This window comes from Brevundimonas sp., from assembly GCF_046295075.1.
Lineage (GTDB): Bacteria > Pseudomonadota > Alphaproteobacteria > Caulobacterales > Caulobacteraceae > Brevundimonas.
The window spans coordinates 26891-82878 of sequence record NZ_JBKBOC010000011.1; the positions used below are offsets into that span (position 1 = coordinate 26891).

Below are 55988 nucleotides of genomic sequence, written 5' to 3' on the forward strand. Positions count from 1 at the left end.
TCTGCGTCGCGCTGTTGACCGTGAAGCCCGTCGCCGCCGTCGCGCCGAACGTCACCGCCGTCGCCCCGCTGAACTGCGTGCCGGTGATGACGACCGTCGTCCCGCCCGTCGTCGGACCCGAACTCGGGCTGATCGCCGTCACGGTCGGAGCCGCTACATAGGTGTATTGATCCGCCCCCGAGGTCGCGCTGGTTCCGCCACCCGTCGTGACGCGGACGTCGACCGTGCCGGTCCCCGCCGGAGCCGTCGCCGTGATCTGCGTCGCGCTGTTGACCGTGAAGCCCGTCGCCGCCGTCGCGCCGAACGTCACCGCCGTCGCCCCGCTGAACTGCGTGCCGGTGATGACGACCGTCGTCCCGCCCGTCGTCGGACCCGAGCTCGGGCTGATCGCCGTCACGGTCGGAGCCGCCACATAGGTGTACTGATCCGCCGCCGAGGTCGCGCTGGTCCCGCCGCCCGTCGTGACGCGGACGTCGACCGTGCCGGTCCCCGCCGGAGCCGTCGCCGTGATCTGCGTCGCGCTGTTGACCGTGAAGCCCGTCGCCGCCGTCGCGCCGAAGGTCACCGCCGTCGCCCCGCTGAACTGCGTGCCGGTGATGACGACCGTCGTCCCGCCCGTCGTCGGACCCGAGCTTGGACTGATCGCCGTCACGGCCGGGGGCGTAGACGCAGCCGTCACATTGACCGTCACATTGATGACCCGGCCAGTGTTGTTGTTGTCGATGGTGAAGGTGTCGGTTCCCGAGAAGCTGAGGGATGGCGGTCGGTACTGAACTTCACCCGCAGCCGTTCGCATCAGCGAACCGCCTTGGGCAGTCGCATTGGTCACTGGCTGGTTCAACGTGCCGGTCGCCGTACCATTCACCAGCGGCCGGATGGCGGTCGGACTGGTCAGAGCGTTGCACCCGCCTGACGTGGCGGAGATGTTGGCGGACGTCAGGACGCCTCCCAACTGGAACGAGCCATCGCCCGCATTGGTGAACGACAACCCGGGGATGTCCGACGGTCCGACCGAGCAAGGGTAGGTCGCGGCATGGGCCGGCGCAGCCCATCCACTCGCAAAAAGCGTGGCGAACGCGACGAACGCGCAAAGCAGCAGACCCGCCCGACGACGCAAAACTTCGCTAAACATATGTTTTTTCGCCCAACTTCCGAGCTTCTTCGCGCCATTTCAGGAGCGCTGAAACCCGACCCCACAATCTCGACGCGAGCTTGACATCGCATGCCAAGCTTGTAGCGTCCTCCCACGACAGCGATATCTCTATCACGCCGCTGAACACGCAAGCAATCCACGCCTTGATCGACATATAGCAATAGTTGTGCGGTCAAGCTTGCGCCGCCTCGATTTCGCCGGTCCCCGGACTGAACAGGAGCCTGCCCATGTCGGAACCCTTCCTCGGCCAGATCATCACCACGGGGTTCGGCTTCGCGCCCAAGACCTACGCCCTGTGCAACGGCCAGCTTTTGCCGGTTAATCAGAATTCCGCCCTCTTTTCGCTGCTGGGCGTTCAATACGGCGGCGATGGCCGCACGACCTTCGCTCTGCCCGACCTGCGGGGCCGTTACCCCCTTGGCGCAGGACCATCGGTCGATGCGGCCTGGCAGCCCCCTGTCGCCTACCAAGGCGCGCCTCAGGGCGTCGAGAACGTCACCCTGCTGCCGTCGCAAATCCCGCCTCATACCCATGTCATGGGTGTCGCCAGCGCGGCGGCGGCGAACGGCGCGCCGTCGAACGAGATTTTCGCGACGGCTTCCGCGAACGCCTATGCGCCGGCCGGCAACATTGTTCCCCTAGGTGCGGGGCCGATGACGCCGACGGGCGCCCTGCCGCACGCGAACATGCAGCCGTCCCTGGTGATCAGCTTCAGCATCGCCCTGTCCGGCATTTATCCTTCACGCCAGTAGGGCGATCGGCCGCAATCGAGGAGATCATTCATGAGTGACCAATTCATCGGCGAGATCCGCTGGTTTCCCTATCCGCGCGGCGTCCCGAACGGCTGGCAAAACTGCGACGGCTCGCTGCTGTCGATCGCTGAATACGAAGCTCTCTATACGCTGCTCGGCACCCAGTATGGCGGCGACGGGGTCAATACCTTCGGCGTGCCCGATCTGCGCGGCCGGCTCCCGGTTCATCAGGGACAGGGGCCGGGGCTGACGCAGCGCCTGCCGGCTCAGAGGTTCGGGACCGAGGGCGTCACCCTTCAGTCGAACCAGCTGGGCGGACACAGCCACGTCCTGGTCGCGTCGTCGGCCGCAGCCACGACGAACAGCCCGGGCGGAAACCTTCCCGCCACCTTGGCGTCGGACGACGCCCTCTATGTATCCAGCACCGCCGGCGCGACCCCCGGCCCGATCACCAATACGGCGGTCCAGCTGACCGGCGGCAATCAGGCGCACGAAAACCGGGCTCCGACCCTGACCCTGCGCGCCGCCATCGCCTGGAACGGCCTGTTTCCCACCCAGAACTGAATCCGACACTCTCGGTTGACCCTTTTCGCCGCGCGCGGCGTCAGACAAGGACAGGATCATGGCAGATCCCTATACGGGCGAAATCCGCATCTTCGGTTTCCCTTTCGTGCCGGTAGGCTGGGCCGCCTGCAACGGCGCGACCCTTCCCCTTCAACAGCAGATGACCTTATTCGCGCTGATCGGCGCGACCTTCGGCGGCAATGGAACGTCCACGTTTCAGCTGCCCAACCTCTCGGCGCGCGGCTTCTGCGGCTACGGGCAAGGCGCAGGGCTGCAACAGTATGATCTGGGCGAGACCTTCGGCGAAGCGTCCGTCACCCTGAGCGTCAACGAGATCGCCGCCCACAGCCATCAGATGTTCGCCTATGAGGGCGGCACGGGCACGCACACGCCCGGACCGACGCCGACCAGCGCCCTGTCCACGTCAGATCTGAACTCCATCTATGCGGCGGCGGCGGCCGATCAGAGCTTTTCGCCCGTCGCGATCAGTCAGAGCGGCGGCGGCCAACCGCATGAGAACCGCCAGCCGGGTCTGCCGCTTCTGCTCTGCATCTCGATGGACGGCGTCTTCCCCGACTTTCCATGACGGACGGTGACGCCGCCGGCGACCTGCTTGCCCATTACGCCCCGCTTCTGGCATCGAACGTGATGATCAGCGCGGGGTTGGGGTTGCGGCCGGCGACACCCGACGATCAGTCCTTTCTGCGGGCGGTCTACGCCGATACTCGCGCGGCGGAAGTGTCACGGACGGGATGGCCTGAACCGATGATGCGGGCATTTCTCGATCAGCAGTTCGATCTGCAGAGCCGGCATTACGCCGCACGCCACCCTGCCGCAGATCGGCTGATCCTGACCGTTCGAAACGGCGATTCCGCCGAACAGAGGATCGGGCGGCTTTATTTGGATCGGACAGAAACACGCTGGAGATTGCTGGAGCTGGCCCTGCTGACGCCTTGGCGCTGCCGGGGATTCGGCGGCCTGTTTCTCGACAGTCTGGCACAGGCGGCTTCAGCCCGGGGCGCGTCTGCCATTGACCTGAGCGTCGCCGTAGACAATCCGCGCGCTCAAGCCCTTTACGCGCGGCACGGCTACCGGCTCGGCGTCGCGACAACCACGACACACAAACCGATGAGCCGGCCCGTCAGTTGAACACGGCCTGATAAACGATGCCGTCGCGATCGCGAGCGACTGGCACCAGAAAGACCTGCAGTGCGCCCATCACCGCATTGCGCAAACCATAGATCTTCTGCGGCAGGACGACGGCGCTCTGGCTGCGGAACATCAGCGAAAACGGCGCCCGCAGGGTCCCGGCGGCTGGCGCAGTCGCCAAAGGCCTCACCTCGACCAGGGTCAGGGGCATTGAGCTGTCCGCCCCCGTGGCCAAGTCAAACGTCTGATTTTGCGCAGCGGCGAAGTCTTGAATCGCAAGAAGTTTCATTATGGTGCGCCCATCCACCCGCTCAGTCCGAAGCGTGAACATCGCGATCCCAAGCGGACGCTGTCAAGATAAATCGCTCTAAGATTGTTTCGTTATATACCCAAGGACGTTCTGTTGATGAGATAGCGTATCCGGATTGGTAGTGTCTTCAGGGGGGACGCTCCACCGAATTGGGCGCCACGCCAACCCCGTGCGCCCTCGGCGCGCCACGGCGGCGGGACACCCAAAGCATCGGATAACCAGAAGATCAAAATCGCGCTTAACGGGTGACAACACCCTTAAGACGCGTAATGATCCCTCCCCTGATCTGGGCGTTCGCGGCGTCTTTAGGTCGATATATCGCCAGACAGCAGTCCGTCCGTGTGGGAGCACAGCATGACCGCCCGATCGTCAAAACTTCGCTTTTCCGCCGCCATGGCCGGCCTTATCGCCAGCCTGATTCCCGGGATCGCATCGGCCTGGAAACCGACATCCCATGTCTATTTCGCCGAAATCGCCGCCCGTGATGCGCTCGACGACGGCTTTGTAGAAATACCCATCTTGGGAACCGGCGAGGTGCGTCGTTACAGGGTGGACGCCCAGACACTGGAAGCGCTGCGCGTGGGCAGAGCCCATTATCGCGCCGGCGTGCTCGGCCCCGACGCCTATCCTGACATCCTCACCGGACAACAGGTCATCCATCCTGACGGCGAAGAGACGGGTGTGTCCGGCGGATCCGACGCCTGGCTGGAGCATGTCTGGTCCAGTTTCGATGAAACGCCGACGCAGCGCGCCTTTCGATTGGGCTTTCTCACCCATGCCGCCGGCGACACCTACGGCCACACCTTCATCAACCATTTCTCGGGCGCGCCTTTCACCCTGACGCCGCCGGACAATGCGATCCGTCACATCGTGTTGGAGGGCTATATAGACAAGCGTCTTCCTGCCGGCGCCTTGGCGGGAGACTTCTTCACCGCCTCCATCGACGGCCTCGAATCCCGCATCTACACCGCGATGGTCGACGCTCGCACAGGAACCCGGTTGGACGCGCTGCTGCCAAGAGCGAACTCCAGCTCAGACATGTCCGTGCCCCGCATCTTCTCGACCCTCAGGGCCGAGCTCGATGAGGACATTCGCGAATATTACGACCACAAGGCTGACCTTCAACGTCGCGCCGACGCCTGCGGCGCCTTCGACTGGAGCTGTTCGAGGATCGCGCTGAATGCCGAACTGGCGGGCTACATGATCGCGAACGCCGGCCCGATCACCTACAAGGAATACTGGCGCGACGACATCGACGAAGGCCTGAAGCTTTGGCCGTCGGTGAGCCATCAGGTGGCGGTCGCCCTGTTCTTCAACGCCGACCGCACGGCCAATACCGACAAGGCGGACGACATCCTCACCGACTATGCCACCCGCCACCTCCTCTCGATGGCGGGCGCGCCCGATGTGGTCGGCGGCGGAATCGCCTTGGCAGGGGATATCGTCGAGGCCGTGACGCCGGACTTTCTGCTCAAACCCATCCGGGAGATGAAAGCGGCGCTCCTGGACACGCTGCTCAAGGGGGCGACCGGAATGACCAAGGCCGAGTTGAAGGCCTATCTCACCACGCCCGACCGCTATTTCGATCAGGTGATGACCACCGGTAACGGCGAACACGTGACGCTGGCGGACTTCAACCGACGTTATCTGCAGATCTCCGATCCTGGATATTCCAATCCTGCCGAGGCCTTCGACTACAAGACACTGCCGGCGACCTACAACACGGTGATTGCAAGCAAACTCGTTCTTCTCCCGCAGAGCGAAGTGAACCGCCTGATCCGCGACCTTGGCGGTTCGCAAACGCTCGACCGACCCAATGTCATGCTGGGGTTTGCACAGACCCTCGATGGATCGCTTCAATGGCGCAGCGGCATGGTGCTGGCGGCTGACCCTGCCGTTTACAACAAGGTCTTTAAACCTGTTCCAGGAGAGTGAAGCTTGCTCACGAGGTAAGGCAATGCGCCAGGTGTCGCCAGAACTGACATCGCGCCGATTATCTGCTGCACCAATCTACTGACGCCGCTTCGACGGCGGCGACCGCCTAAAAAATCTGAAACGGTTGGGCGTATTTCTCCCTGAGCGGTTAGGCTGAAAGCACTATATCGCGCATCCTTCAGCGGTGACGGTACGAGTGGGAGAAAACAGATCAGGAGGCCGTTCGTTCAGCCTCCACGCGTTCATAGCCCGCGTCGATTACGAGCCGCATAGCCTCAGCAGCGCCCAAACCATCCTTTTCCTCAATGCGATCGACAATGCGCTCGTGCGCTATGGCCGTTTCGGCCTGAAGAGCGGCGTCCCGAGTGGGAGGACTCAGAGTGAAGACCTCCAGCAAAGCCGTCTCAATAACGCTTGCCAAAGATCGCATCATCGCATTTTTTGACGCAGCGCCGATTGCAAGATGCAGTGACAGGTCCGCGCGGGCGAACTCGTGCTTTGTCAAATCCGTGGCCTTCATCCTATGAACGGCCTCTCTCATGGCCGTCAGATCGGCGGTCGTGCGACGCTCCGCAGCAAGCGCTGCAGCTGCCGGTTCGACGGCTCGGCGCACTTCCGCTAGCTGGCGCCTGAAGGCTGCGTCCATGCCACCCGAGACCTGCCAGGTCAGGACTTCGCGGTCGAAGTAGTTCCAGTGGACGGGGTCGGTCACGCGGGTGCCGACGCGCGTCTTGACGCTGAGAAACCCCTTGGCCGCCAGCGTCTTCAGGCCTTCGCGCAAGGCCGTGCGCGAGACGCCAAAGCGGTCGAGCAGATCGGCTTCCAACGGCAGCTTCTCGCCCGGCGCCAGACGGCCGGTCAGAATGTCCTGCGCCAGGGCGCGCACGATCTGTTCGTGCGTGGACAGGACCTGCGTCGATCTGGCGGGGCCGACCGGGGCATCGTTACTGGCGCTCATCCTGCGGTCGTAAGCCAGGCGGCTTCAAAAGTCTGCAAACCAATTCATATGATTATATCCGGCGCGCCTCAAGGCACCAGCACCCGACGCAAGGCGGGCACGGCCAGGATCAGATCGCGCGTCACCATGGCGGCGAAGAAGTCCGCCCCCTCGCGCCCCAGGTGGGTGTAGTCGAACGACACCCGCGCCTGTCCCAGAGGCTCGACGGCGGCATTGTTCTGGGCCGGAACCGCAGGCGTGGCGGGCGTCGGCGTCACGCCGGTCGAGCCGGGGATGGTCGTGCCGGTCAGCAGGGCGGCCGCGACCTCGGGCGAAGGGGCGACTGGGCGAAGCGGGCCGACATCATCGGCCCCATGGCCTGGACCACGGCGGCGCTGGCGGCGTTCAGATCGACCAGCGGCGTGTCGGTTTCCTGCGCGACCCGGCGCACGGCCTCGGCCCAAGGGACCAGGTCATTCTGTAGCCGGCCGTCAACGAACTGACGCCGTGTCAGGTGCGTCAGCAGCACGGGAATGGCGCCTCGCGCTCGCGTCTGCTCGACATAGCGTTTCAGATTGACGGGAAACTGATTCGCCAGATCGGTAGAGCGGCCCGGCTTGCCCGGCTGGTCGTTGTGGCCGAACTGGATCAGCACATAGGTCTGGACGAAGCCGGGCGTAGACATTTCCGCCAGCGCCAGATCCCAGGAGCCTTCGGCGAAATAGCTGCCCGAACTGCGCCCTCCTCGCGCCAGGTTCACGCAGGCGACGAAGGACGTCACGTGGTCGGCGCAGAAGCTGGGCCCCCAGCCGCCGATCACCGCCGTGGTCGAGTCGCCGACCAGGATGATCTTGGACGCCTGGATCGGCGTGATGGGCGTGCCCCCAGGCGGTGGCGCGGGTGCGGCCTGGGGGGCGGCGAGCAGCGCGACGGACGAGAGGATGGCGGCGAGCGTCATAGGATTTCCTTCGGTTCAGTTCGTGCAGGCGGCGGTGAGTTCAAGCCAGGCGGCCCAGGGCTTGGTGGTCGCGCTGTTCAACTGCGTGGCGCCTGCCGGCAAGCAGGCGACGCCCTGCCCGTTCGCCCATTGGACCGTCATCGGTCTGGCCAGAGGGCGAGCGAACGTCACGGCGCCGTCGATCGCATAGACGAGTAGTCGTCCTTCGGGATCGGCCCCACCCCAGGACGACGGTCCGGCGATGACGCGGTCGGACGGTCGCACCCCTGCCCGCGCGGCCGCCGGGAAGGCCGCCTCGACGGCTCGGCTCAGATCGGGATAGGCGTCGTCGCCGTCCAGCAGCGCCAGGTCGGCGCGGCGGTCGCGGTATTCGCGATAGGCGCGGTACCGCATGGCGGGCGTGGACTTCCACAGGTCGCGGCGCACCTGGGCAGGATCGGCGCCGTCGGCCAGATCCTGGGGTCGGGCGATGGCGTCCACCTGTTCGCGCGGCGCCTTGTCGATGCCGCCTTCGACCGCGAACAGCGTCCCGTCCGGGCGATAGCTCCAGTGGTGGAACTCGACCCCATCGATCGTGCGCGACAGGGCCGGATCGTCCAGCACCGCGTCCGTCACCGCCTTGGGCGCCTCCAGCACGACCCAGACCGAGCGGCCCGTTTCGGCCTTCCATTCGGCGATGGTCTCCAGCCAGAAGCGGACGAAGGCGAACGGGCCGGTGTATTCCGGGTCGAGGCCGAAGATGACGTTGGACCGGTCCTTCAGCGCGTCGAGCGTGTAGCGGATGTAGAGGCGATGCAGGTCGCGCCGCACCGGGTCGGACACGTCCCAGAAGACCTCGGCGGCCGGAACCTCCATCGGCATGCCCGTCTCCTGGATCGCATTCATCGGCCGCCACGGGAAATCGACGTAATGGGCGCGGCTCTCCAGCAGCCAGTGCTGCAGATACATTCGGTGATGCAGCACGACGCCACGCCGCTCGGCCCGTTCGGCGAAGCCGTCCAGCCGGTCGAAGAACCAGGGATTGAAGCGGGTCAGGTCGTATTTGCTGAGGCCGTCCCAGGCCCGCCCCTGACCACTTCGGGCCCAAGGCAGTTCGATGAAGGGCGCCCAGACCTCGCCGTCCTTTTGATCCGGCGAGCCATAGAAGTCGTGATCGACGCGGCGGCGGTCGTACCAGAGGCCGTAGTTGTGCTGGACCACGTCGCCGGTGTTCAGCCCCGCGACCAGGGCGTCCAGGTCGTCGGTCAGGCCCGGTCCGATCTTGCCTGGCGCGAACCGAGTCAGGAAGGGGCCGGAACCGGTGGCGGCGGCCGTGGGCATCTGGGCCTGGAAGAAGGCGAAGCCGATCTTGCGCACATAGGCCGGGCGGCCGTCGATCTGGAACCGGCCGTTGGCCAGGGTCAGGGGATGGCGCTCGTCGGACGGACGATGGACGTCACGCCAAGCGGCGACCTGGGCCTCGGTCAGGACGCGGGTTCCACGCGCCGGCGCAGGCAGGACGACGGGGTCGAGCGCGTCGAGCGCCTCGCGCCCCAGCCGCGCTTCCAACTGATAACGATACAGGCTGGCCGGCTCCTGCGGCTGGGCGCGGTGGAAGTCACGGCCCGGCTGGGCGCGCGGATCCTCCAGCACCCCGTCGCCGATCCGTTCGCCGCGACAGCCGACAGCGGCGTTGGGGGCCTCAAGAGGATTGCGAACCTCGACAACCGTCGCCTCGCAGTTCCACAGCAGGGAGTTGGCGGCGGCCCAGCCGGCGCCCTGGGCCTCGCGTCCCCGGTGGGTCAGGGTCAGGGCGCCGCCACGCACCTTGACCCCGTCGAACAGGGCGCCCGAGGCCCAGCTTTCCAGCGCGCCGCTGTCGCCCCTGGCGTCCGTGGCGGTGCAGTCGAGGAAGACGTTGGGGCCGGCCGCCGCATGACCCAGGCCGAAGTCGTGGATGCCGTCGCGGCTGTCGCAGCGGACGAACAGGCTCTGCTGGCCCGCCGTGTAGAAGACCCGTCGGCGCCAGCCGCCGATCTCGGACACGGGGTCGGACGCCGAGACGTCCTGAACCGTGATGCGCCGCGTCGTCTCGCCCAGATCAACCACCGAACCGACGAAGCCGCGCGCGGACAGATTGCGGATCCAACCGTCCTCGACCCCGTCGAAGGCGACCGCGTACCAGCTGTGGTCCTCGTCCATCGGCCGTTTGGGATCATGGGCGGACACCAGGGTCAGGCCCTCGATCCCCACCTCGCGGATGCGCGGCGTGGACGGTCCGCGCGTGACCAGGCCGCCGCCCATATCCGGATCTAGCGCCGTGGTCAGGGGGGCGCCGATCAGGACGGCGTCCGCCTGAACCGCTGTCACCGTACGATCCCACACGATGTCGCGCGTTCCCGGCTTCCAGTTCAGCCGCCCCTCGGGCCTCCAGCCGACGAAATCGTCCATGCCTAAGGCGGTGATCCAGGCCTGGGTGCTCGGCCGCCGGATCGTGATCCGATCCCCGACCGCCAGCCCTGCGGTCGAGGCCAGCGGCAGCCGCATGGCCCCCACCGGCACGGCGTCGACGACCGGCAGGGGATCGCCGGAGGGCGCAGCATCCCCTTGGCCGGCGACGGCGATCAGGGCGCGACGGTCCACGCCGGTCGCCACCATGGTCGTGCCGCCGTCGGCCGCGCCACGCAGCACCACACCGTCCGCCGTGATGCGCACCTGACCCTCGACCTCATAGGTTCCGGCCGTCAACTGAACCACGCCGCGATGGCCGCGCCGGTCGGCAGGCCGTGTCGCTACGAGGTCGATCGCCGCCTGAATCTGTGCGCCGTCATCGCCCGCGACAGGCTCCACGATCAGGGTCGCCGGATGAATGGCCGGAGCCACGCCGCCGCCGCGATAACCGGCATGGGAAAAATCGATGGGCGGGATTCGCCAAACCGTGCGCGGATCGGGGCCTTGTGCGCCGGCCACGCTCGACAGCGCGACCAGAGCCGCCGCGACCAAGCCGCCCATCCGCCATTTCATGGCCTTTCCTCCCTAGCCATTTGCCGAAAAGTATTATTATATTTCCAGACATGTCCAGCGGTGTCATTCCGCCAGTCGCCGTCAGAGCGTCGGACATCCAGGAAACGAAGGGGTCTTCGATGCTGAGCCGACGCACCTGTCTGGCGACTGCGGCCGGCGCCGCCCTGGCTGCGCCTCTGGCCGGCTGGCGCACGGCCGAGCCGACGCGCGCCCAGGTGCTGGCGACCATGGCCCGCGCCACCCGCTTCATGACAGACAAGGTGGCGGTGAATGGCGGCTATGTCTGGTCCTACCTGCCGGATCTGTCGCGCCGCTGGGGCGAGATGGAGGCCTATCCGACCATGGTTTGGACCCAGGCGCCGGGCACGCCGGAGATGGGCCAGATCTTCCTGGACGCCTGGCGTGCGACCGGTGACGACCTGTATTACACGGCGGCGACCCAAGCGGCGGACGCCCTGATCCAAGGACAGCATTCGGCCGGCGGCTGGAACTACGTCATCGACACAGCGGGGGAGAATTCGATCCGCCGCTGGTACGACACCGTCGGCGCCAACGGCTGGCGACTGGAGGAGTTTCAGCACGACTACGGCAACGCCACCTTCGACGACCACGCCACGGTCGAGTGCGCCCGCTTCCTGTTGCGGCTGCGCCTGGCCAAGGGCGAGGCGCGGTTCCGGCCCGCCGTGGACAAGGCGATCAACTTCATCCTGAACAGCCAGCTTGCGTCAGGCGGATGGCCCCAGCGCTGGCCCCGCGCAGGCGCGTTCGAAAACCACGGCAAGCCCGACTACACTGGCCTGATCACCCTCAACGACGAGGTGGTGGACGAGAATATCGACTTTCTGCTGCTGGTCCTGCAGCAGCTTGGCTACGAGCGGGTGCGCGAACCCGTCCAGCGCGCCATGGTCTGCTATCGCGATATGCAACAGCCCGATCCGACGCCGGGCTGGGCGCTGCAATACACCCCCGACTTCAAGCCCGCCTGGGGCCGGACCTATGAGCCCGCCGCCGTCTCGCCGCACACGACCGCCGCCGCGATCGACAAGATGCTGGACTTCTACCGCCTGACCGGCGACCGCAGCTTCCTGGCCCGCCTGCCTCAGGCGCTGGACTGGCTGGAGCGGATGGAGGCGCCGGTCGAGGCCCGCCATGACGGCCGCAACTTCTTCCGCTTCGTCGAGCCGGGGACCAACCGCTTCATCGCCGTGCATCGGCGCGGCTCCAATGCCCAGAACGGCGAATATTACGCCGACTTCGACATGACCGGCGCGAGGGCTGAGAAACATATCGACGTGCCCGTCCTGCGCCGGCGGGTGGCCCAGGTCTCGGCCCTGTCGCCGGAGGCGGTGACGCAGAACTCGCCGCTGCTGGGACGCGGTCCGTCGCTGATGCCGGACTATGTGATCACCCGTCCGCAGGCCGGTTCGGATCTGAACGCCGCCGCCCAGGGGCCGACCTCGGTCGCGACGCTGCTCTCGGCCCTGAACGCCGAGGGCTACTGGCCCGTCGAGCTGAAGACCACCAGCCATCCCTATCGCGGCTCCGGCCCGGCCGAACTGCCCCCAGGGTTCGTCGATCGCGGCCAGGTCGGCGACGACTGGGACACCTCGCCCTTCACCGAGCCCGGCGGGCCGATGGGCATCTCCACCGGAACCTACATCAACGCCATGAGCCGGCTGATCGCAGTCGTCGCCTCAACGCCGGCCTGACCGCCGTCGCCCCCAAAAAGACAAGGACAAAGGAAACGCTCATGAGATTCATCGACCGCCGCGCCGCCCTGACCGGCCTGTTAGGAGGCGTCGCCGCCGCAGCCCTGCCCGGCCGCGCCGCCTTCGCCCAGTCAAACGAAGAGGCCGCGCCCCTGGGTCGCGAATGGGCCGGCATGAAATGGCGTCGCGGCATCGAGGGTCAGCGGATGGCCGATCTAGGCAACGGGACCTTCCTCAATCCCATCATGTCGGGCGACCACCCCGATCCGTCGATCCTGAAGGACGGTGACGACTACTACATGACCTTCTCCTCGTTCGAGTCGGTGCCAGGCATCCACATCTGGCACTCGCGCGATCTGGTGAACTGGCAGCCCGTGATCGCGGCTCTGACGACCAACATCGGCTCGGTCTGGGCGCCCGAGCTGATCAAGCACGAGGGCAAATTCTACTGCTACATCCCGGCCCGCTTCCCCGAATACCGCTCCAACTACGTCATCTGGGCGGACAGGATCGAAGGGCCGTGGAGCGAGCCCATCGATCTGAAGATCCCGGCCAACATCGACCCTGGCCATATCGTCGGCGAGGACGGCAAACGCTATCTGTTCCTGAACGGCGGCGACCGGGTCAAGCTGACCGACGACGGCCTGGCGACCGACGGCCCAGTCGAGGAGGGCGTCTACAAGGCCTGGCGCTATCCCGACGACTGGATCGTCGAAGGCTTCGCCCAGGAAGGGCCCAAGCTGCTGAAGCACGGGGAGTATTTTTACATGATCACCGCCATCGGCGGCACGGCCGGCCCGCCGACCGGCCACATGGTCATCGCCGCCCGGTCCAGGTCGGTCAACGGGCCATGGGAGGACTGCCCGCACAACCCCATCGTTCGCACCGACTCGGGGGCCGAGAAATGGTGGTCGCGCGGTCACGCCACCTTGGTCGAGGGACCGACCCACGGGGACTGGTGGATGGTCTATCACGGCTATGAGAACGCCTACTGGAGCCTGGGCCGCCAGACCCTGCTGGACCCCATCGAATGGACCGACGACGGCTGGTTCCGCGCCAAGGGCGGCGACCTGTCCCAGCCTATCGCCAAACCCCGGGGCGGCGAGGCCGTGCCGCACGGCATGGCCCTGTCGGACGACTTCTCGACCGACAAGTTCGGCATCCAGTGGAGCTTCTACGATCCGCAGCCGAACGAGAAGGATCGCCTGCGTCGCGAGAACGGCGTCCTGCACATGAAGGCCAAGGGCAAGGCGCCGATCGACTGCTCGCCTCTGACCTTCGTCCAGGGCGAGCAGGCCTATCAGATCGAGTGCGAGGTCGAGATCGATCCCGGCGCGGTCGCCGGCCTGATCCTATTCTACGACCGCGCCCTGTATGCCGGCCTCGGTTTCGACGCGACCCGCTACGTCACCCACCAGTACGGAATCGAGCGGGGCAGGCCGGCCAATCCGCACGGCCGGCGCATGTTCATCCGCCTGACCAACGCCTACCAGAACGTCTATTTCGACACCTCCGGCGACGGCGTGACCTGGAACCGGTTCGACCGGGGCATGGAGGTCTCGGGCTACAACCAGAACGTCCGCGGCGGCTTCATGATGCTGCGCCCCGGCATCTACGCCGCCGGCGAAGGCGAGGTCCGATTCAAGAACTTCAAGTTCAAGGCTCTCTAGGACGGATCGGCAGGTCGAGCGTCAGCTCGGCTTGCCGTCCCGCCGCATCATCGTCGCCAGGTCCCAGTCGCCCTCGACGAAAACCCGCTGGGTCGGGGTCAGGGTCGGATAGCCGCCGACCACCTCTTCGTCGTCGATGATCCGGCCGGTCCCGTCGCGGACCTGCTGCAGGATGCGTCCGTCGATGGCGTCACGCGCCCAGGGCCGCGCCCCGACCTCCTCGAAGACCCAGGCCTCGACCTCGCCCGACGGTCGGGCGTGGAAGTCGGCGGGCCAGTGGGGCGACCGTTCCAGCCGGGTGATCTTCGGGTCGCGGTCCGAGATGATCACGATCTCCTGCATCGGCCGGCCGTCGGCATGGCGGGCGGGATTGTCGATGGCGTAGAGGTCCAGATCGCCCTGCCCCTCCACAATCAGGAACGGCAGGTCCGCGCGGGTCGAGGGGCCGCCGCGCGTCACGTTTCCGACGATGGACAACTGGCCCGCTTCCCACGGATGGCCGACCCATTCCTCGGCGTTCAGCGCATAGTGCATGCAGCGATTGCCGGGGTCGTAGATCAGGTTGTTGGCCGTCACCGCATGGGCGCCGCCCTTGAACAGCTGGTTCCGCTCGTAGTCGTGGGCGTACAGATTGCCGACGATCAGCACCTCCGTCGCATTGTCGTGGATCAGCGTACCCTTCGAATGCTCGCCCTTGGCGTGGCTGGAATGGGAAAGGCCCTCGGCGACGATATTGCGGCTGAAGGTGATGCGGCGCGACGTGTTCTGACGCCATTGTTCGACCGTATCTCCGCCGCCGAAGCGCGGGCCCGAGGCCGACAGGTTCTCGTCCGTGGCCCAAGAGAAGGAGCACTGATCCACGATCACGTTCCAGCCGCCCGAGGTGGTCAGGCCGTCCACTTCCCACCCGCTGCGGGGCGCCGCGCCATTCGCGCCGGGCCGCACGCGGATATGACGCACGATCACGTCATGGGTGCGGATGCTGACGCCGCCTTTGATCAGGGTGATCCCCGGCTCGGGCGCGGTCTGGCCCGCGATCGTCAGGAAGGGGGTCTGCACCCGGATGTCGTGGCCGTTCAGGTCGATCACGCCGCCGATCTCGAACACGACGATGCGCGGTCCTTCGGCCTCCAGCGCCTCCCGCATAGATCCCGGCCCGTCGCCGGCCAGGGTCGTGACCCGCACGATCCGCCCGCCGCGCCCGCCAGGCGTCGATGCGGCCCAGCCCATGGCGCCCGCAAATGCCGGCTGTCCATTCTTGGCGAGACTGGACGTCGGCAGGGCGACCAATGCGGCACCCGTCAGCAACAGGGTTCGGCGATCCATCATGACATCATCTCCGGCTTGGGCGTCGGCAGCGGCGGCAAGGGACGGGCGAAGGGCTGGTCCTTGGCGGTGACGATCCGCCCAGCATCGTCGAACTCCACCCGGATCAGACCCGGCTTCTCGCGGAAATGGCTCTGTTCGTCATTGCCGAAGAAGGTGGACCACCACCGCCCTTCCCTGTCCTTGAAGACATTGCCGCCGCCGGCGCAGGGCGCCGCCTCGTGCCGCATCCGATAGGGGCCGTGGATGTTTTCCGACACGGCGAAGACGAAGGAGTACCGCCCCTCCACATTGCCGACCGCACCCAGGTAGTAGAGCCCGTCCTTCTTGAAGAGGGTCGCGCCTTCATAGCCTAGGATGTTCTCGCCGCGCAGGCAGCGGTCGCGGTCGTGAGCCACCAGACAGTCGGTCTCGACGAACGCGGTCTTGCGCCACTCTCCGGAATAGCCGGACAGGTCGTCTTTCAGCCGCACCATCTCGTCGCCCGAGCCATAGGTCAGATAGACGGCGCCGTCGTCGTCCTGAAACAGGGTGGCGTCGATGCCGCGCCGCAGGTGGGCGTCCGGCGAGAAGGCGTATTCATACGGTCCCTCCGGCTTGCCCGTCGTGCTGCGGAGAACGCCCAATCCCGCCCGGCTGACGCTGAAGCAGATGAAGTAGTTTCCCGCGACATAGTGGATCTCTGGCGCCCAGATCGCGCGAAACGGCACCCCGCGCCGCGACCGCCAGGGCTTCGCCCACCCGCCCTCGCGATCCAGGCTCCAGACCAGGCCAAGATAGGTCCAGTCGGACAGGTTCTCGGAACGCCACAGCTCGACCCCGTCGTTGAAGGCCCAGATGTTTCCGCCAGTCGAGCCAGTCATGTAATAGGCGCCGTCGCCGCCGATGCAGATCTGGGTGTCGCGTAACTGCACCTGGATCAACGGATGGATCGGCGGCAGCAGTCCCTTGTCCACGGCGGCCCCCGTCGCCGCCTCGCCCCAGGGCAGGACCGGATAGGGCATGGGACGTCGGCCGCTGTAGCGCACGCCGGCCAGGCCCGACATCCACCCGCCGCGCGCATCGTCCGGCTGCACCGGCAGGCCCGGCCCGCTGACGCCGGAATAGGGATAGGGATTGCGCTCGGGCGTCGGGATGATGCGGCCTGAATCGTCCAGCCGCTGATCCGCCCATGCGCCTCGCGCCACGCCGACGCTCGCCACCCCGGCCGCGCCAGCCAGAAAGCCTCTTCTGCCCAACATCATCGCGCTCCTCCAAACGTCGTTATTTTATGTTGCAAGCGACGCCCGCTCGCGGCATGACACCGGTGACATTTCTGCTTGATGTCCAAATCGTATCATACTACTTTTTGATTGTGACCCGGCGCACCGGGAACAGGGGAAGTCGGCATCCAGCCCGCCAAGAGGCCAGGAGCGCGACTGCAACGGAGGGAAGAATGCGGAACCAACACACAGGACATCTGCGCGCGGCGGCCTCGCCGGCGGCTCTTTTGATGGGGGCCATGCTTTTCGCCGCCCCGGTCCAGGCGCAGGAAGCCTCCGAGCCGGAAGCCACCGAGGTCGGCGAAGTCGTCGTCACCGGCATTCGCGCCTCGCTGGCCAGCGCGCTGAGCGAAAAGCGCCGGTCCAACACCATCGTCGACGTCATCAACGCCGAGGACATCGCCGACTTCCCGGACGCCAACCTGGCGGAATCCCTGCAGCGGATCCCCGGCGTCTCGATCGACCGTGAAAACGGCGAGGGCAACTCCATCTCGGTGCGTGGCCTGGGCGGCGACTTCACCCGCGTTCGCCTGAACGGCCTTGAAACCCTGTCCACCTCGGGCGCCAACAACGCCGACGGCGCCCTGCGTCGCGACCGGGGCTTCCAGTTCAATACCTTCGCCTCCGAGCTGTTCAACTCGCTGAAGGTTCAGAAATCGGCCGACGCCAAGACCGACGAAGGCTCGCTGGGCGCGACCGTCGATCTGATCTCGGGCCGTCCGTTCGACTTCAGCGAACGCCGCCTCGCCCTGACTCTGCAGGACGCCTATTACGAGAACGGCGGCACGCACAATCCGCGCGTCGCCCTGCTGGCGTCGGACCGCTGGGACAGCAGGATCGGCGAGTTCGGCCTGATGGGCTCGGTCGCCTACAACGAGCGCAAGCAGAACATCGACAGCTATTCGCGCGGCATCGGTTCGAACGAATATCTTTACCGGGGCGCGACGTTCAACAACGCCGGATCGGGCGCGACGACCGATCCGCAGGGCTTCGCCCTGCCGATCGGCACGAATCCGGCGACCGCCCTTCCTCGGGTGACCAATCCCGAGGCCCGCAACCTGCTGATCGGGTCGAACCCGGCCGCCTACGCCTTGCTGAACGGCGCCTCGAACCGCGGCTCTCTGGTGCATATCCCATCGCTGGCCTCGCTGAACCACCGTGAAGTCGATCAGGACCGCCTGGGCGTCACCCTGTCGGGTCAGTGGCGGCCGTCGGATCGCACGACAATCAACTTCGACAACCTGTATTCGAAGCAGAACCAGGTCTCGACCAACTACCAGATCGGGCCCGTCGGCCTGAACCGCAACAACACCAACGGCAACCGCACTGGGACGGCGTTCAGCTACCAGACCGCGACGACGGCCAGCGCGACCAACAACTCCTACGCCAACCGCCGGGCCACCTACGCCAACTGCGCCACCCAGGCCGCGACCGAGTTCCGCGACGCTATCGACTGCGGCCAGTCGATGTACGGCGGCACGCCTGTGTTCCGCACCGCTCCGGGCGCGACGAACCAGAACCTGGCCGCCGGCACGGGCAGCTTCAACCCGAACAACCTTGAGGTCTACGACTACTACAACCAGCCGGGATCGGTCGGTTACATCGCCCACCCGCAGTTCCTGGCGCAGCGCGGGGCCTTCATCGGACGGCCCTCCGTTCGGTTGATCGATGCGGGGCTCAGCGAGACCGGCGCCAACGCCGACTATCTGGTGCTGGGCAATGTCGACATGCGTTCGGCCGTCGATCAGGGGGGCTATACGACCGAGTTCCGCCAGAACTCGATCAACATCGAGCACGACTTCAGCGACACCTTCCGCATGTCGGTTCTGGTGGGCGACTCCAGCTCCAAGAACAACAACCAGGGCCTGCTGGCGGACTTCATTCGTCTGGACTCGGGTCAGGGCGTCCCCGGCAACGACTACTTCGTCTTCGATGATCGCGAAGGCGGCGACATGCCCAGCATCGATTTCGGCTTCGACGTCGCCGACCCCAACAGCTGGGACTTCGTGAAGGGCTATTCAGCGCTGCGCCACTTCCGCACCGTCACGGAGAATGGCTACCAGACCGCCAAGATCGACTTCGAGTGGGACGCCAGCGACGACCTGAGCCTCAGCTTCGGCATCAGCAAGCGCAAGTTCGACTTCTACTACACCCGCTTCGAGCGCCTGATCGGCGACACCATGAACCCCAGCCTGCTCGAAGGCGTGCGTTCCGGCTTGGTCGACGCCACCACGGTTTCGCAGATGGGCCAGCTGACCAGCTGGGGCGAGGGTCTGAACGTGCCCGAGGGCACGCCGACCAGCTTCTTCACGCCGAACCTGGATGCGTTCAAGCAACGCTTCGGCTTCGACTGCGACTGCATCAACGAATTCGGCGACTGGCGTCTGTCGGATCTGCGCAACGGCGGCACCAGCACCTTCTGGGTCGATGAGGACAGCCTGTCCTACTATGCGCAGGCTGACTTCCGGGTGCCGCTGTTCATCGGCGAACTGCGCGGCAACGCCGGCCTTCGTCGCGCCGAGACCAAGGTGGATTCACGCGGTCGCTCGCCCAGCGGACGACCCGTTCAGAACGAGAACGAATACAACGACACCTTGCCCTCGCTGAACCTGGTCTGGGAGTTGAACGACAAGCTGATCGTCCGCTTCGCCGCCGCCAAGGTGATGGCGCGTCCGCAGATGACGGCGCTGCAACCCGGCGTCACCGACTTTGCGGTGCCCGTCGGCGATCAGGGCGCCGCGGCGGCCTTCGACGGCTCCAACGCCCGCATCACCCTGGGCAACACCAAGCTGAAGCCGTTCCGCGCCACCAATCTGGACTTCAACGTTGAATGGTATTTCGCCAGCGACGCCATCCTGTCGGTCGCGGTCTTCCACAAGGAGATCGAAAGCTTCCCGCAGATCGTCCTGCGTGAAGGCAAGCTGAGCGAAATCTTCGACGCCGATCAGGTCGCCAATCTGCGCCTCGCCTTCGACGGGCTGACCGATGTGTCGTCCGACAGCCGGCGCGCCTATATCGACGCGGACCTGCCCTTCCAGGTGCGTCAGTTCAACGATGCGCCGGGCGGCACGCTGAGCGGCTTCGAGATCGCCTATCAGCAGAACTTCACCTTCCTGCCGGGCTTCCTGAAGAACTTCGGCGTGCAGGCCAACTACACCAAGATCGATTCCGAGCTGGAATACATCCTGGACCCGGCGCGCAATCTGACGGGCACGGCGCCCTTCCTGGGGGCCTCGCCAGAATCGTTCAATGCGACCGTCTTCTACGAAGTGCCCAAGTGGAGCGCCCGTGTCTCCACCGCCTATCGCGCAGAGTATCAGACCACCTATCCGCTGGCGTCGGGCGGTTGCGATCCGGGCGCCTGCGACTCGCCGCTGATCAACGACTTCCTGGGTTCGTCCGAAACCCTGAACGTCGATGCGTCCTTCACCTACAAGCTGACGGACAATGTCACCATCACCGCCGAGGCGCTGAACCTGACCGATCAGGCGGACGAGCGTTGGGCCTATCAGGCCGATCCTGTGGTCGCCAGCTACGGCTCGACCGGCCGCCAGTACTTCGTCGGCGCACGGTTCGTGTTCTGACGACGATGTTCGACAGCTAATCTCTCCCAGGACGCTGTCCCTCGGGGACGCCGCGAAACATCGGCGTCCCTTCTTTTTTGCCGAAACCCGAAAGGCTCTCGATGAAAAGCAAAGCACTGATCCTGGGCATGGCCCTGACGGCGGCGATGCTGGCCCCGCCCCCCGCTTCGGCGGCGCCGCAAGAGGCCGTCGCCCACTCTCCCGCCGTCGTCTGGAACACGGCCGTCGTTCGTCGCCCCGCCGACTGGTACGCCACGGACCAGGCCCGGCGTCTGGCCGCGACGGTCGTCCTGCATCAGTCGGCCGAGGGCGGCTGGCCCAAGAACACCGACCTGTTCGCGGCGCCCCGCCCCGACGCGGACCCCGGTCTGGCAAATACGATCGACAATGGCGGCACGACCCTGCCGCTGACCTTTCTGGCCCGGACGATCACGGCAGGCGACACGAACAGCCGCGCCGCCTTCGACCGGGGCCTAGACTATCTGCTCGCCGCCCAACAGCCAAACGGCGGCTGGGCGCAGTTCTTTCCCTTGCGTGGCGGCTATCACGACCAGATCACCTTCAACGACGACGCCATGGTCCATGTGCTGGAGCTGTTGCGGGACGTGGGCGATGGGACGGCGCCCTATGGCTTCGTCGACGGTGCTCGACGCGAGCGAGCGCGTCAGGCCGTGGCGCGGGGCGTGGACACCATCCTGCGCACCCAGATCCGCAACAACGGCGTCCCGACTGGCTGGTGCGCCCAGCACGACGCTCAGACCCTGGCTCCGACCCCTGCCCGCCGGTTCGAGCCGGCGTCGCTGTCCGGCCAGGAAACCGTCGGCATCGTCCGCTTCCTGATGAGCCTGCCCGATCCGAGCGAGCAGGTCGTCGCCGCCGTGGACGGCGCCGTGGTCTGGCTGGAGGCGGCCGCCCTTCGCGACACCACCGAGGTCTTCATCACCGACGCGCAAGGCCGCCGCGACCGCGTCCTGGCGCCCAGGCCCGGCGCGCGCATCTGGGCGCGCTTCTACGATCTGGAAACGGGTCAGCCCATCTACATCGGCCGCGACGCCGTCATCCGTCACGACCTGATGGAGATCGAGCATGAGCGTCGCAACGGTTATCGCTACGTCGGCGTATGGGCCGAGACGCTGCTGGACAAGGACTATCCGACCTGGAAGGCCACCCGCCCATAATCGCCCTGTCCCGTCGTCGCCTGTTGCTGTCCTGGGCGGCGGCAACAGGATCGAGAAGCCTCCTCCCCTGAGCCGCCAGGTGAAATGTTCACTTCGCCACACGCTCGCGCGGCTGTTACTTCACCACTATGCGTCGCTGCCTCAGGGATGCCGCTTCCTGTGACGACAGCGGCAACCGTCCCATTGCGTCGTTCAGATAGCCGTCCAGCGGGCCGGAAAACGGCCAGTCGGAACCCGGCGTGAAACGCTCGACGCCGATGCTTCTCATGACCTCCACCAATCGCGCCCGGTTTTCCTGCGATGTATCGGCGTCGAAGACGGCCGCCAGGCGACGGACGTGGTCGGGATTGCGCAGATCGACGCCGGAGTTGGTCAGGTGCAGCTCCGCTCCTCGCCGTTTGGGGACCAAACGATCCGCATCTCCACTAGCCCCTAACCCCGGCGACAAAGCCAACCCCATGTCCGAAGCCCTCACCGACGGCGTCCACCACATAGGCGTCGCCGGCGGCAGAACGATGGAACGCCCAGCATTTCTCAGTGGGTATGGACCAGCCAGGCTTTGTGGGTGTTCGACCAGACTTCCCCGTTCCCGCATGGCTCGCGGCCTCAGGTCCATCCGAGCCTGGAGAGCATCGATCACCGCTTCTTGCTCCCACCGTGTGACCTTCGTTCGACCGCAGGAGTGCACGGAGCCTTGATGCTGCAGCCTGAGCAACTGGCTTCGTCCCAGTATCGATGCAGCGTCATTCCCTTCTCGACGACCGTCATACGGTACGGAAGCAGGGCGCGAGCCAGGCAGCGGTAAGACGTCTTGAGCAATCAGATAGATGAAGTCTTGCTCGCCGAAGCGACCACGGCTTTGAACTTTGAGCCATTGATGGCGACCAGCGCCGATCCGAGTAGACTCAGGTGACGGCACAGCACCACAAACCGTGCGCAGACCGCCTGGATCGCCGGGTCGTTGTCGCGGCGAAAGTCGGCGATGGTCTTGTGATCCGGCGCCAGCCGCCCCGTCAGCCACATCAGCTCGACGTTGCGCTGCGCCTCGCGCTCCAGTCTCCGGCTCGATTGCACCTTGTTCAGATAGCCATAGACGCAGAGTCGGCAGCATGGCCGGGTGATAGGCTGGTCGCCCCGTGGCCGCAGGCGTCATGCCCTCGAAGCCCAAACTCTTCAGATACAACTCGTCGACGAAGACATCGACCAACCCGGACCGAATTGTCCTCCGCCACATAGTCGTCGAGACACTCGGGAAGCAGCGTCGGCTGCCGGCGATCTGCACCCTGAACGAAGCGTCAGGATAAGCTAATTCGCTCCATCCGGACGCGTTTTTGCACAGCCTCAGTCAGAAGCAGACCCTAAGAACGCACGAACGGTAGAGCCTCTCTGACAGCCTCTACACCGTAGCGCTACGGGTTCGCACTAGCCCGACCCGACCACTAAAATCCCTCAGTCAGCAACGAAATCCCCTCGTCTGAGGCCTAATTCGCATGCCCGCTCACCCCTCACTCCCACTCGATCGTCCCAGGGGGCTTGGACGTCACGTCGTAGACCACGCGGTTCACGCCGCGCACTTCGTTGATGATGCGGGTCGCGGTCTTGGCCAGGACGTCCCAGGGGAATTGGTAGAAGTCGGCGGTCATGCCGTCGGTGGAGGAGACGGCGCGCAGGGCCAGGACCTTTTCGTAGGTGCGGGCGTCGCCCATGACGCCGACGGTCTTGACCGGCAGCAGGACGGCGAAGGCCTGCCAGATCTGGTCGTACAGGCCGGCCTTGCGGATTTCGTCCAGATAGATGGCGTCGGCCTGTTGCAGGGTCTCGACGGCGTCGGGCGTGATCTCGCCGGGTATGCGGATGGCCAGGCCCGGTCCGGGGAAGGGGTGACGTCCTACGAAAGCGTCGGTCAGGCCCAGTTCGCGGCCCAGGGCCCGGACCTCGTCCTTGAACAGTTCGCGTAAAGGTTCGACCAGTTTCAGCTTCATATAGTCGGGCAGGCCGCCGACGTTGTGGTGGCTTTTGATGACATGGGCCTTGCCGCTGGACGAGGACACGCTCTCGATCACGTCGGGATAGAGGGTGCCCTGGGCCAGGAATTCGGCGCCCTCGATCTTGTTAGCCTCGCGGTCAAAGATCTCGATGAAGACCCGGCCGATGATCTTGCGCTTGGTCTCTGGGTCCGACTGGCCCGCCAGCTCACCCAGGAATTCCTTCGACGCATCAACGTGAACCAGCGGGATGTTGTAGTGCTCGCGGAACAGGGTCGTGACCTGTTTCGCCTCATCCTTGCGCAGCAGGCCGGTGTCCACGAAGACGCAGGTAAGCTGGTCGCCGATGGCTTCGTGGATCAGCACGGCCGCGACCGATGAATCGACGCCGCCGGACAGGCCGCAGATCACCTTCGCCGAGCCGACCTGTTCGCGGATCTGGGCGATCTTCTCGTCGCGATAGGCGGCCATGGTCCAATCGCCCTTCAGCCCGGCGATGCCATGGGTGAAGTTCTTCAGCATCTGGTGGCCGCGCGGGGTGTGCATCACCTCGGGGTGGAATTGCACGCCGTAGAAGCGGCGGGTCTCGTCGGCGATCACCGCATAGGGCGAACCGGCCGAGGAGGCGACGACGTCGAAGCCCGCGGGGATGGCGACGATCTTGTCGCCGTGGCTCATCCAGACCGTCTCCTCCTCGCCGACCGGAGCCAGGTCCGCCAGCAAGGGCGAGGCCTTCTCGACCTTGATTTCAGCGCGGCCGAACTCGCGGGTGTGGCCGCCCTCGACCTTGCCGCCCAGCTGTTCACACATGGTCATCTCGCCGTAGCAGATGCCCAGCACCGGCACGCCGGCCTCGAACACGGCCTGGGGAGCGCGGGGGCTGCCCTCTTCGTGGACGCTCTCGGGACCGCCCGACAGGATGATGGCCGCCGGCTTCATGGCCGCCAGAGCCGCCTCGGCCTTCTGGAACGGATGGATCTCGCAATAGACGCTGGCCTCGCGCAGGCGGCGCGCGATCAGCTGCGTCACTTGGCTGCCGAAGTCGACGATGAGGACCTTCTGGTGGTCGTGCGGGGTGGTCATGGCGTGATCGAATCCGGGGAGAGTTGCGCGGGGTCTTGGCCTTCAAAGGCCGGAATTTCAAGCGCGGCGAGGCCGTCGGCCTCCAGCACGGCGATCAGACGGTCCAGGGCGGCGGCCAGGTTCTCGTTCACATGGTGCAGGGTGGAGGTCCAGTCCTCCAGCGCCTTCAACTCGGCACGGCCGTCCGACACGCCGCGCAGGGCGATCAGAGGCACACCGAAGGTCTGGGCCGACCGGACCAGGGCCCAGGTCTCCATGTCCACCATCTCGGCCTCGATGGCGTCATAGGCGGCGCCGGAGACGACATTGGCCCCGGTCGACAGGGTCGCGGTCGGCACGCCAGGGATGGGGCACGGCAGCGGCAGGATCGCAGGCTGGTCCAGCAGCGGCGTCACGCCCTTGGCGAAACCCAGGGCGCTGGCGTCCATATCGCGATAGGTGACCGACGCGGCCTGATAGACGGCGGCGTGGTCCAGCAACCGCGAGCCGCACGACCCCAGCGACACGATCAGGTCCGGCAGGTCGCCCGCCGCCTCCAGGCGCGCCAGAGCGGCGGTCAGGACGATGGCCGCTTCGACCGGACCGACGCCAGTCATCAGGGGCTGGATTCGGGCTTGGAGATGCAGGCCATATTCGGCGGGCGCGGCCATGACGCACAGGACGGACACGGGTCCGAACCGGTGCAGGCCGTGGCTCACTTGCGCGACCCCGTCAGATAGGTGTTCTCAAGCCAGAGATTGCGCTCAGCCGTCCAGGTCAGCAGGCAGTCGCTCCGGGCGGCCCTCGCCAAGGCCGGGTCGGACTGATCCGCCGCGCGGCTGTCGCAGGCCGCGTCGCGCGCCCGGATCCAGGCGCGTTGGCGATCACGCAGTTGCAGCACTTCGGCCCGGTCCAGGCCCTGACGCGCCGCACGATAGGCGGCGTTCAAGAAGCGATCCTCGTTCGCCAGGGCGTTGTCGAGACAGGCCTGCAAACCCGCGCCCTTGGACTGTGACTGACAGCTGAAATAGGCATCCGAGCGATCCTGAACCGCCATGGGGCCGGCGGTCAGCGCAAGGACCAGCGACAGGATCATGCCGTGCGCTCGTAAACGGCGGCGAAGAAGCCGTCGGTGTCCGCCGTGGCCGGCGACAGGCGCAGACGCGCGCCGGACGCCAGTTCGGCTAACCTGGCGCGGGCGGCCTGGGTCAGTTGCGGCGCGGCCAGCAGATCGGCCACGGGCACCGGACGGAAGTCGGGATTCGCGGCCTCGAAGGCGTAGGCGCTGGCCTCGTTCTCGCGCGCCAGCATCGAACAGGTGACATAGACCAGACGGCCGCCCGGCTTCACCAGCTTGCCGGCCTGACCCAGGATGCGCACCTGAAGAGCATGCACCTTTTCGACCTCTTCGGCCGTCAGACGCCAGGCGTCGTCGGGGCGACGGCGCCAGGTGCCCGAACCCGAACAGGGAGCGTCCACAAACACCAGATCGGCCTGGCCGTTGACGGCTTCCAGCCCGCCACCGTTCTGGCCGATCAGCACCAGCTCGGCCTCGACGCCTGCGCGTTTCAGGCGCGGACGGATGTTCTCCAGCCGCTTGTTGACGACGTCGGCGGCGATCAGCTTGCCCTGCCCCGTCATGGCCTGGGCCAGACCCAGGGTCTTGCCGCCGCCGCCGGCGCAGTAGTCCACGACGGTCGTGCCGGGTTGCGCCCCGGCCAGCCAGCAGACGACCTGGCTGCCCTCGTCCTGGATCTCGAACTTGCCGGCCTTGAATCCGTCCAGCGCCTGGATGTTGGGCGGCGGCTCCGACGGCACGCGCAGGCCCAGAACGGACCAGGGGGTGCGAGACACCTCAAGCCCGGCGGCCCGCAGCTCGGCCTCGACCTCTTCCACCGTAGCGGCCGCATCATTGACTCGCAGGTCGATGGGCGCGCGCGGCGTCATCAGGGCGTGGGCTTCCTCGGCCCAGCGGTCGCCGAAGGTGGCCTTGAAATCCTCGACCACGAACTCCGGCAGACCCGCCGCGACCCAGCCCGGAACTTCACCCTGCCCGGCCGTGATCCGGCTCCGCTCCTGTTTCGACAGCGGACGCGGGCCATAACCGTCGCCCGAGTGCAGAGCCTCGATCTCTTCCAGCGACAGGCCGTCGATGGCGTGCAGCGAACCGATAACCAGGGCCCGGCCGTCCTCGCGCCCGCCCATGATCCACGACAGTCGGCCGCGCGCGCGCAGCACCTTGTAGACATGATCGGCGATGGCGCGTCGGTCCTTGGACCCGGCGTATCGGTTGGCGGCCCCCCAGGCCTTGAGGACGGTTTCGGCCGGTTGGCGGCCCTGGGCCATGGAGTCCAGAATGGAGGCGGCGGCGGCGAGGCGGGCGGCTGGGGTCAATTCAGGCTTTCAGGAAAAACAGGGACGCCAGGACCATGACCAGTCCCGCAAGCGAGACCACCCAGACCAGCGACCGGACATAGGGAACGCCAAAGGCGTAAAGGGGCACATAGACGACGCGCGCCCAGAAATAGAGCGCCGTCCCCCACAGGGTCAGCGGACCGGCCGCGCCGATCACATGGGCGATCAGCACGGCGCCGATGAACAGCGGCAGGGTCTCGAACAGATTGGCCTCTGCACGTTCGAGACGGCCGGTCAGCGGCTTCTTCGCCGCCGGCGTCTCGTCGCGCGGACCCGCATTCCACTTCGAGCCGAACTCGACCGTCCGCGCCCCGGCCGGCAGGAAGATCTGCACCAGCGCCAGGATCAGCGTCAGGGCCAGATAGGTCAGTTCGGTCGTCATGGCCCTTATCCCTGTCTGTAGTTCGGCGCCTCGCGCGTGATCATCACGTCGTGGACGTGGCTCTCCCGCAGGCCCGCGCCGGTGATGCGCACAAAGCGCGCGCGCTCCTGGAAGTCCGCGATTGTCCCGGCGCCGACATAGCCCATGGAGGCGCGCAGCCCCCCGACCATCTGGTGCAGGACCGGGCTGATAGGCCCCTTATACGGCGTCTGGCCCTCGATGCCCTCGGGCACCAGCTTCTCGGACGAGACTTCCTTCTGGAAGTAGCGATCCGCCGAGCCGCGCGCCATGGCGCCGACCGAACCCATGCCGCGATACGACTTGTAGCTGCGCCCCTGGTACAGGAAGACCTCGCCGGGGCTTTCGTCGGTGCCGGCGAACATCGAACCCATCATGGCCACGTTCGCGCCGGCCGCGATGGCCTTGGCCAAGTCGCCCGAATATTTGATGCCGCCATCGGCGATGACCGAGGCGCCCGTGCCCCTGGCGGCTCGTGCGGAGTCCATCACGGCCGTCAGTTGCGGCACGCCCACGCCCGCCACGATTCGGGTGGTGCAGATGCTGCCCGGACCGATGCCGACCTTCACCGCATCCGCGCCCGCGTCGATCAGGGCGCGCGTCGCATCATAGGTGGCGACGTTGCCGGCGATGATCTGCAGCCGATTGTTCTCACGCTTGATGCGCTCGACCACCTGGGCGACCGAGGCCGAATGACCGTGGGCGGTGTCGATCACCACCACGTCGCAGCCCGCTTCGGCCAGGGCCATGGCCCGCTCATAGCCGGCGTCGCCGACCGTCGAGGCCGCCCCGACCAGAAGACGACCCTGGTCGTCCTTGGCCGCGTGGGGGAAGGCCTGGGCCTTCTCGATGTCCTTCATAGTGATCAGGCCGACGGCCCGATAATCCTCGTCCACCACGACCACGCGCTCGATCTTGCGGGTCTTCAGAAGCTGACGCGCCTCTTCCCGTCCCGCGCTCTCACCCACCGTGATCAGGTCGCCCGTCGTCATCAGCGAGGCGGCCGTGACGTTCAGGTCACTCTCGAACCGCATGTCGCGGTGGGTCAGCATGCCGACCAGCTTGCCGGTCGCCGGATCGACCACCGGGAAGCCGGTGATCTTCTTGCGCGCCACGATCTCGCGGACCTCGCCCAGGGTCGTCTGCGGACCGACGGTCACGGGATTGACCACCATGCCGCTTTCATAACGCTTCACGGCGCGGACCTGATCGGCCTGCTCCTCGATGGTCATGTTGCGGTGAAGCACGCCCAGGCCGCCGGACTGGGCCATGGCGATGGCCAGGCGGCTTTCCGTCACCGTGTCCATCGCAGACGACAGCAGCGGGATGTTCAGTCTGATGTCGCGCGTCAGCTGGGTCGAGACATCGACCATCGCCGGCATGAACTCGGACGGGCCGGGTTCGAGCAAAACATCGTCGAAGGTCAGTCCTTCGCGTATCTCCATAGGGAGTCTCCGTTTTGCGGGCCGCGTATAACGGGCGGCGGGGGGCCACGGCAAGGGTCTTGCGGCTTATGGACCCAATAGATTTTATTGCTTTGCAACCGGCGGGGCCGATTACCATTCTCCCTGCATGGTCGGCGTAATCCTCAGCACCGCGCGCAAACTGGCTCTGAAAATCGCCAGCTACGGCGTCATGCACCTTGTCGTGGCCGTCCTGGTGGCCTTCGCCATCACGCGGGATTGGCGCATCGCATTGGCCGTCGGCATGGTCGAGCCGATCTTCCAGACCATCGCCTACACCGTCCATGATCGCGTCTGGCACAAGGTCGAGCGCCGACGCATGGCCTCCAACATCGAAGAGGCGACGGAAGCCTTCACCGCCCGCCTCGACATCATGTCGCCCGAGGAACAGCAGCGTTCGCACGACGCCCACGGTCATCGCGGCCACAGCCACGCCCTGCCCCGCTCCTTCAAACAGGTCGCGCTGAAGACCGTGACCTATGGCGTCATGCACTTCGCCGTCGCGGTCACGGTCGCCTACGCCCTGACCAACGACATCCGCACGGCCCTCGCCATCGGCATGATCGAACCGCTGGTTCAGACCGTCTTCTTCACCCTGCACGACCGCATCTGGGCCAGGATCGAAGATCGTCGGGCGCGCGAGAGCACGGCGACCGCCTGAAGTCTCAGCGCTTGTTCAGCGCCACCAGGAAGACCTCGGCGCTGTTTTTCCGGCTCGACTCCGGCTTGACATATTTCACCGTCTCGAACTCCTCGCGCAGCCGCGCCAGAACGCCGCCGGCATCCCCGCCCTGGAAATTCTTGGACACGAAATTCCCGCCTGGCTTCAGGGTGCGGATGGCGAAGTCGGCGGCGATCTCGATCAGGGCGATGATTTTCAGGTGGTCCGTCTGACGGTGGCCGACCGTATTGTGCGCCATGTCCGACAGCACCAGGTCCGGCGCCCCGCCGATGGCGTCGATCAGCTGCTGGTCCACGCCCGGATGGGTGAAGTCGGCCTGCAACAGGGTCGAACCCGGAATCGGCTCGATCATCAGCAGGTCCACGCCCGCCACCGCGCCCGCCCCGCGATTGACCGCCACCTGGATCCAGCCGCCGGGCGCCGCACCCAGGTCGATGACCTTCGAGCCGCGCTTGATCAGCCGGAATTTGTCGTCGATCTCGATCAGCTTGAAAGCCGCGCGCGAGCGCCAGCCCTCGGCCCGCGCCTTCTCCGACCATTTGTCGGCCAGTTGGCGTTTGATCCATTGCTGGCTCGACATGGACTTGGTGTCGGCCGTCTTCATCTTGGTGCCCATGCCGCGCCCGGCGGCTGTCCCGCCCGTGGGCGGTTTGACCATGCGGCGGCGTTCCCCAGACTTTTGATTCGCGGGCTTTTCGTCTTCGCTCATCGTTCCCACATAGCCCCGACCGGCGTTGCGGGCTATGTCCCGCCTCAAATCAACCCCCAAGAGGACGACCGAAATGGCCGAAACCCTGACCTTCACCCTGGACACCGGCGACGGCGAAGCCCGCGACGTGGTCATCAAACTGCGCTCGGACCTGGCTCCCGGCCACGTCGAACGCATCACCGAACTGGCCTCGGAAGGCTTCTATGACGGCGTCGTCTTCCACCGCGTGATCCCCGGCTTCATGGCCCAGGGCGGCGATCCCACCGGCACCGGCACCTCGGGCTCCAAGAAGCCGAACCTGAAGGCCGAGTTCTCGGCCGAGCCGCACAAGCGCGGCGTCTGCTCGATGGCCCGGACGTCCGACCCCAACAGCGCCAACTCGCAGTTCTTCATCTGCCTGGACGACGCCACCTTCCTGGACCGCCAGTACACCGTCTGGGGTGAAGTCGAATCCGGCATGGAACACGTGGACGCCCTGCCCAAGGGCGAGCCCCCGCGCGCGCCCGGCAAGATCGTCAAGGCGACGGTCAACTAAGACTGCAATCTTGACGTTTCCCGGCGATGGCTTTCAGTTGCGAGACTGAGCCATCGTCGGGGGACGACATCCTTGCGCATACTTCTGGTCATCGAGCCGTCCGGCGGCGGCTCGGGGCGCCACGTGGTCGATCTGGCCCGCGCCCTGATCCAGAGCGGCCATCAGGTTTCGCTGATCTACTCGCCGCGACGCGCCGAGGCCTGGTTTCAGACCGAAATCGCCGCCCTTCCCCTAAACGCCCTCGAACGCCTGCCGATGCGGCGAGGCGTCGGTCCGTGGGACATCGCCTGCCTTCAGGCGCTCAACCGCCTGATCGCGCGTCTCGGCCCGTTCGAGATCGTGCACGGCCATAGCGCCAAGGCCGGCGCCCTGGTTCGTCTTGCCAATGCGCCCGGCGCCGCACGAATCTACACCCCCCACGCCCTGCCCATGATGGGTCCGCCCAGCCTGCCGAAGATCGTCGCCGGCATCGCGGAGTTCCTGCTGGCCCAAGCAGGCGGCGACGCCGTCATCGCGGTCTCCGAAGAGGAAGCCGCCGTTGCGCGTCGCTGGGGCCTGGCTTCCCGTCGCCTCCACGTCGTCCCCAATGGCCTCGCCGCCCTGCCGTCCACGGACCGTCAGGCGGCTCGACGCACGCTGGACCTGCCCGCCGACGCCCTCGCGGTCGGTTTCGTCGGTCGGCTTTGCGCGCAGAAGGATCCCGTCCGCTTCGCCCAGGCCGTGCGTCTGGCGAACGCCGCCGACCCGCGCGTCGTCGGCGTCCTGATCGGCGACGGCGACCTGGCCCCGGCGGTCGAGGCTGCGGGCGGCAAGGCCGTCCGGCTAATGGGCGGCCGCGACGCCCGATGTCTGATGGCCGGTTTCGACCTGTTCGCCATGACCAGCCGCTATGAAGCCGGCGCCTACGCCATGATCGAGGCCGCCGCCCTGGGCCTGCCGATCGTGACCACCGATGTCGGCGGCGTCGCCTGCCTGATCCAGGCCGGCGCCCGCATTGACCGCCTGCCCCAGGGCGCCGCGCCGGACGATCTGGCCCAGGCGATGCGCGCCGCGCTCCAAAGCCGGGTCATCCCCTTGCCTGTTGCGAAGACCGCCCTGTGCGTATCGCGCATGGCCGAACAGACGGTCCAGATCTACCGCGACGCCTTCGCCCTGCGGCGCCTGGGTGGCTGAGCCCCTCTTCATCAACGGCCGCTTCCTGACCCAGCCCATGAGCGGGGTGCAACGCTATGCCCGCGAGATCGTCCGCGCCCTGGACAGACGTCTCGACGCCGCCGACCGCTAGGTCCTGCTCACGCCCGTCGGCGCCGACGATCTTCAGCTCACGACCCTCCCCGTCCAGACCGTGCCGGGCGGACGCGGCCACCTGTGGGAACAGACCGCCCTGGCCTGGACCGCGCGCCACGGCCGCCTGTTGTCGCTGGGCGGCTCAGGTCCCGTTCTGCATCCCCGGCAGATCGTCGTCATCCATGACGCCGCCGTCTTCCGCCATCCCGAACATTTCCGCCGCGGCTACGCCGCCTTCCACCGCATCCTCGGCCGACTGCTGGCGCGCCAGGCTCGACTGGCGACCGTGTCCGACTTCTCCCGCCGAGAGCTCGCGGCCGTGCTGAACCTGCCGCCCGCCGACATCACAGTGGCCCCGAACAGCGCCGACCATCTCGGGGCCGTCACGCCGGACCCCGCCGTCATCGACAGCCTCGACCTGACGGACCACCCCTATTTCGTTGCCCTCGGCAATCTGACGCCGAACAAGAACCTCGCCGTCGCACTCCGCGCCCTCGCCCACCTCGCAGACCCGACCGTTCGCCTGGTCATGATCGGCGCGCGTCCACCCGCGATCTTCGATCAACCAACCATCCAGCCCGACCCGCGCCTGACCTTCGCCGGCCGGCGTTCCGACGCCGAGATTGCGGCCCTTCTCCGCAGCGCGCGCGGCCTCATCTTCCCCAGCCTCTATGAAGGTTTCGGCATCCCTCAGCTGGAAGCCTTCGTGCACGGTTGCCCCGTAATCGCCTCGGACATCGCCGCGACGCGAGAGGTCTGCGCCGACGCCGCCCTCTATTTCGCCCCCCACGACGACGCGACCCTGGCCGGTCATATGACCCGCCTTTTGACCGCAACAGACCCCGCTCGCCGCGACGCTGGCCTGCGACGCGCCGAACGCTATTCTTGGTCCCGCTCGGCCGAAATTCTGGACGACCTTCTGACCAGCACCTGGCGATAGATCGCCCTGTGGGCCTCGACGATGGAGGCTTCGGTCCACATTGGCGTCCCGCCCCCGGCGAACCGCCAACGCTCCGGCGTCGCCAGCACCTCGCCCATGGCCCGCGCCAGCGCGCCCTCGTCGCCCGGCTCCACCAGGGCCGCCGCTCCCGCCCCGCTCGCCGCCTCGGGCAGACCGCCGATGCGTGACGCAATCACGCCCCGCCCCTGCTGCACCGCCTCGACCACGACCCGCCCGAACGGTTCGGCCCAGACGGACGGCGCGATCAGAACATCCACAGTGGGCCAGAAGTCCGCCGCCTCTACCTGTCCCAGCCAGACGATGCGCGGATCGGCATAGGTCCGCCTCAGCCGCTGCACATAGGCGGCCTCGCCCCGCCCCGCGATTCTCAGCCGCCAGTCGCCCTCCAGCCCCATCACCGCGCGCAACAGGACTTCGATCCCCTTCTCCGGCTCGACCCGCCCCATGAAACCGAACGTCATAACCGGATCGTCCGCCAGCGACGGCCGAGCCGAAACCACCGCCTGCGCCGCCGCATTGCCGATCACCGACGCCGCCGCGTCCCGAAAATATCCGGCGGCCCGATGCGCCTCCAGCACCGGCCGGCTCAGTGCAATCACATGATCCACCGCCTGCGCGCGAGCCCGCTTGCCCGCCGTCAGCAGCACGCATGATCCACACCGCGTCTCGCATCGCCGTTCGCTCCGGAACATCGACGCCCGCGCGCACGTCATCGACCAGTCCCTCAACGTCTGCACCAGCGGCAGGTCCCGCCGCGCCGCCGCCCGATAGACCGACAAGGAAAACCCCGTCGTCAGATGCAGATGGATCAGGTCGGGCCGCACCCGCTCCACCACCCGATCGACCGCCTCATCCATCCACGGATTGGCGGCCTCAAGCCCATGCCACACGGCGCGCCGAACCGGCGACCTGCGCTCTCCGTCATAGGGCCAATAGAGATTGTTCAACGGCAGGCGATGCACCGAAACGCCCCCGGCCACCGCCTCGACAGCCTCCCGTCCGGACTTAAGCGTCAGCACCGACACATCGGCCCCCGCCCGTACCAGCCCCTGCGCCAACTGCGCCACGCTGCGTTCAGCGCCCCCGACATAATGCGGCGGATACAGGGTGTTGACGATCAGCACCCTCACGGCGCCACCGGCCTTCGCCACGCCAGCGCCGCCACCAGACACGACAGAAAGACGAACCCCGCGCCCTGCGTCAGGTCCTCAGTGAACAAGGTCATCAGCAGATAGACCGACAGCGGCGTCAGGGCGTCCAACCGCGCCGCCGACCACAGATGCAGCCCCAACATGACCAGGGCCGCGATCACCCCCACCGTCCGCGCCATGAACAGATAGCCGTTGTGGCTGACCGACAGCGCCCGAAACGCCCCCATCTCGTCCGCCGACGACCAGCCCGCCCCCATCGGCCGTTCAAGCACCAGATCGACGGTTCGCCCCCAGGTCAGCATCCGCCCCGCCAGATTGTCCTCAAGCGTCGCCCGGTCGAACCGCCCTGCAAACCGGCCGGTATCGACGTCGAAACGCCCGGTCTGTAGCGCCAGCAATCCGGCCGCCAGTAAGCAGACCGCCAGCACTACCCTCAGCGGCCTGATACGCTCACGCCACCGCCATCCCACGACGATGCGAGCCAGAACCGCAAGAACGCCAGCCGCAATCCCGCCCCGCGACAAGGTGCTGACGAACCCCAGGATCGCCAGCCCGAACCCCGCCAGCGTCGTCGGCCGCCCCACCCACCGCCGCCCCGCCAGGATCACCCCCGCCGGAACCGCCAGTCCGATCATCGCCATGGCCGCGTTCGGATGCTCGGCCAGGGTCGTGATCCGAACTTGAGCGCCAACCGTGGTGACGACCGCCCGCGGCGACGCCAGCCCAATCCCCTGCAGCGTCTCCAACCCGACCAGCAGCGTCAGCCCATAGGTCGCCAGATGACAGGCCGCGCCGATCAGGATCGCGGCGAAGAACAGCCGCCGCCGTCGCTCGTCCCTGACGATCAAACTCGCCGCCGCCGGTGCCACCAGGGCCGCGACGATCCACCGAAACCAGAACGCCCCGTCCCCGGCGTTCAGCCGCTCTCCGACCTGCGACGCTTGCAGCAACAGAGTGATCGTTAGAAACGCCGCCGCGACCGGCCCGGCCGCCTTCAGAACCGGCGTCATCCGCCGCCATTCCATCACCGCCAACGGCAGGGCGAGCAGCAGCGCCAAATCCCCCAGCCGCGGCCCGCTGACATGACCCGGCGCCAGAAAGATCGGCAGCGTCACGCCCAGCCCCAACACGACCAGCACCGCCCGCTGATAGGCCGCACCCACCTGTGACCACCTTGGCGTCGCCCCTCGTCGACCGCTCACGACGGCGTGCAATGCTCGACCTTCGGATCGAACCACGCCCCGTCCACGACGCCGGCCATCAGCACCCCGGCCTTGCGCCAGCGCCCGCGCAACGCCAACCGGCCGGCGATCCGCAAACGCGACGCGACATAGCGAAGGGTCGAGCCCCGGCCCTCGTGCCGCCGCTTGGCCAGGATGACGTTGCGGGTCAGATAGCGATGAAGCCGCTCGCGCCCCGGATCGGCCTCGGTCTCGATGGTCAGATGCCCCGACGCCGCGCGCACATGCACCACGCAGCTGGCGGCGACCAGATACCCCGGCCCGTCCCGCGACAGCCGCAACGTATATTCGGTATCGTCGCCCCAGATGAACATGGGCGCCAGCGGCAGGCCGTGGCGCGTCACCGCCGCCCGGCTGACCAGCACCGACACGAACGTCGCCTGCCGCACCGGGATCAACCCCTGCTCCAGCCGCTCGCCCCAGTTGGGATAGCCAAGCACATTCCGCCGTCGGTCGATCTCCGGCGTATTGGTCAGATGCCCCTGCGGCGAGCGCACGCTGGAACACAGAAAGGCCGGCGTCACGTCCTCGTCGTCCAGCATCGTCTCGGCGCGCAACAGCGCCTCCAGCGCATCGGGCGCGGCCAGCACGTCGTCGTCCATCAACCAGACCCGGTCCGCCCCGGCCTCGACCGCCGCACGGATTCCGGCGTTGAACCCGCCCGCACCGCCGGTATTGACCGGCATCCGCACCACCAACGCCTTGCCCGCCCAGGCATCGGCCAGCATCTCGGCCGTGCCGTCGTCGCTGGCGTTGTCGATCACGACCAGCCCGTCGCACTGACGCGTCTGGGCGATCAGATGCGCCAGACAGCGTTCCAGCAGAGCACGCCGGTTCCACGTCACCACGACGGCCCAGACCGAACGCTTCACGCCGCCATCCTGGCCACGGCCGGCGCCAGTGATTTCTCGACCAGGCTCAGCGCCCGACCCACCGCCTGGTCCATGTTGTAATATTGAAAATCCGCCAGCCGCCCGGCGAACCAGACCTTGCCCGCCAGCGTCGCCGCCATCGCCCGATACTGCGCCGCCAACCCGCGAGAGGCCTCTGACAGGACCGGATAATAGGGCGCGTTCACCCCGACCTCATGCGCGACCGGATATTCGGTCACGGTCGCCGTCGTCGCGCCCCGCTCGCCGGTCAGATGGCGAAAGTCGGTGATGCGGGTGAAGTCGAATTCGTTGGGATAGTTGACGGTCCCGACCGGCAGGCCGTCCTCCACATCGACGACCTGATGTTCGAACCGCACGCTGCGATAGGGCAAGACCCCCGCCGACCGCCCGAAATAGTCGTCCAGCGCACCGCAATAGACCATGCGGTCCAACGTCTGCGCCTCGACCTGATCCATGCCGGTGCTCAGCGACACATGGATGTTGGGGTGGTCCAGCAGGCGGTCGAACAGGGCCCCATACCCGTCGCGCGGCATGGCCTGGTATCGGTCGGTGAAATAGCGGTCGTCCCTGCTGATCGCGACCGGAACGCGCGCCAGGACCGACGCGTCTAGGGCGTCGGCGGCCACGCCCCACTGTTTGGCGGTGTAGTTGGCGAACAGCTTGTCGAACACATAGTCCGCCAGAAACCTCAGATCCGCGTCGTCCGCCGCCTGCCTCAGGTCATGGATGCTGGGCCGCGCGCCGAACCCGAACCTCTGCACCAGCGTGTCCGACAACCGGTCCGCCATCCGTTCGGGAAACAGCAGCCGCATCGAATCCAGATTGAACGGCACGGGGACCAGCCGCCCGTCCACATGCCCCCGGACCCGATGGAAATAGGGCCGCCACGCCGTGAACTGGCTCAGATAGTCGAAGATCCGCGCGCTGTTGGTGTGGAACACATGCGGCCCATAGGGATGGATCAGCCGCCCGCCCTCGTCGCGCCGGTCATGGGCATTGCCGCCGACATGACCGCGCTGGTCGATCAACAACACGGTCTGATCCAGTCCGCGCGCCAGCCGCTCGGCGACCACTGCGCCGGTGAAGCCCGCCCCGATGATCAGCCAGTCATACCGCCTGGACATCACGCCTCCCGCCGCCTTGGAACAGCGACGCCCAGTGCGCCTTCAGGCAAACCAGACAGGCGACGACCACCGCCGTCTCACCAACGATCCGCGCCCACGCCATGCCAACGGCGCCATACGTCGGCGTCAGCAGAACCGCCGGTCCCAACGTCGCGACGCATCCCACCCCCACGATCACGGCGAACCGCCGGTCCATGCGAAGCGGCGTCATCAGATGCAGCCCCAGCACCTGGCTGATCACCACCAACGGCAGAACCCAGGCCAGCAGCCTCAGCACTTCGACCGCCGGCGCGAACCCCTCGCCGAACAGCAGACGCACCAGGATCGGCGCCGCCAGCGTCAGACCCGCCGCCAAGACAACGAACCCCGCCAGCGACAGCCCCAACACCCAGCGCGCCGTTCGAAACGCCGCCCCCGCATCCTCGACCAGCAGACCGGCGATCCGGGGCGCGATCAGTCCGGCCAGCGGCCGCATCAACGATCCCGACGCCGAAACCAGCCGGTCCGCCACGCCGTAAAGCGCCGCCTGAACAGGCCCGGCCAGGGCCGCGACCATCAGAACGCCCGCGCCCGTATAGGCGACGACTGCCGCCCGGCTGACGAACAGAGGCGCACCCTCGACCAGCGCCCGCCGCACGAACCCGCGCCCCGGCGCCGTCATCTCATGACGTCGAAAAAGCAGCACGGCGCCTGCTGCCAGCCCGGCCCAGACGCCCGCCGCCTGAACCGCCATCACCCCGCCGACGGACAAGGATGGTGACGCCAGCACTGCGACCGTCGCCGCCAGGGCGAACCCGACCTCCAGCATCGCCGCCGGCGCCGGATCGCGAATCCCCTGAAAGAACCACAACAGACTGGCGCCCTGGCCCACCCCGAGCAGGATCGCCATCGCTGCGACGACGTCTGCGCCGTCCATAACGGGATTGATCATCGCCAGACCGACGCCGACCACGACGGCCGGCACCGCGAGCACGCCGCGCATCGCCAGCGCCTGACCAACGGTGGCGCCCCGCCCCTCGACCGTCCCGGCGATGTCGCGCGGACCCGAGATCGAAAGCCCGTAATCGACGACCACCGCCACGATCAGCGCCAGCGCGATCCCCGCCGCATAGACCCCGAACCCGTCCAGCCCCAGTCGTCGGGTCAGGACCGGATAGAGCAACAGCGGCGAGACATACCGGGCGACATGGGCGCCATACAGCCAGCCGGCGTCGGCCACGCCGCGCGCAGACAGCAATCGGTGACCGCCTTCTCCCAACTGCCGCCCCCGCGCTCAACTCAGGGGCGATGTTTAGACACGCATAACCATGTTCGCAAGCGTGGCGTCAGACGCCCTGTTCAGCCGAAACGGCCCTCGGCCCAGCGCGCGGCGAAATAGCCGCCCGTCGCCGACACCATGGTCAGGGTCGTGCCCCAGATCAGGTCGATGATTGTCAACTTGGTCTGCCACACCGCCAGCGTCGCCTGATTGGTCAAGTCGTAGGTGGCGTAGGCGACGAAGCCCAGGACCGCCCCGTTAAGCGCCGCCCGCGTCCAGTTCCCTTCCTTCAGGGCCGGCGCGATGGCCAGGAAGACCGTTCCCGCGATGGAGATCAGGTAAAAGGCCACCGCCGCCTTCATGTCCGGCTTGTCCGCCATGATCGGTCCCAGCACGGGCTTGTAGAGCCGGTCGGTCATGGTCGTCAGCCAGACGAAGTCGATGGCGGCGAACGTCAGGCCCGCCCCGAGGTATGCCGCGACATATTTGATCATGCTGGTGTCCTCATTTGGGTTTCAGGCGGCCGGTTTCAGGCGATAGTGGCCGACCGCCCAGGTGCGGCCCTCGTCGTTACCGAACAGACCGGCGGTCGCCAGGTAGAAACGCCGCCAGCGCCGGGTCCACAGTCTGGCGTCGTCGCCATAGGTCTCCCGCATCAACACCGCGACCCGGTCGGCGTTCCGGTCCATGTTCGCCAACCAGTCGTTCGCGGTTTTGGCGTAGTGACTGCCGTTCCAGGTCCATTCCTGCTCGACGGCGAACAGGTCGGGGAACTGCCGGATCAAACCGTGGCTGGGCATCACCCCGCCGGTGAAGAAATGCTGGGCGATGAAGTCGCCGCTGTCGGTATGGTCGAAACGGTAAGGGGCGTCGCGGTGGGTGAAGACGTGGATGAACATCCGCCCATCGTCCTTCAGCCACCCCCGCGCCTTGGTCAGCAGGGCGCGCCAGTTGGCCATATGCTCGAACATCTCCACCGAGACGATGCGGTCGAAGCGTTGTTCGGTCTCAAACGCGTTCATGTCGCGCGTGATGACGGTCAGGTTGGTCAGGCCGCGCGCCGCCGCCTGACCTTCAATGTGGCCGCGCTGCCCGTGACTATTCGACACCGCCGTGATCTTCGAATTGGGATATTTCTCGGCCATCCATAGCGACAGCGAACCCCAGCCGCAGCCCATCTCCAGGATCGTCTGCCCGTCCATCAGTTCGGCATGGGCGCAGGTCTCGGCCAGCGCCGCCTCTTCCGCCTGATCCAGCGTCTCGCGCCCGGTGGGGTAAAGGCAGCAGGAGTATTTCAACCGCTTGCCCAGGCACAGCTGGAAGAACTCGGGCGGCAGTTCGTAATGCTGCTGGTTCGCCGCATCGGTGTGTTCGGCGATGGCGCGCTGGGCCATCTCGCGCGCGAACGCCGCCTCGTCGTGGGGGCCGTCACGATCCAGCCGCTTCCTCGCCTCCGTCACCAGGCTGTCGATCGCCGGCCGCGTCACGAAATCCGGAAACGGCGCGTCCTGAAGCTGGCGAATGGCGACATTGGTCAGGTTCATGAAAACGTCCTTGGCGATCAGGCGCAGCGTGCAGCTGTCATGGAATACGCCGCCCCGCCTTCGGCGGATGCATCCGCCCTTGAACGACGCGCCGACGATGCCGACATCAGGTCCGAGCCTGCATGATTTCAGACGAAGTGCACACTTTGCACCCTGTTTTTCCAAGCCGGCTCGGCGTCGTTTCAGACCAATTAGACGAATTAGACTCTGTTTTTTGCGTCGACCGTCTGAAATCGCCGCGTCGGATCGACGCCGCGACTTGCCCCCCGCCTGCCCCCGCGTTAGGCGTGGTCAAAGCGCCGATATTCATCAGGCAATGAAAAAAGGGAGAGCGATGGGAAAGATCTACGCTGACGTCACGTCCGCGCTGGAGGGGCTGACCTTCGACGGCATGACGGTCATGTCCGGCGGCTTCGGCCTGTGCGGCATCCCCGAGAATTTGATCGCCGCCCTGCGCGACAGCGGCGTCAAAGGCCTGACGGTCATCTCCAACAACGCCGGCGTCGACGGCTTCGGCCTGGGCCAGCTGCTCGGCACCCGCCAGATCGCCAAGATGATCTCGTCCTACGTCGGCGAGAACAAGGAGTTCGAGCGCCAGTATCTGGCCGGCGAGCTGGAGCTGGAGTTCAACCCCCAGGGCACCCTGGCCGAGCGCATCCGCGCCGGCGGCGCCGGCATCCCCGCCTTCTTCACCGCCACCGGCGTCGGCACCCTGGTCGCCGAGGGCAAGGAGGTCCGCAACTTCGACGGCCGCGACTACGTTATGGAGACCGGCCTGATCGCCGACCTGTCCATCGTCAAGGCCTGGAAGGCCGACGAACGCGGCAACCTGATCTTCCGCAAGACCGCCCGCAACTTCAACCCGATGATGGCCACCGCCGGCAAGGTCACGGTCGTCGAGGTCGAGGAGATCGTCCCCGTCGGCTCGCTCGACCCCGACCACATCCACACGCCGGGCATCTACGTCGACCGCCTGGTCCAGACCGTGTCCGAGAAGCGCATCGAACAGCGCACCGTGCGTCAGAAGGAGGCGGCGTGATGTTTATTTGCAAAGTAGTTCCAGCCGAACATCCCGAACATCCAGATGCATTTCCGGGTGGCGACTTCCATTTTGAACGCATTCCCGCAGTTGGCGAACACATCAAGTTCCGAGACGACGAGGACGACGACATTCGGCACTTGGGTCGCGTGATCGACGTAGTCCACGCACCATCAATGGACCACAGCCGCACGCTCCTTTTCGTCTCGCTAGTTGAGTGGCCTGCTCACATTCAGAAGGCAGATTTCTGATGCCCCGCACCCGCGAACAACTGGCCGAACGCGCGGCGAAAGAGCTGCAGGACGGCTTCTACGTGAACCTGGGCATCGGCATCCCGACCCTGGTCGCCAACTACATCCCCGCCGGCATGACCGTGACCCTGCAGTCCGAGAACGGCATGCTGGGCATGGGCCCCTTCCCCTATGAGGGCGACGAGGACCCTGACCTGATCAACGCCGGCAAACAGACGATCACCGAGATCCCGGAAAGCAGCTACTTCAGCAGCGCCGACAGCTTCGCCATGATCCGCGGCGGCCACATCAACCTGTCGATCCTGGGCGCCATGGAAGTGGCCCAGAACGGCGACATCGCCAACTGGATGATCCCGGGCAAGCTGGTGAAGGGCATGGGCGGCGCCATGGACCTGGTCGCGGGCGTCAAGCGCGTGGTCGTGGTCATGGAACACGCCAACAAGCACGGCCAGTCCAAGGTGTTGAAATCCTGCACCCTGCCCCTGACCGGCACGGGCGTGGTCAGCCGCATCATCACCGACCTGGCCACCTTCGACGTCAAGCCGGATGGTGCGGGCCTGGAACTGGTCGAACTGGCCGACGGCGTCACCCTGGACGAGGTCGCCGCCAAGACCGAGGCCGCCTACACCGTCTCAGACAGCCTCGAAGCAGTCTGAGGCGATGTCCGTCTCCGTGATCATCCTGCTGATCGGTCAACTGATGACCACGGAGGCGGAAGTCGTCGATGAGGGTCGCAGCATCGGGCGCATGAGCGCCGCTCTGCAGGTTTGCGCGGACATCGGATACGACACGCGTCCCGAACGGGCGTCCGAGATCGAGCACGATTCCTTAGGGCGCGCCATCGAGGCCGGCTGGCATTGGGGCCAGTGGCGTATGGCCTTTGACGACGGCGTCGAACGCGAGCAGGCCGATCTCGACCTGACCTCAGAGCGCGATCTTCCCCGCGACGAGATGGAAATCCGCCTGCCCCAAGCGTTGGTTCGCGTGAAAGCACGATGTCGCGACCTTGCAAAACGCTACCCTGGCGTGATCGAGAACCTGGACGAAGGCGACCGCCGAGCGGAGGCGCAGGTCGCCGGCTGGCTGCGATAGGGTTTAAGCCTTCCCTTCCACTGCGGTCCTGGATTCGAGCTGGCGATAGGCGCGACCGACGAGGGCCATGCTCAGCGGAAACTGAACGCCTGCCAGCACGACCGCAAAGACCACCCAGCCCGCCGTCCCCGACAGCAGCCCCGCGCCCCACAGGAGCACCAGGCCGATCTTGGGCGCCGACATCACGATCAGGCCGACCAGCAGGGGCCAGAAGGCCCCGCGCGCGATGCTCATGCTTTGCAGCGACACCATATGGCCGCGCCCGATGGTCGCCGGGGCGAACAGGGACAGCCGAACCGTAAAGGCCACGACGGCGAACAGGGCGAAGACCGTCACCAGCGCCAGCAAGGCCAACTTCCAGACCGGGCCGACCGCGCTCCACTGGCGCAGCGCGATGGCCTGGGCGTTCAGTTCGGCCATGCCGAACAGGGCCAGCAGCGCCAGGGCGACCACCGACAGGATCATGGCCAGGAAGACCGCGCACAGCAGGCCGGCGCCCAGCAGGCGCAGCTCCGGCCGGCCGAACTGAAGACCCGCTGGCCCCAGACCCAGCCGCCGCGCCTGCGGCAAGTCCTCCGTAATGGCGATCCGGCCGAGCGCCCCGGCCAGCACCAGTGTCGCGACCAGGCCGAACGGCGCCCAGATCAGGCCGCCGACACCGACCGCCCAGGCCTTGGCGCTCCAGACCACAACCGCCAGCAGGATCGCGCCCCAGGCCCCGCGCCACAGGCGAGGCAGGGCATCGACCGTCGCCCGCAACGTCTCGCCCAGTCGCAGAACCCGATGCCCGTCCAAATCTCGCCCCCGATTACCGGCGGCGGATATAGCAGGGGACCATGACACCGCGCCACCCGCCCGCTAGAAGGCCGCGATGATCGCTTCTTCCTCTTCCCCCATCCACGTCATCGGCGGCGGCCTGGCCGGCTCCGAGGCCGCCTGGCAGATCGCCAACGCCGGCGTGCCCGTCATCCTGCACGAGATGCGCGGCGTGCCCGGCGTCAAGACCGACGCTCACCACACCGATGGCTTGGCCGAGTTGGTCTGCTCCAACTCCTTCCGCTCGGACGACTGGGAGCACAACGCCGTGGGCCTGCTGCATGCCGAGATGCGCGCCCTCGACTCGATCATCATGGCCTGCGGCGACATCAATCAGGTGCCGGCGGGCGGCGCCCTGGCCGTGGACCGCGACGCCTTCTCCCAGGCCGTGACCGCAAAGCTGTCGGCCCATCCCCTGATCACCATCGTGCGCGAAGAGATCGCCGGCCTGCCGCCGGAAGATTGGGACAATGTCATCGTCGCCACCGGCCCCCTGACCTCGCCCGCCCTGGCCGAGGCCATCCTGAAGGCGACCGGCGAGGAGAGCCTCAGCTTCTTCGACGCCATCGCCCCCATCGTACACGCGGACTCGATCGACTTCGACATCGCCTGGCGTCAGTCGCGCTACGACAAGGAAGGCCCCGGCGGCGACGCCGCCGCCTACGTCAACTGCCCGATGGACAAGGCGCAGTACGAGGCCTTCATCGACGCTCTGGTGAACGGGCCCAAGGCCGAGTTCAAGGAATGGGAGCACGTCCCCTATTTCGACGGCTGCCTGCCCATCGAGGTCATGGCCGAACGGGGGCGCGAGACCCTGCGTCACGGCCCGATGAAGCCCGTCGGCCTGACCAATCCGCGCGACCCGCTGGTCAAATCCTACGCCATCGTCCAGCTGCGCCAGGACAATGCGCTGGGCACCCTGTTCAACATGGTCGGCTTCCAGACCAAGCTGAAGCACGGGGCGCAGGCCGAGACCTTCCGCATGATCCCCGGCCTGCAGAACGCCCAGTTCGCGCGTCTGGGCGGCCTGCACCGCAACACCTATCTCAACAGCCCGCACCTGCTGGACCGTCAGCTGCGCCTCAAGGCCATGCCGCGCCTGCGCTTCGCCGGTCAGGTGACAGGGGTTGAGGGCTATGTCGAAAGCGCCGCCATGGGCCTGCTGACCGGCCGACTCGCCGCCGCCCAGGCCCTGGGCCGCGACCTGTCGCCCCCGCCGCCCGAGACCGCCATGGGCGCCCTGGTCGAACACATCACCGGCGGGCATCTGGAAGGCTCCAAGTTCCAGCCGATGAACATCAACTACGGCCTGCTGCCTCCGCTGGAAGCGCCCAAGGTCGACGAGGCCGGCGTCAAGATTCCGCTCAAGGAACGGGGCCGAGCCAAGAAGCGTCTGATGAGCATCCGGGCGATGGAAAGCCTGAAGGCCTGGCGCGACGCGGGCTGATCCCCCCGAGACCGGGTCGCTCAACATAGCTTGGGCAGGCCGGGCCGGAATCCCAACGTCATCACGCCCAGCAGGATCACGCCGACGCCCATCAGCACCCAGGCCTGGGTCAGGTCGGCCATGTGATCGCGCAGCAGACCGGCGCCCAGCGGCGACAGGCTGGCGATGATGTAGCCGCCGCCCTGGACGAAGGCGAGCAGGTCGCCCGACCGCGCAGGGTCGTCGATCTGATCCATCGCCAGGATCAGGCTAAGCGGAAAGACGGCCCCGATCCCAAGGCCGAGGACCAGCACCACCGGCACCGCCAGGCTGACCGGCGCGACCACCAGTCCCACCAGACCAAGCAGGGCCAGGACCAGCGCCGTCAGGATCGGCCCGCGCCGATCCGGGAACCGCCCGATGGTCATCGACACCAGCAGCCCCGCCATGACCTCGGCGCCGGTCATGCCGCTGAGCAGATATCCCGCCGTCGCCCTCGGCTGGCCCAGATCGATGTAGAAGGGCGGCAGCCAGGCCAGCACCAGCGTATAGGCCGATGTCCCCAGCCCCATAATCAGGATCAGCCGCCAGGCCCGTCCCTGACGCCAGAAGGGAAGCTCCGGGTCCGTCGCCTCGACCACGGCGGCGCGGTTCGGCTCTTCGGCCGCCGGATCGCGTGACGCCGCCAGCCAGATGATCGCGGCGACGAAGGCCGGCGCGCTCCACAGCGCCAGCGTCCCGGCCCAGCCGACCGCCTCGGCCAGGCCCGCCGCCGTCGCCGCCGCAATGGCCGCGCCGCCCATGATGCCGGTGGTGTAGAGCGCCATGACCGTGCCGAACCGGGTTGGAAAGGCCCGTTTGATGACGACCGGCGCCAGCGCCTGGATCAGCGCCACGCCGACCCCGACGACCGCCGCGCTGGCGATCAGGCCCGCCGTATCGCTCAGCACCGCCCGCACAAGACAGGCCCCGCCGATCAGCAGCGCGCCCAGCAAGACGCCTCGCCGCTCGCCAAGCCGCCGACGCAACGGCCGGATCGACAGGGCGCCCAGACCGATCATCAGAACGGGCAGGGTGGTCAGCAGGCTGGCCGCCGTCGAACCCATGCCCGTCGCGGTTTCGATCAGGTCCAGCAGCGGCCCGACGACCGCCATCGCCGGACGCAGGTTCAGGGCCAGGGCGACGATGGCCGCCAGCAACAGCAGCGACGCGCCACGCATCGGCGCGGCGTCAGGTCGTGCAGTCATGATGAGGACTCCCACTGAAAATCGCGCTAGTCTCTCGACCTCAAGTATCTCGATGTCAAGATAACCATGCCCGACAGAGCCTCTCGCGCCGCCGCCCAATGGGCCATCCAACGTCCAGACCTCGACATGCTGCCGATGGAGGTGCTGGGCCGCCTGAACGAGGCGTCGCAGCTGGTGATCCGCGAGCGCCAGACGCCGCTGTTCGCACGCTATGGCTTGCAGCATGGCGAGTTCGACGTGCTGGCGACGCTGCGTCGCTCAAGCGAGCGAGACGGGCTGACCCCGACGGCGCTGTTCGAGGCGGCGATGATGTCGTCCGGCGGCATGACCGCCCGCATCGACCGGCTGGAAAAGGCGGGGCTTGTCGAGCGCCGGCCGCACCCGAGCGACCGCCGCGCCACCCTGGTCCGCCTGACAGACAAAGGGTTCGACGTGATCGAAACGATCATGCCCAGCCATCAGGACACGGCGCGAGAGGCGCTGGCCGGCCTGTCGCTTGAGGACCAGAAGACGCTGAACGCCCTGTTGGCGCGCCTGATCGGCGGCCTGAACGGCTAGGTCAGATCCGGCCGCGCAGAACGGCCCACAGCAGGCGCAGCCGCTTCAACGGTTCGGGCCGGTTCGGGTCGGCAAGAGCGGCATGGGCGACTGCGGGGAAGCCGACCGGCGGCAGACGCTTCAGCGCGGTGTTGGCGGCGGATCGCAGGGCCGCCGCCTCTGCCGCCCGTCCGGTCTGCGCCAGTCCCCAGACACGGCCCGCGTCGGCGACGGCCGCAGCATGACCCTCGCCCGCCAGAATCCGAACCCCGACCTGCATCGGTCCGACGTAGAAGGCGTCCAGGTCGTGCGGCTCTTCGCGCACACGGGCGATGTGAGCCTCGATCAGGGCGTCGAAGGGGGCGCGGTTCAGGCCGTGGCGGGCGACCAGATCGGTCAGGGCTTCAAGCACCGGATGACCCTTGCGGGGAACGCCGGCGAAGACGCCGTCCATCTGTTCCGCCCACCAAGTGTAGCGCATCTCGGCCAGCAAGGGCTGGGTCACGCGCGTGGGGATGGCCATCAGTTCAGCCTCGAAGGCGTACAGCGCGATCAGGTCGGCGCGGGCGCGTTCGTCCGAAACCAGGCGGCTGGACAGCCAGCGGTCGAGGTCGGCGGTGCGGACCTGTTGGTCGAGGGTATCCGCAGCCTCGGTCAAGCTGCGCGCGACACCGCGAAATCGGCGAGATCTTCCAAAGCCGTGCGCCAGTCGCTGGACGGCAGAACCGACAGGGCCGCCTTGGCCTGATCGGCATAGTCGCCGGCCAGGTCCAGCGTGGCGCCGATGGCGCCCGAACCGATGATCAGTTCGCGGGCGCGGGTGAAGTCTTCGGGCGTGCGTTCGCCCTTGGTCACGGTGCGTTCCCAGAAGGCTTCTTCGCGACCCTTGGTGCGGGCGACGGCCAGCAGCAGCGGCAGGGTCGCCTTGCCCTCGTTGAAGTCGTCGCCGGCGTTCTTGCCCAGGGCCTCGGCCGTGGCGCCGTAATCCAAGGCGTCGTCGGCCAGCTGGAAGGCGATGCCCAAGGCCATGCCGTAGTCGCGCAAGGCTTTGGTCGCGGCCGGATCGGCGCCGGCGCCCACCGCGCCGGCCTCGGCGGCGGCGGCGAACAGTTCGGCGGTCTTGGCCGAAATGATCTGCAGATAGGTGGCCTGGTCAAGGTTCAGGTCGTGGGCGCGGGTCAGTTGCAGCACCTCGCCCTCGGAGATCACGCGCGAGGCCTCGGCCAGAATGCCCAGGGCCCGCATCGAATCGGTCTCGACCATCAGCTCGAACGCGCGGGCGAACAGGAAGTCGCCGACCAGGACGCTGGTCGGCGCGCCCCAGATCAGGTGGGCCGCGACCTTGCCGCGACGCAGCTCGGACGCATCGACGATGTCGTCGTGCAGCAGGGTGGCGGTGTGGATGAACTCGACGGCGGCGGCCAGCTTCAGCGGCGCGTCGATGTCGCCTGTCGCGCCCACAGCGCGGGCGGCGGCGACGGTCATCAGGGGGCGCAGACGCTTGCCGCCCGCCGACACCAGATGCTCGGCCAGCTTGGGGATGATCGGCACGTCCGACTGCATCCGGTCCAGGATCAGGGCGTCCACGGCGGCCATGTCGACCTCAGCCAGCCGGACAAGGGCGTTGACGTCCCCCTTCGGGCGGGGAGCGGCGGCGATGGCGACGTCCAAACGGATACTCTTTCACTGGCGCGGCGGACCGCGTCGAAGGATTTTGCGGCCGGGCCGGCTTGCCCCCGCGAGTTGCGGCGCACAATGATGTTCGACCCCTTGAGGGTCAAGGAGATTGAGGCTTGGACGCGGTCGAAACCCTGCCGACGGAAATCGTCGAGAACGGCCTGTTGAACGGCCGGGTGCGCCTGCGTCAACCCGCGCGCGGCTATCGCGCCGGGATGGATGCGGCCCTTCTGGCGGCGGCGGTTCCGGCTGAGGCGGGCCAGAGGGTGATCGAGGCGGGATGCGGCGCGGGCGCCGTCCTGATGCAGATCGCGGCGCGACGGCCAGGCGTCATGCTGACGGGGCTGGAGCGCGATCCGGCGATGGCGGCTCTGGCGGTGGAGAACGCGACCCTGAACGGGCTGGCCGCGACGACTGCGATTCGGCCGGGCGACGTGGCGGCGGGCTTCAGGGCGCTGGGGGTCGAACCCGGCGACTGGGCCGTTTCCAATCCGCCCTTCTTCGACGACGCAGGGGCTTTGCGCGCGCCGGCCGAGGGCAAGCGCGGGGCCTGGATGGCCGACGACGGGCTGAGGGCCTGGACCGACTTTTTGCTGAAGGCGGTGAAGGAAGGCGGGCGGATCGTCGTGATCCACCGGGCGGACCGGCTGGCGGACCTGTTGGCGCTGCTGGGAGAAAAGGCCGGTTCCTTCGCCATACGGCCCGTCCACGCTTTTGCGGACGAGCCGGCCAAGCGGGTGCTGGTCCACGCCATCAAGACCGGACGGGCGCCGCTGCGACTGTTGCCTGCGCTGGTGCTGCACGACCGCGACGGCGCCAAGCACACCGATCAGGCCGAAGCCATACTGCGCGGCGAGGCGGCGCTGGACTGGTGATCCGGCGCGGCGTTCGGGTGGTCAATCGCCGCCGGAACGCCTAAATGCCGCCTCCTGACGAAAACGAGCGCGCTCCGTGTCAACCGACGACCTTCCGCATGATCTGCCCCGAGACCTCGAAGACGGCCTGATCGCCGTCGGCGAGGCCGCGCGCGATCTGCGCGAGCCGTGGTGGATTTTCGGCGGCGCGGCCATGGCGCTGTATGGTCTGACAGACCTGCATGTGCCCGACATCGACGTTCTGTGTGCGCCGCGCGACGCGCGCACGCTGCTGGCGGAACTGGGCGGCGAGGTGATCGCCGATCCGGGTGAAGGCCTGTTCCGCTCGGCCGTCTTCGGTCGTGCGCCTGACCAGCCGATCCTGGTCGAGGTCATGGCCGATCTGGAGACCCGCGACGGCGCGGACTGGACCCAGGTCGCCTTCGCCTCGCGTCGCCTAATCTACGTCGAGGACACGCCCCTGTTCGTGCCCGACATCCGGGACCATATCGCCCTTTACCGCCTGTTCGGCCGCCCCAAGGATCTGGCGCGGGTCGAGCAGCTTGAACGACTGATCGCCTGATGCCCTTCCCCTTCGACATTTCCGCCACTGAAGGCCGCGCCCGCACCGGCGTGCTGAAGACCGCGCGCGGCGACATCCGCACCCCCGCCTTCATGCCCGTCGGCACCGCCGCGACGGTCAAGGCCATGACGGTGGATCAGGTCAAGGCGACCGGCGCCGACATCATCCTGGGCAACACCTATCACCTGATGCTGCGCCCCGGCCCCGAGCGAATGGAGCGGCTGGGCGGCCTCCACAAATTCATGGGCTGGGACAAGCCGATTCTGACCGACAGCGGCGGCTTCCAGGTCATGTCCCTGGCGGGGATTTCGAAAGTGAAGGAGGAGGCGGTGACCTTCTCCTCCCACATCGACGGGTCCAAACACGTCCTGACGCCCGAACGCTCCATCGAAATCCAGGCCGACCGGATCGGCGCCGACATATCGATGCAACTGGACCAATGCGTCTCCTGGCCGGCCGAGCGGGACGCGGCCCAGAAAGCCATGGAGCTGTCGATCCGCTGGGGCACCCGCTCCAAGGCCCGGTTCGGCGAGCGCGAGACCCAGGCCCTGTTCGGCATCCAGCAGGGCTCGACCTTTGAGGACCTGCGTCGCCAGTCGTCGGATCAGCTTCAGGAGATCGGCTTCGACGGCTACGCCATCGGCGGCCTGGCCGTCGGCGAGGGCCACCAGGCCATGTGCGAGGTGCTGGACTATGCGCCTGACATGCTGCCCGCCGACCGGCCGCGATACCTGATGGGGGTGGGCAAGCCGATCGACCTGGTCGAGGCCGTCTGGCGCGGCGTGGACATGTTCGACTGCGTCCTGCCGACCCGCGCCGGCCGCCACGGCCAGGCCTGGACCTGGGACGGTCCGCTGAACCTGAAGAACGCCCGTTTCGCCGAGGACCAGGACCCGTTGGACCCCGCCATCGACGGGCCTTCATCGCAATATTCGAAGGCCTATCTGCACCATCTGATCCGCGCCGACGAAATCCTCGGCAAGGTCCTGCTCAGCTGGCACAATATCGCCTTCTACCAGGCCCTGACCGCCGCCATGCGCGCCGCGATCTCGGAAGGCCGGTTCGAAGCCTTCCGCCGCGACTTGCACGCGCGGCATGTGTCGAACTGACCATGCGCATCGAGAAGTCAGGCTTCCACGCCTACAACACCTATCTGGAAGAGCCGCCCCGCGACGAGGGGAACGAGACGGCCCTGCACCGCCACGTCATCATCATCGGCGGCGACAAATATTCGTTCTTCGCCCAATGGTCCGGTAAGTTCGCGCACAAGGGCGAGCGCATCTCGTTCGATTGGGACTGGGACCGGACCGGCGAGTTCAGGAACATCGACAAGACGTCCTTCGAGGCTTTCGCCAAGGATGGCACGATCCAGATCAGGGGCGACCGTAGAGACCGGCGCCGCACCTTCGGCCGGTAACCGGGATCAGCCGCTCAACGCTGTGACGGTGCTGCAGGCCGGAACCAGCTGGGGGCCGCCGGCGGGGCGCAGTTTCTCTGCATCCCCATGCCCTTCAGGAAGGCGCGTCGCATCCGGCCGGACTGGATGGCGGACTGGACATGCTTGCTGTGCTGCTCGGCGCCGCTCAGGCGGCGTATCCAGCTTCGGCCGGGGATGAAGTCGGTCGTGGTGTCGCGGATAGCGTTCAGCGCCGCCTTGGCCGCCGCATCGGCGGCGCGTTCGCTCAGAAACGAACCGTCCTGACGCGGCGGCTCGTCCGTGTCCGGCCCCAGCGCCTCGTTCAGCCGCGCCACTTCGGCGCCGATGGTCGTGCATTGGTTCAGGTTGCGCAGATCGTAGGGGTTGGCTTCCGCCTGCAACAGCACCGTCGGGATGATCTGGCGGCGCAGGTTGAAATCTTCCAACGGGGCGGTCGCCGCTGCGCCGAAGCCTGCTCTCACCTGTTCCGCACCGCCCATAGCGGAGCGTCCGGCGTTGCAACCCGTCAGCGCGAGCGAAAGAAGGGCGGGCAGGAAGAAACGCTTCATGGGCCGGGCTTAGATCATGCCACATTACTCAATCAAAGCGTGGCCGCTGAAGGATTGCTAGAGATGGCCTATTGCTCGTGAAGCGGTGCCTCGACGGGCGTGTCTTCCTCATCCTCCACAAGTATCAGGCCACGTTCGGAGGCCAAACGACGCAGGGTGTCCGCGTCGTCGCTTGTGCTGTCTCCGCTTGAATCCAGCACCCAAGGCTGATCCGGTCCCTCGCGGCGTTCTAACGTCCAGGCTCCGTTAATGGCGTTCGGCGGGATGCGAGTGATGCGGGCTTCCATGGTCGGCTCCGGTTTCGTTGACAGATTACCAACAACCTAGTTCATCATCGGTGCCAACAGCCGTGCGCGCCGTTTCGTCGCGCAAGAGCATCCTGCTGCATTTCGTGGTTGCCCTCGTCCCAGAGCCGGGACTTGAGCGGAATCGGCTAAGCTGCGGGCGGTCATCAGGATCTGACGATCCACCGCGACTTAGCGCAGCGATCGGGCGCTCTGGCGTCTAGTTGTCCCTCGCCATGATAAAACGCTTGATAGCGCCACCAACCGGGGCGCGGCGCAGCGCTGGGGAAATCGGATGCAAAGTCACAAAGTTCGCTTTTGTTCTGCCTGCCAGACAGCAAAAAGCCCGCCGAAGCGGGCTTTAAATGGTACGCCCTCTCGGGCTCGAACCGAGGACCCTCTGATTAAAAGTCAGATGCTCTAACCAACTGAGCTAAGGGCGCACCGCGCGACGTCCGGGCTGGCCGAACCGTCGAAGGGCGCCTTCTGTTGTAATCCGGCCTTCCGGTCAAGTCCCGGTCTGCTACTCATGTGGCATGCAACCGTTAAATGGCGTCCGCATCATCGAATTCGACGGCCTGGGGCCGGTCACCTTCGCCGGCATGATGCTGGCGGACTTGGGGGCGGAGGTGGTGCGGCTGACGCGTGACGCCTCGGCCGGGCCTGCCGTGTTCGACGAAGTGGGCGGGGCGGTGCTGCATCGGGGGCGGGCCTTCGTGCCCGTCGATCTGAAGTCGGCCAACGACCGTGAGCGCATCCTTCACCTGGTCGATGAAGCGGACGTGGTGATCGAGGGGTTCAGGCCCGGCGTGATGGAGCGGCTGGGCTATGGGCCGGAGGTGCTTCAGGCGCGAAAGCCTGGGCTGGTGTTCGGCCGGGTGACGGGTTGGGGCCAGACGGGACCGCTGGCGAACGCCGTGGGGCATGACCTGAACTACATCGGCCTGTCGGGCGTGCTGCACGCCATGGGCGAGGCGGATCGTCCGCCTTCCCCGCCGCTGAACCTGGTGGGCGACTATGGCGGCGGAGCCATGCTGCTGGTGGTCGGCGTGCTGGCGGCGCTGGTGGAGGCCAGGACCACCGGTCAGGGTCGGGTGGTCGATGCGGCTATGACCGACGGCGCGGCCCTGCTGGGCGGACTGTTCCAGGCGCTGCGCGGTCAGGGGATGTGGAGCGAGCGGCGCGGGGCCAATCTGCTGGACGGGGGCGCGCCCTTCTATCGGTGCTACGCCTGTCGCGACGGCGGGTTCGTGGCGGTGGCGGCGCTGGAGCCGCGATTCTACGCCGCCCTGCTGGCCGGGCTGGAGATCGCCCCGGCCGAAGCGGTTCAGTACGACATCGCCGCCTGGCCCGCGTTGCAGGCCCGGCTCGCCGCCCTGTTCGCGGGCCGGGACCGCAACGACTGGAGCGCCCATTTCGCCGAGACCGAGGCCTGCGTCACGCCGGTTCTCAGCCTGGCCGAGGCGCCTGAGCATCCGCACAATCAGGCGAGGGCGACATTCCAGGATGGCCTGCCGCGACCCGCGCCTTTGTTCGACGGCAAGGCGGTGGAGCGCGGTCCCAAGTCTGCGCTGACGCTGGACCAGATGGTCACAAAATGGTCCCATCGCGCGGGATGACCAGCGCAGTTTTCGGCGCTAAGGGAACGGCTTAGCGCGGCAGGCGTTGCATGGGCGAAGACCCGGGGACTTTCATGACACGCTCGACTTTCGTTCTGGCCGCCGCCGTATTGAGCGTGTTTGCGCTCTCGGCCTGCGACGACCGTCCGTCGAGGGATGACGATGATTACGTCGACGCGCCGGTCGAGGCGGCTCCCCCGCCGATCAAGGAGGAAACGCCGCCGCCTCCGCCTGAAGTGCAAGATCCGACGCCTACGCCCCCGCCGTCCAGCAGCCTTCCGCCTGATGAACGCACGTCGGAACAGACGGTCCAACCCGAGAGCGAGACCCTGTTCTACTAACGAGCAGGTTTGCCGGGGGGCGTAGTTTTGACGAGAGATCGAGTTTGACGTTCAGGCCTAACCTGCTGGTCGCGACCCTTGCGGCCTTTTCGGCCTGCGCTCATGCGGCGGCGGCGGATCCCCGCGCCCAAATCCGCGGCGACATGGACGCCGAGCTGCGCCGGGCGCTGGAACGCGCTGTGGGCGAGGTCGATGGTGCGCCCGCGAGCCGGTTCGAGGCCCGCCGTCGGGCCGAAAGCGCCGTGACCTCGGCGACCGCCCTGCTGCGGTCGGAGGCCTACTACCAGCCGGTCGTGGAAGACATCGTCGAGGGCGAGGAGACGCCGGTCGCCATCGTCTCGGTCGAACCGGGTCGCCGGTTCCTTCTGACCGACCCGACCATCCAGTGGGTCGATCCCGCGCCCGAGGCCGAGGCTGCCGATAAGGCCAGGACCGCGATCGCCCTGGAGGCCGGAGACCCCGGTCGGGCGGCGGATGTCATCTCAGGCGAAGGGCGGCTTGTGGCGACCCTGGTGCGTGACGGTTACGCCGACGCCAAGGCCAATCCGCGCCGGGTCGTCGTGGACCACGCCGCCTTCACCGTCGCGCCGGAATACCGCATCGCCTCGGGCGCGCTGGTGCGGCTGGACGGCGTGCGGCTGTCGACGCGCGGCCGGACCAATCCTGAGTGGGTCGCCGGCCTGGCGCCTTGGAACGAGGGTGACCGTTACGACCCCGACCAGGTCGCCGAACTGGAGCGCCGACTGCTGGACACCGGCGTCTATGACGGCATCGGCGTGGCCCTGTCTCCTCTGGATCAGGTCACCGCGGACGGTCTGCGTCCTGTGATCGTCAGCCTGCAGGACCGGCCGCGCCGCGTGCTGGAAGCGGGCGCCACCTGGTCCACGGCCGAAGGCGCCGGCGTGGACGTGATCCAGACCCGCTACAACCGCTTCGGCCGCGCCGACACCCTGCGGCTGGAAGCGCGGCTGGCGGACATCGACAGCCGGATCGGCGCGGACCTGTCCCTGCCCCACTGGCGCCGGCCCGGTCGGACGCTGAAACTGGGTGCGGCGGTGGTCAACGAGGACACCGACGCCTATGTGCGCACCGCCCTGGTCCTCTACGCCGACCTGCAGCAGCGGATCGGCAAGACCTCCTATTTCAACTACGGCATCGGGCTGGATGCGGGCCAGTACAGCGAGACCCGCTACGACTTCACCACCCTGCCCCCGCAGCGCGTCGACTTCGACCGCAACCTGGCGATCGTCACCGCGCGGACCAGCGCCTATATCGACCATTCCAACGATCCGCTGAACCCGACCAAGGGCTGGCGCGTCAATCTGGCGGTCCAGCCGACGGCGGTGACGGGCGACAGCAACATCCTGTTCCTGCGCACCGAGACGCAAGGGACGGCCTATTTCCCGGTGGCCGGCGACCGCACGATCCTGGCCGGACGCATGAAGATCGGGTCTATCGTCGGCGGCAGCGAGCTGAATGTGCCGTCGGATCGCCTGTTCTATTCCGGCGGCGGCGGGTCGGTGCGCGGCTATTCCTATCAGGGCGTCAATCCGCAGCTGCCGGACGGGACGCCGCGCGGGGGTCTGTCGCTGTTCGAGACCTCGTTCGAAGTGCGTCAGTCGATCGGCCAGAGCTTCCAGGCCGTAGCCTTCGTGGACGCCGGTTCGGTGGGCTTCCAGGAGACGCCGAACCTGACCAACATGCGCTACGGCGCGGGCGTGGGCGTGCGCTACATGCTGCCGTTCGGGCCGATCCGGGCGGACGTGGCCGTGCCGTTGAACAAGAGTGAAGGCGACTCGGCCTTCCAAATCTACATCAGCATCGGGCAGGCGTTTTGACCGACACACCGCCTGAAGCCAAGCCACCGGAAGTCACACCGGAAGAGACGCCCCCGACCAAGGCCGCGCGGCCCAAGAAGGCGTGTCGCGGGCTGGTCAAACGCATCGCCTTGGTTACCGGCGTGGTCATCGCGGGTCTGCTGGTGCTGGTCGCCGCCGCCCTGGTGGGCGGGCGTTACTACATCGCCTCGGACGGTG

56 protein-coding genes, 1 tRNA gene and 1 pseudogene (1 of these 58 cut by a window edge) are annotated in these 55988 nt (G+C 67.0%); 26 read left to right on the forward strand and 32 right to left on the reverse strand.

Annotation, left to right across the window (positions count from 1 at the left end; translation table 11 throughout):
- The coding region (locus tag ACK4MH_RS09990) for an IPT/TIG domain-containing protein (RefSeq protein WP_409717584.1) at positions 1–988 on the reverse strand (988 nt) is incomplete at its 3' end.
- Positions 989–1380: 392 nt separating this feature from the next.
- On the opposite strand from ACK4MH_RS09990, the gene ACK4MH_RS09995 reads away from it, so the two are divergent.
- The 4 genes from ACK4MH_RS09995 to ACK4MH_RS10010 are packed head-to-tail and all read left to right on the forward strand — an operon-like array spanning position 1381 to position 3618.
- Complete coding sequence (locus ACK4MH_RS09995; protein WP_409717587.1) at positions 1381–1905, forward strand: phage tail protein; 525 nt, start codon at positions 1381–1383, stop codon at positions 1903–1905.
- Positions 1906–1935: 30 nt separating this feature from the next.
- Positions 1936–2469, forward strand: coding sequence for a phage tail protein (locus ACK4MH_RS10000; RefSeq protein WP_409717590.1), 534 nt, complete (start codon positions 1936–1938; stop codon positions 2467–2469).
- Positions 2470–2527: 58 nt separating this feature from the next.
- Complete coding sequence (locus ACK4MH_RS10005) at positions 2528–3055, forward strand: phage tail protein (RefSeq protein WP_409717593.1); 528 nt, start codon at positions 2528–2530, stop codon at positions 3053–3055.
- A complete protein-coding gene (locus ACK4MH_RS10010; protein WP_409717596.1) occupies positions 3052–3618 on the forward strand; it encodes a GNAT family N-acetyltransferase in 567 nt (188 codons plus the stop codon). Before ACK4MH_RS10005 ends, ACK4MH_RS10010 begins: the two co-directional genes overlap by 4 nt.
- Here the strand turns inward: ACK4MH_RS10010 and ACK4MH_RS10015 are convergent.
- Positions 3611–3949 carry a DUF6916 family protein gene (locus ACK4MH_RS10015; protein WP_409717599.1) on the reverse strand — a complete coding sequence of 113 codons (339 nt, stop codon included), beginning with the start codon at positions 3947–3949 and terminating at the stop codon, positions 3611–3613. The genes ACK4MH_RS10010 and ACK4MH_RS10015 overlap by 8 nt on opposite strands.
- A 333-nt stretch (positions 3950–4282) precedes the next feature.
- On the opposite strand from ACK4MH_RS10015, the gene ACK4MH_RS10020 reads away from it, so the two are divergent.
- Entirely contained in the window at positions 4283–5863 is a 1581-nt protein-coding gene (locus ACK4MH_RS10020; RefSeq protein WP_409717601.1) for a hypothetical protein, read from the forward strand.
- 211 nt (positions 5864–6074) lie between these two features.
- Here ACK4MH_RS10020 and ACK4MH_RS10025 read toward each other — a convergent pair whose 3' ends face one another.
- The 4 genes from ACK4MH_RS10025 to ACK4MH_RS10040 all read right to left on the reverse strand — a co-directional run bounded on the left by ACK4MH_RS10025 (position 6075) and on the right by ACK4MH_RS10040 (position 10761).
- Positions 6075–6821 (reverse strand): FadR/GntR family transcriptional regulator, encoded by a 747-nt coding sequence (locus tag ACK4MH_RS10025; protein WP_409717604.1) that lies wholly within the window; start codon positions 6819–6821, stop codon positions 6075–6077.
- Positions 6822–6889: 68 nt separating this feature from the next.
- Positions 6890–7078: a hypothetical protein gene (locus tag ACK4MH_RS10030; RefSeq protein ID WP_409717607.1), complete on the reverse strand. Its 189-nt coding sequence runs from the start codon at positions 7076–7078 to the stop codon at positions 6890–6892.
- 29 nt (positions 7079–7107) lie between these two features.
- Positions 7108–7758, reverse strand: coding sequence for a rhamnogalacturonan acetylesterase (locus ACK4MH_RS10035; protein ID WP_409717610.1), 651 nt, complete (start codon positions 7756–7758; stop codon positions 7108–7110).
- Positions 7759–7773: 15 nt separating this feature from the next.
- Positions 7774–10761, reverse strand: a complete 2988-nt coding sequence (locus tag ACK4MH_RS10040) for a DUF6298 domain-containing protein (protein WP_409717613.1) — start codon at positions 10759–10761, stop codon at positions 7774–7776.
- A gap of 119 nt (positions 10762–10880) precedes the next feature.
- Here ACK4MH_RS10040 and ACK4MH_RS10045 point away from each other — a divergent pair, with 119 nt between their 5' ends.
- Together ACK4MH_RS10045 and ACK4MH_RS10050 are read left to right on the forward strand one after the other, a co-directional pair.
- Entirely contained in the window at positions 10881–12470 is a 1590-nt protein-coding gene (locus ACK4MH_RS10045) for a pectate lyase (RefSeq protein WP_409717616.1), read from the forward strand.
- Between the two features lie 41 nt (positions 12471–12511).
- Positions 12512–14140 carry a family 43 glycosylhydrolase gene (locus ACK4MH_RS10050; RefSeq protein ID WP_409717619.1) on the forward strand — a complete coding sequence of 543 codons (1629 nt, stop codon included), beginning with the start codon at positions 12512–12514 and terminating at the stop codon, positions 14138–14140.
- Between the two features lie 21 nt (positions 14141–14161).
- Here ACK4MH_RS10050 and ACK4MH_RS10055 read toward each other — a convergent pair whose 3' ends face one another.
- Positions 14162–15469: a polysaccharide lyase family 1 protein gene (locus tag ACK4MH_RS10055; RefSeq protein WP_409717622.1), complete on the reverse strand. Its 1308-nt coding sequence runs from the start codon at positions 15467–15469 to the stop codon at positions 14162–14164.
- The gene (locus ACK4MH_RS10060) at positions 15466–16710 is read right to left on the reverse strand and encodes a family 43 glycosylhydrolase (protein ID WP_409717625.1); all 1245 of its coding nucleotides are present in this window, start codon (positions 16708–16710) and stop codon (positions 15466–15468) included. Before ACK4MH_RS10060 ends, ACK4MH_RS10055 begins: the two co-directional genes overlap by 4 nt.
- Positions 16711–16901: 191 nt before the next feature.
- On the opposite strand from ACK4MH_RS10060, the gene ACK4MH_RS10065 reads away from it, so the two are divergent.
- Complete coding sequence (locus tag ACK4MH_RS10065; protein ID WP_409717628.1) at positions 16902–20312, forward strand: TonB-dependent receptor; 3411 nt, start codon at positions 16902–16904, stop codon at positions 20310–20312.
- 101 nt (positions 20313–20413) lie between these two features.
- Complete coding sequence (pelA, locus tag ACK4MH_RS10070) at positions 20414–21490, forward strand: pectate lyase (protein ID WP_409717631.1); 1077 nt, start codon at positions 20414–20416, stop codon at positions 21488–21490.
- Positions 21491–21605: 115 nt separating this feature from the next.
- Here the strand turns inward: pelA and ACK4MH_RS10075 are convergent, their stop codons facing one another.
- From ACK4MH_RS10075 to guaB, 8 genes and pseudogenes are all read right to left on the reverse strand, one after another.
- Complete coding sequence (locus ACK4MH_RS10075) at positions 21606–21899, reverse strand: hypothetical protein (protein ID WP_409717634.1); 294 nt, start codon at positions 21897–21899, stop codon at positions 21606–21608.
- Between the two features lie 443 nt (positions 21900–22342).
- Positions 22343–22749 (reverse strand): annotated as a pseudogene (locus ACK4MH_RS10080) (transposase); the annotation flags it as partial.
- Between the two features lie 246 nt (positions 22750–22995).
- A complete protein-coding gene (gene guaA / locus ACK4MH_RS10085) occupies positions 22996–24558 on the reverse strand; it encodes a glutamine-hydrolyzing GMP synthase (RefSeq protein ID WP_409717637.1) in 1563 nt (520 codons plus the stop codon).
- Positions 24555–25256 (reverse strand): 5'-methylthioadenosine/S-adenosylhomocysteine nucleosidase, encoded by a 702-nt coding sequence (locus ACK4MH_RS10090; RefSeq protein WP_409717640.1) that lies wholly within the window; start codon positions 25254–25256, stop codon positions 24555–24557. The genes guaA and ACK4MH_RS10090 overlap by 4 nt, the downstream gene beginning before the upstream one ends.
- A complete protein-coding gene (locus ACK4MH_RS10095; RefSeq protein ID WP_409717643.1) occupies positions 25253–25633 on the reverse strand; it encodes a lysozyme inhibitor LprI family protein in 381 nt (126 codons plus the stop codon). Before ACK4MH_RS10095 ends, ACK4MH_RS10090 begins: the two co-directional genes overlap by 4 nt.
- A complete protein-coding gene (locus ACK4MH_RS10100; RefSeq protein WP_409717647.1) occupies positions 25630–26931 on the reverse strand; it encodes an RsmB/NOP family class I SAM-dependent RNA methyltransferase in 1302 nt (433 codons plus the stop codon). Before ACK4MH_RS10100 ends, ACK4MH_RS10095 begins: the two co-directional genes overlap by 4 nt.
- 1 nt (position 26932) lies before the next feature.
- On the reverse strand, positions 26933–27334 hold the full coding sequence (locus tag ACK4MH_RS10105) for an MAPEG family protein (RefSeq protein WP_409717651.1): 402 nt from the start codon (positions 27332–27334) through the stop codon (positions 26933–26935).
- 5 nt (positions 27335–27339) lie between these two features.
- Positions 27340–28797 (reverse strand): IMP dehydrogenase, encoded by a 1458-nt coding sequence (guaB, locus tag ACK4MH_RS10110; RefSeq protein WP_409717654.1) that lies wholly within the window; start codon positions 28795–28797, stop codon positions 27340–27342.
- Between the two features lie 127 nt (positions 28798–28924).
- Between guaB and ACK4MH_RS10115 the strand changes: the two genes are divergently transcribed.
- A complete protein-coding gene (locus ACK4MH_RS10115) occupies positions 28925–29476 on the forward strand; it encodes a DUF2061 domain-containing protein (RefSeq protein ID WP_409717657.1) in 552 nt (183 codons plus the stop codon).
- Between the two features lie 4 nt (positions 29477–29480).
- On the opposite strand, the gene ACK4MH_RS10120 is transcribed toward ACK4MH_RS10115, so the two are convergent.
- The gene (locus ACK4MH_RS10120; RefSeq protein WP_409717660.1) at positions 29481–30206 is read right to left on the reverse strand and encodes an RlmE family RNA methyltransferase; all 726 of its coding nucleotides are present in this window, start codon (positions 30204–30206) and stop codon (positions 29481–29483) included.
- A 73-nt stretch (positions 30207–30279) separates the two neighbouring features.
- Between ACK4MH_RS10120 and ACK4MH_RS10125 the strand changes: the two genes are divergently transcribed.
- From ACK4MH_RS10125 to ACK4MH_RS10135, 3 genes are all read left to right on the forward strand, one after another.
- A complete protein-coding gene (locus ACK4MH_RS10125) occupies positions 30280–30741 on the forward strand; it encodes a peptidylprolyl isomerase (RefSeq protein WP_409717663.1) in 462 nt (153 codons plus the stop codon).
- Positions 30742–30813: 72 nt separating this feature from the next.
- Entirely contained in the window at positions 30814–31914 is a 1101-nt protein-coding gene (locus ACK4MH_RS10130; RefSeq protein WP_409717666.1) for a glycosyltransferase family 4 protein, read from the forward strand.
- A gap of 172 nt (positions 31915–32086) precedes the next feature.
- Entirely contained in the window at positions 32087–32968 is an 882-nt protein-coding gene (locus ACK4MH_RS10135; protein ID WP_409717669.1) for a glycosyltransferase family 4 protein, read from the forward strand.
- Here ACK4MH_RS10135 and ACK4MH_RS10140 read toward each other — a convergent pair.
- The 7 genes from ACK4MH_RS10140 to ACK4MH_RS10170 form a co-directional block, all read right to left on the reverse strand.
- Complete coding sequence (locus ACK4MH_RS10140; protein ID WP_409717672.1) at positions 32908–34140, reverse strand: glycosyltransferase family 4 protein; 1233 nt, start codon at positions 34138–34140, stop codon at positions 32908–32910. The genes ACK4MH_RS10135 and ACK4MH_RS10140 overlap by 61 nt on opposite strands.
- Complete coding sequence (locus ACK4MH_RS10145) at positions 34116–35303, reverse strand: O-antigen ligase family protein (protein WP_409717675.1); 1188 nt, start codon at positions 35301–35303, stop codon at positions 34116–34118. Before ACK4MH_RS10145 ends, ACK4MH_RS10140 begins: the two co-directional genes overlap by 25 nt.
- A 35-nt stretch (positions 35304–35338) precedes the next feature.
- Positions 35339–36253 (reverse strand): glycosyltransferase family 2 protein, encoded by a 915-nt coding sequence (locus tag ACK4MH_RS10150; RefSeq protein ID WP_409717678.1) that lies wholly within the window; start codon positions 36251–36253, stop codon positions 35339–35341.
- The gene (gene glf / locus ACK4MH_RS10155; RefSeq protein WP_409717681.1) at positions 36250–37398 is read right to left on the reverse strand and encodes a UDP-galactopyranose mutase; all 1149 of its coding nucleotides are present in this window, start codon (positions 37396–37398) and stop codon (positions 36250–36252) included. The genes ACK4MH_RS10150 and glf overlap by 4 nt, the downstream gene beginning before the upstream one ends.
- Positions 37382–38635, reverse strand: a complete 1254-nt coding sequence (locus ACK4MH_RS10160) for an oligosaccharide flippase family protein (RefSeq protein WP_409717684.1) — start codon at positions 38633–38635, stop codon at positions 37382–37384. The genes glf and ACK4MH_RS10160 overlap by 17 nt, the downstream gene beginning before the upstream one ends.
- A 101-nt stretch (positions 38636–38736) precedes the next feature.
- On the reverse strand, positions 38737–39150 hold the full coding sequence (locus ACK4MH_RS10165) for a DUF2177 family protein (RefSeq protein ID WP_409717687.1): 414 nt from the start codon (positions 39148–39150) through the stop codon (positions 38737–38739).
- 21 nt (positions 39151–39171) lie between these two features.
- Complete coding sequence (locus tag ACK4MH_RS10170) at positions 39172–40200, reverse strand: SAM-dependent methyltransferase (protein ID WP_409717690.1); 1029 nt, start codon at positions 40198–40200, stop codon at positions 39172–39174.
- Positions 40201–40534: 334 nt separating this feature from the next.
- Between ACK4MH_RS10170 and ACK4MH_RS10175 the strand changes: the two genes are divergently transcribed.
- Positions 40535–41239, forward strand: a complete 705-nt coding sequence (locus ACK4MH_RS10175; RefSeq protein ID WP_409717693.1) for a CoA transferase subunit A — start codon at positions 40535–40537, stop codon at positions 41237–41239.
- Here the strand turns inward: ACK4MH_RS10175 and ACK4MH_RS10180 are convergent.
- A complete protein-coding gene (locus tag ACK4MH_RS10180; protein ID WP_409717696.1) occupies positions 41221–41406 on the reverse strand; it encodes a hypothetical protein in 186 nt (61 codons plus the stop codon). The two genes, ACK4MH_RS10175 and ACK4MH_RS10180, sit on opposite strands and share 19 nt — an antisense overlap.
- Positions 41407–41489: 83 nt before the next feature.
- Between ACK4MH_RS10180 and ACK4MH_RS10185 the strand changes: the two genes are divergently transcribed.
- Together ACK4MH_RS10185 and ACK4MH_RS10190 are read left to right on the forward strand one after the other, a co-directional pair.
- Positions 41490–42146 (forward strand): 3-oxoacid CoA-transferase subunit B, encoded by a 657-nt coding sequence (locus tag ACK4MH_RS10185; protein ID WP_409717699.1) that lies wholly within the window; start codon positions 41490–41492, stop codon positions 42144–42146.
- A 16-nt stretch (positions 42147–42162) separates the two neighbouring features.
- Positions 42163–42582, forward strand: a complete 420-nt coding sequence (locus tag ACK4MH_RS10190) for a hypothetical protein (protein WP_409717702.1) — start codon at positions 42163–42165, stop codon at positions 42580–42582.
- 3 nt (positions 42583–42585) lie between these two features.
- Here the strand turns inward: ACK4MH_RS10190 and ACK4MH_RS10195 are convergent, their stop codons facing one another.
- A complete protein-coding gene (locus ACK4MH_RS10195; RefSeq protein ID WP_409717705.1) occupies positions 42586–43377 on the reverse strand; it encodes a hypothetical protein in 792 nt (263 codons plus the stop codon).
- Between the two features lie 76 nt (positions 43378–43453).
- On the opposite strand from ACK4MH_RS10195, the gene trmFO reads away from it, so the two are divergent.
- Positions 43454–44845 (forward strand): methylenetetrahydrofolate--tRNA-(uracil(54)-C(5))-methyltransferase (FADH(2)-oxidizing) TrmFO, encoded by a 1392-nt coding sequence (gene trmFO, locus ACK4MH_RS10200; protein ID WP_409717708.1) that lies wholly within the window; start codon positions 43454–43456, stop codon positions 44843–44845.
- Between the two features lie 20 nt (positions 44846–44865).
- Here the strand turns inward: trmFO and ACK4MH_RS10205 are convergent, their stop codons facing one another.
- Positions 44866–46071, reverse strand: a complete 1206-nt coding sequence (locus ACK4MH_RS10205; RefSeq protein ID WP_409717711.1) for an MFS transporter — start codon at positions 46069–46071, stop codon at positions 44866–44868.
- Between the two features lie 66 nt (positions 46072–46137).
- On the opposite strand from ACK4MH_RS10205, the gene ACK4MH_RS10210 reads away from it, so the two are divergent.
- Complete coding sequence (locus ACK4MH_RS10210; protein ID WP_409717714.1) at positions 46138–46629, forward strand: MarR family winged helix-turn-helix transcriptional regulator; 492 nt, start codon at positions 46138–46140, stop codon at positions 46627–46629.
- A gap of 1 nt (position 46630) precedes the next feature.
- On the opposite strand, the gene ACK4MH_RS10215 is transcribed toward ACK4MH_RS10210, so the two are convergent.
- Together ACK4MH_RS10215 and ACK4MH_RS10220 are read right to left on the reverse strand one after the other, a co-directional pair.
- Positions 46631–47266 (reverse strand): squalene/phytoene synthase family protein, encoded by a 636-nt coding sequence (locus ACK4MH_RS10215; RefSeq protein WP_409717717.1) that lies wholly within the window; start codon positions 47264–47266, stop codon positions 46631–46633.
- Positions 47263–48279 (reverse strand): polyprenyl synthetase family protein, encoded by a 1017-nt coding sequence (locus ACK4MH_RS10220; RefSeq protein ID WP_409717720.1) that lies wholly within the window; start codon positions 48277–48279, stop codon positions 47263–47265. The genes ACK4MH_RS10215 and ACK4MH_RS10220 overlap by 4 nt, the downstream gene beginning before the upstream one ends.
- Positions 48280–48401: 122 nt before the next feature.
- Here ACK4MH_RS10220 and ACK4MH_RS10225 point away from each other — a divergent pair, with 122 nt between their 5' ends.
- The 4 genes from ACK4MH_RS10225 (at position 48402) to ACK4MH_RS10240 (ending at position 51139) form a co-directional block, all read left to right on the forward strand.
- Positions 48402–49160 (forward strand): tRNA1(Val) (adenine(37)-N6)-methyltransferase, encoded by a 759-nt coding sequence (locus tag ACK4MH_RS10225; RefSeq protein WP_409717723.1) that lies wholly within the window; start codon positions 48402–48404, stop codon positions 49158–49160.
- A 76-nt stretch (positions 49161–49236) separates the two neighbouring features.
- The gene (locus tag ACK4MH_RS10230) at positions 49237–49722 is read left to right on the forward strand and encodes a hypothetical protein (RefSeq protein WP_409717726.1); all 486 of its coding nucleotides are present in this window, start codon (positions 49237–49239) and stop codon (positions 49720–49722) included.
- Positions 49719–50831, forward strand: a complete 1113-nt coding sequence (tgt, locus tag ACK4MH_RS10235) for a tRNA guanosine(34) transglycosylase Tgt (RefSeq protein WP_409717784.1) — start codon at positions 49719–49721, stop codon at positions 50829–50831. Before ACK4MH_RS10230 ends, tgt begins: the two co-directional genes overlap by 4 nt.
- 2 nt (positions 50832–50833) lie before the next feature.
- A complete protein-coding gene (locus tag ACK4MH_RS10240) occupies positions 50834–51139 on the forward strand; it encodes a hypothetical protein (RefSeq protein ID WP_409717729.1) in 306 nt (101 codons plus the stop codon).
- A 14-nt stretch (positions 51140–51153) separates the two neighbouring features.
- Here the strand turns inward: ACK4MH_RS10240 and ACK4MH_RS10245 are convergent, their stop codons facing one another.
- The 3 genes from ACK4MH_RS10245 to ACK4MH_RS10255 all read right to left on the reverse strand — a co-directional run bounded on the left by ACK4MH_RS10245 (position 51154) and on the right by ACK4MH_RS10255 (position 52435).
- Positions 51154–51708, reverse strand: coding sequence for a hypothetical protein (locus ACK4MH_RS10245; protein WP_409717732.1), 555 nt, complete (start codon positions 51706–51708; stop codon positions 51154–51156).
- A gap of 68 nt (positions 51709–51776) precedes the next feature.
- Positions 51777–51995 carry a hypothetical protein gene (locus ACK4MH_RS10250; protein ID WP_409717735.1) on the reverse strand — a complete coding sequence of 73 codons (219 nt, stop codon included), beginning with the start codon at positions 51993–51995 and terminating at the stop codon, positions 51777–51779.
- 363 nt (positions 51996–52358) lie between these two features.
- Positions 52359–52435: transfer RNA gene (locus ACK4MH_RS10255), tRNA-Lys, on the reverse strand.
- Positions 52436–52528: 93 nt separating this feature from the next.
- On the opposite strand from ACK4MH_RS10255, the gene ACK4MH_RS10260 reads away from it, so the two are divergent.
- The 4 genes from ACK4MH_RS10260 to ACK4MH_RS10275 form a co-directional block, all read left to right on the forward strand.
- Positions 52529–53611, forward strand: coding sequence for a CaiB/BaiF CoA transferase family protein (locus ACK4MH_RS10260; RefSeq protein WP_409717737.1), 1083 nt, complete (start codon positions 52529–52531; stop codon positions 53609–53611).
- A 74-nt stretch (positions 53612–53685) separates the two neighbouring features.
- Positions 53686–53952, forward strand: coding sequence for a hypothetical protein (locus ACK4MH_RS10265; RefSeq protein WP_409717740.1), 267 nt, complete (start codon positions 53686–53688; stop codon positions 53950–53952).
- Between the two features lie 44 nt (positions 53953–53996).
- Entirely contained in the window at positions 53997–55790 is a 1794-nt protein-coding gene (locus tag ACK4MH_RS10270) for an autotransporter assembly complex protein TamA (protein ID WP_409717743.1), read from the forward strand.
- On the forward strand, positions 55787–55988 hold the beginning of the coding sequence (locus tag ACK4MH_RS10275) for a translocation/assembly module TamB domain-containing protein (protein ID WP_409717746.1). It continues 4049 nt past the right edge of the window; 202 of the gene's 4251 nt are visible here — the first part of the coding sequence; the start codon lies at positions 55787–55789; its stop codon lies off the right edge, out of view. The genes ACK4MH_RS10270 and ACK4MH_RS10275 overlap by 4 nt, the downstream gene beginning before the upstream one ends.

What these genes read in the sequence shown, in the direction of transcription:
- ACK4MH_RS10065 (WP_409717628.1), top strand. Translation starts at nt 16,902, where the DNA reads ATGCGGAACCAACACACAGGACATCTGCGCGCGGCGGCCTCGCCGGCG.
- ACK4MH_RS10105 (WP_409717651.1), bottom strand. Translation starts at nt 27,334, where the DNA reads ATGACGACCGAACTGACCTATCTGGCCCTGACGCTGATCCTGGCGCTG.
- ACK4MH_RS10175 (WP_409717693.1), top strand. Translation starts at nt 40,535, where the DNA reads ATGGGAAAGATCTACGCTGACGTCACGTCCGCGCTGGAGGGGCTGACC.
- guaA (WP_409717637.1), bottom strand. Translation starts at nt 24,558, where the DNA reads ATGACCACCCCGCACGACCACCAGAAGGTCCTCATCGTCGACTTCGGC.
- trmFO (WP_409717708.1), top strand. Translation starts at nt 43,454, where the DNA reads ATGATCGCTTCTTCCTCTTCCCCCATCCACGTCATCGGCGGCGGCCTG.
- pelA (WP_409717631.1), top strand. Translation starts at nt 20,414, where the DNA reads ATGAAAAGCAAAGCACTGATCCTGGGCATGGCCCTGACGGCGGCGATG.
- ACK4MH_RS10250 (WP_409717735.1), bottom strand. Translation starts at nt 51,995, where the DNA reads ATGGAAGCCCGCATCACTCGCATCCCGCCGAACGCCATTAACGGAGCC.
- ACK4MH_RS10115 (WP_409717657.1), top strand. Translation starts at nt 28,925, where the DNA reads ATGGTCGGCGTAATCCTCAGCACCGCGCGCAAACTGGCTCTGAAAATC.
- ACK4MH_RS10040 (WP_409717613.1), bottom strand. Translation starts at nt 10,761, where the DNA reads ATGAAATGGCGGATGGGCGGCTTGGTCGCGGCGGCTCTGGTCGCGCTG.
- ACK4MH_RS10120 (WP_409717660.1), bottom strand. Translation starts at nt 30,206, where the DNA reads ATGAGCGAAGACGAAAAGCCCGCGAATCAAAAGTCTGGGGAACGCCGC.
- ACK4MH_RS10185 (WP_409717699.1), top strand. Translation starts at nt 41,490, where the DNA reads ATGCCCCGCACCCGCGAACAACTGGCCGAACGCGCGGCGAAAGAGCTG.
- ACK4MH_RS10000 (WP_409717590.1), top strand. Translation starts at nt 1,936, where the DNA reads ATGAGTGACCAATTCATCGGCGAGATCCGCTGGTTTCCCTATCCGCGC.
- ACK4MH_RS10005 (WP_409717593.1), top strand. Translation starts at nt 2,528, where the DNA reads ATGGCAGATCCCTATACGGGCGAAATCCGCATCTTCGGTTTCCCTTTC.
- guaB (WP_409717654.1), bottom strand. Translation starts at nt 28,797, where the DNA reads ATGGAGATACGCGAAGGACTGACCTTCGACGATGTTTTGCTCGAACCC.
- ACK4MH_RS10025 (WP_409717604.1), bottom strand. Translation starts at nt 6,821, where the DNA reads ATGAGCGCCAGTAACGATGCCCCGGTCGGCCCCGCCAGATCGACGCAG.
- ACK4MH_RS10020 (WP_409717601.1), top strand. Translation starts at nt 4,283, where the DNA reads ATGACCGCCCGATCGTCAAAACTTCGCTTTTCCGCCGCCATGGCCGGC.
- ACK4MH_RS10015 (WP_409717599.1), bottom strand. Translation starts at nt 3,949, where the DNA reads ATGTTCACGCTTCGGACTGAGCGGGTGGATGGGCGCACCATAATGAAA.
- ACK4MH_RS10165 (WP_409717687.1), bottom strand. Translation starts at nt 39,150, where the DNA reads ATGATCAAATATGTCGCGGCATACCTCGGGGCGGGCCTGACGTTCGCC.
- ACK4MH_RS10265 (WP_409717740.1), top strand. Translation starts at nt 53,686, where the DNA reads ATGACACGCTCGACTTTCGTTCTGGCCGCCGCCGTATTGAGCGTGTTT.
- ACK4MH_RS09995 (WP_409717587.1), top strand. Translation starts at nt 1,381, where the DNA reads ATGTCGGAACCCTTCCTCGGCCAGATCATCACCACGGGGTTCGGCTTC.
- ACK4MH_RS10210 (WP_409717714.1), top strand. Translation starts at nt 46,138, where the DNA reads ATGCCCGACAGAGCCTCTCGCGCCGCCGCCCAATGGGCCATCCAACGT.
- ACK4MH_RS10045 (WP_409717616.1), top strand. Translation starts at nt 10,881, where the DNA reads ATGCTGAGCCGACGCACCTGTCTGGCGACTGCGGCCGGCGCCGCCCTG.
- ACK4MH_RS10205 (WP_409717711.1), bottom strand. Translation starts at nt 46,071, where the DNA reads ATGACTGCACGACCTGACGCCGCGCCGATGCGTGGCGCGTCGCTGCTG.
- ACK4MH_RS10035 (WP_409717610.1), bottom strand. Translation starts at nt 7,758, where the DNA reads ATGACGCTCGCCGCCATCCTCTCGTCCGTCGCGCTGCTCGCCGCCCCC.
- ACK4MH_RS10055 (WP_409717622.1), bottom strand. Translation starts at nt 15,469, where the DNA reads ATGATGGATCGCCGAACCCTGTTGCTGACGGGTGCCGCATTGGTCGCC.
- ACK4MH_RS10060 (WP_409717625.1), bottom strand. Translation starts at nt 16,710, where the DNA reads ATGATGTTGGGCAGAAGAGGCTTTCTGGCTGGCGCGGCCGGGGTGGCG.
- glf (WP_409717681.1), bottom strand. Translation starts at nt 37,398, where the DNA reads ATGTCCAGGCGGTATGACTGGCTGATCATCGGGGCGGGCTTCACCGGC.
- ACK4MH_RS10170 (WP_409717690.1), bottom strand. Translation starts at nt 40,200, where the DNA reads ATGAACCTGACCAATGTCGCCATTCGCCAGCTTCAGGACGCGCCGTTT.
- ACK4MH_RS10010 (WP_409717596.1), top strand. Translation starts at nt 3,052, where the DNA reads ATGACGGACGGTGACGCCGCCGGCGACCTGCTTGCCCATTACGCCCCG.
- ACK4MH_RS10125 (WP_409717663.1), top strand. Translation starts at nt 30,280, where the DNA reads ATGGCCGAAACCCTGACCTTCACCCTGGACACCGGCGACGGCGAAGCC.
- ACK4MH_RS10260 (WP_409717737.1), top strand. Translation starts at nt 52,529, where the DNA reads ATGCAACCGTTAAATGGCGTCCGCATCATCGAATTCGACGGCCTGGGG.
- ACK4MH_RS10050 (WP_409717619.1), top strand. Translation starts at nt 12,512, where the DNA reads ATGAGATTCATCGACCGCCGCGCCGCCCTGACCGGCCTGTTAGGAGGC.
- ACK4MH_RS10245 (WP_409717732.1), bottom strand. Translation starts at nt 51,708, where the DNA reads ATGAAGCGTTTCTTCCTGCCCGCCCTTCTTTCGCTCGCGCTGACGGGT.
- ACK4MH_RS10240 (WP_409717729.1), top strand. Translation starts at nt 50,834, where the DNA reads ATGCGCATCGAGAAGTCAGGCTTCCACGCCTACAACACCTATCTGGAA.
- ACK4MH_RS10095 (WP_409717643.1), bottom strand. Translation starts at nt 25,633, where the DNA reads ATGATCCTGTCGCTGGTCCTTGCGCTGACCGCCGGCCCCATGGCGGTT.